38 protein-coding genes, 1 tRNA gene and 1 other RNA gene (1 of these 40 cut by a window edge) are annotated in these 42,367 nt (G+C 75.5%); 20 read left to right on the top strand and 20 right to left on the bottom strand.

The window, feature by feature from the left end; all coding sequences use genetic code 11:
• Positions 1-10: 10 nt before the first annotated feature.
• Positions 11-84 (bottom strand) — tRNA-Met (locus AB0K43_RS17445).
• A 186-nt stretch (positions 85-270) separates the two neighbouring features.
• On the opposite strand from AB0K43_RS17445, the gene AB0K43_RS17440 reads away from it, so the two are divergent.
• The 3 genes from AB0K43_RS17440 to AB0K43_RS17430 all read left to right on the top strand — a co-directional run bounded on the left by AB0K43_RS17440 (position 271) and on the right by AB0K43_RS17430 (position 3,448).
• Positions 271-1,884, top strand: a complete 1,614-nt coding sequence (locus tag AB0K43_RS17440; protein ID WP_363640537.1) for a phospholipid carrier-dependent glycosyltransferase — start codon at positions 271-273, stop codon at positions 1,882-1,884.
• A gap of 3 nt (positions 1,885-1,887) precedes the next feature.
• On the top strand, positions 1,888-2,655 hold the full coding sequence (locus AB0K43_RS17435) for an ABC transporter permease (protein ID WP_363640535.1): 768 nt from the start codon (positions 1,888-1,890) through the stop codon (positions 2,653-2,655).
• A 208-nt stretch (positions 2,656-2,863) separates the two neighbouring features.
• Positions 2,864-3,448 (top strand): TMEM165/GDT1 family protein, encoded by a 585-nt coding sequence (locus tag AB0K43_RS17430; RefSeq protein ID WP_363640533.1) that lies wholly within the window; start codon positions 2,864-2,866, stop codon positions 3,446-3,448.
• A gap of 34 nt (positions 3,449-3,482) precedes the next feature.
• Here the strand turns inward: AB0K43_RS17430 and AB0K43_RS17425 are convergent, their stop codons facing one another.
• Together AB0K43_RS17425 and AB0K43_RS17420 are read right to left on the bottom strand one after the other, a co-directional pair.
• Entirely contained in the window at positions 3,483-4,457 is a 975-nt protein-coding gene (locus AB0K43_RS17425) for a peptidoglycan-binding domain-containing protein (RefSeq protein WP_363640531.1), read from the bottom strand.
• 231 nt (positions 4,458-4,688) lie between these two features.
• Positions 4,689-5,618 (bottom strand): AraC family transcriptional regulator, encoded by a 930-nt coding sequence (locus tag AB0K43_RS17420; RefSeq protein WP_363640529.1) that lies wholly within the window; start codon positions 5,616-5,618, stop codon positions 4,689-4,691.
• A gap of 95 nt (positions 5,619-5,713) precedes the next feature.
• On the opposite strand from AB0K43_RS17420, the gene AB0K43_RS17415 reads away from it, so the two are divergent.
• The gene (locus tag AB0K43_RS17415) at positions 5,714-6,217 is read left to right on the top strand and encodes an anthrone oxygenase family protein (RefSeq protein ID WP_363640527.1); all 504 of its coding nucleotides are present in this window, start codon (positions 5,714-5,716) and stop codon (positions 6,215-6,217) included.
• Positions 6,218-6,221: 4 nt separating this feature from the next.
• Here the strand turns inward: AB0K43_RS17415 and AB0K43_RS17410 are convergent, their stop codons facing one another.
• Entirely contained in the window at positions 6,222-6,503 is a 282-nt protein-coding gene (locus AB0K43_RS17410; RefSeq protein ID WP_363640525.1) for a DUF2087 domain-containing protein, read from the bottom strand.
• A gap of 128 nt (positions 6,504-6,631) precedes the next feature.
• On the opposite strand from AB0K43_RS17410, the gene AB0K43_RS17405 reads away from it, so the two are divergent.
• A complete protein-coding gene (locus tag AB0K43_RS17405) occupies positions 6,632-6,964 on the top strand; it encodes an antibiotic biosynthesis monooxygenase (RefSeq protein WP_363640523.1) in 333 nt (110 codons plus the stop codon).
• A 32-nt stretch (positions 6,965-6,996) separates the two neighbouring features.
• On the opposite strand, the gene AB0K43_RS17400 is transcribed toward AB0K43_RS17405, so the two are convergent.
• The 6 genes from AB0K43_RS17400 to AB0K43_RS17375 all read right to left on the bottom strand — a co-directional run bounded on the left by AB0K43_RS17400 (position 6,997) and on the right by AB0K43_RS17375 (position 13,837).
• Positions 6,997-7,836 carry an ECF transporter S component gene (locus tag AB0K43_RS17400; protein ID WP_363640521.1) on the bottom strand — a complete coding sequence of 280 codons (840 nt, stop codon included), beginning with the start codon at positions 7,834-7,836 and terminating at the stop codon, positions 6,997-6,999.
• A complete protein-coding gene (locus tag AB0K43_RS17395; protein WP_363640519.1) occupies positions 7,833-9,443 on the bottom strand; it encodes an ATP-binding cassette domain-containing protein in 1,611 nt (536 codons plus the stop codon). The genes AB0K43_RS17400 and AB0K43_RS17395 overlap by 4 nt, the downstream gene beginning before the upstream one ends.
• On the bottom strand, positions 9,440-10,549 hold the full coding sequence (locus tag AB0K43_RS17390; protein ID WP_363640517.1) for an energy-coupling factor transporter transmembrane component T: 1,110 nt from the start codon (positions 10,547-10,549) through the stop codon (positions 9,440-9,442). Before AB0K43_RS17390 ends, AB0K43_RS17395 begins: the two co-directional genes overlap by 4 nt.
• A 21-nt stretch (positions 10,550-10,570) precedes the next feature.
• Positions 10,571-11,200, bottom strand: coding sequence for an SCO2322 family protein (locus AB0K43_RS17385; protein WP_363640515.1), 630 nt, complete (start codon positions 11,198-11,200; stop codon positions 10,571-10,573).
• A 47-nt stretch (positions 11,201-11,247) separates the two neighbouring features.
• Complete coding sequence (locus AB0K43_RS17380; protein WP_363640513.1) at positions 11,248-12,780, bottom strand: prenyltransferase/squalene oxidase repeat-containing protein; 1,533 nt, start codon at positions 12,778-12,780, stop codon at positions 11,248-11,250.
• A gap of 457 nt (positions 12,781-13,237) precedes the next feature.
• The gene (locus AB0K43_RS17375) at positions 13,238-13,837 is read right to left on the bottom strand and encodes a TetR family transcriptional regulator (RefSeq protein ID WP_363640511.1); all 600 of its coding nucleotides are present in this window, start codon (positions 13,835-13,837) and stop codon (positions 13,238-13,240) included.
• 202 nt (positions 13,838-14,039) lie between these two features.
• Here AB0K43_RS17375 and AB0K43_RS17370 point away from each other — a divergent pair, with 202 nt between their 5' ends.
• Genes AB0K43_RS17370 through AB0K43_RS17360 form a run of 3 tightly spaced genes read left to right on the top strand, consistent with a single transcriptional unit; the run spans position 14,040 to position 17,200 of the window.
• On the top strand, positions 14,040-15,353 hold the full coding sequence (locus tag AB0K43_RS17370) for a glycosyltransferase family 4 protein (protein WP_363640509.1): 1,314 nt from the start codon (positions 14,040-14,042) through the stop codon (positions 15,351-15,353).
• 57 nt (positions 15,354-15,410) lie between these two features.
• Positions 15,411-16,145 carry a class I SAM-dependent methyltransferase gene (locus tag AB0K43_RS17365; protein ID WP_363640507.1) on the top strand — a complete coding sequence of 245 codons (735 nt, stop codon included), beginning with the start codon at positions 15,411-15,413 and terminating at the stop codon, positions 16,143-16,145.
• Positions 16,142-17,200 (top strand): prenyltransferase, encoded by a 1,059-nt coding sequence (locus AB0K43_RS17360; RefSeq protein WP_363640505.1) that lies wholly within the window; start codon positions 16,142-16,144, stop codon positions 17,198-17,200. Before AB0K43_RS17365 ends, AB0K43_RS17360 begins: the two co-directional genes overlap by 4 nt.
• 75 nt (positions 17,201-17,275) lie before the next feature.
• Here AB0K43_RS17360 and AB0K43_RS17355 read toward each other — a convergent pair whose 3' ends face one another.
• The 5 genes from AB0K43_RS17355 to AB0K43_RS17335 form a co-directional block, all read right to left on the bottom strand.
• Positions 17,276-18,271, bottom strand: coding sequence for a hypothetical protein (locus tag AB0K43_RS17355; RefSeq protein ID WP_363640503.1), 996 nt, complete (start codon positions 18,269-18,271; stop codon positions 17,276-17,278).
• A 156-nt stretch (positions 18,272-18,427) separates the two neighbouring features.
• Positions 18,428-19,441, bottom strand: a complete 1,014-nt coding sequence (locus AB0K43_RS17350; protein WP_363640501.1) for an N-acetylmuramoyl-L-alanine amidase — start codon at positions 19,439-19,441, stop codon at positions 18,428-18,430.
• Between the two features lie 7 nt (positions 19,442-19,448).
• Positions 19,449-20,564: a hypothetical protein gene (locus AB0K43_RS17345; RefSeq protein WP_363640499.1), complete on the bottom strand. Its 1,116-nt coding sequence runs from the start codon at positions 20,562-20,564 to the stop codon at positions 19,449-19,451.
• A gap of 222 nt (positions 20,565-20,786) precedes the next feature.
• The gene (locus AB0K43_RS17340) at positions 20,787-21,425 is read right to left on the bottom strand and encodes a class I SAM-dependent methyltransferase (protein WP_363640497.1); all 639 of its coding nucleotides are present in this window, start codon (positions 21,423-21,425) and stop codon (positions 20,787-20,789) included.
• A gap of 49 nt (positions 21,426-21,474) precedes the next feature.
• Positions 21,475-22,761: an MFS transporter gene (locus tag AB0K43_RS17335; RefSeq protein ID WP_363640495.1), complete on the bottom strand. Its 1,287-nt coding sequence runs from the start codon at positions 22,759-22,761 to the stop codon at positions 21,475-21,477.
• Positions 22,762-22,879: 118 nt separating this feature from the next.
• On the opposite strand from AB0K43_RS17335, the gene AB0K43_RS17330 reads away from it, so the two are divergent.
• Both AB0K43_RS17330 and AB0K43_RS17325 read left to right on the top strand, forming a co-directional pair.
• Positions 22,880-23,263 carry a MerR family transcriptional regulator gene (locus tag AB0K43_RS17330; RefSeq protein ID WP_363640493.1) on the top strand — a complete coding sequence of 128 codons (384 nt, stop codon included), beginning with the start codon at positions 22,880-22,882 and terminating at the stop codon, positions 23,261-23,263.
• 95 nt (positions 23,264-23,358) lie between these two features.
• Positions 23,359-24,435 (top strand): alcohol dehydrogenase catalytic domain-containing protein, encoded by a 1,077-nt coding sequence (locus AB0K43_RS17325; protein WP_363640491.1) that lies wholly within the window; start codon positions 23,359-23,361, stop codon positions 24,433-24,435.
• A gap of 66 nt (positions 24,436-24,501) precedes the next feature.
• Here the strand turns inward: AB0K43_RS17325 and AB0K43_RS17320 are convergent, their stop codons facing one another.
• The 3 genes from AB0K43_RS17320 to lanL all read right to left on the bottom strand — a co-directional run bounded on the left by AB0K43_RS17320 (position 24,502) and on the right by lanL (position 29,876).
• Entirely contained in the window at positions 24,502-24,663 is a 162-nt protein-coding gene (locus AB0K43_RS17320; RefSeq protein WP_363640489.1) for a hypothetical protein, read from the bottom strand.
• A gap of 429 nt (positions 24,664-25,092) precedes the next feature.
• A complete protein-coding gene (locus tag AB0K43_RS17315) occupies positions 25,093-27,096 on the bottom strand; it encodes an alpha/beta fold hydrolase (protein WP_363640487.1) in 2,004 nt (667 codons plus the stop codon).
• Positions 27,097-27,179: 83 nt separating this feature from the next.
• A complete protein-coding gene (gene lanL / locus AB0K43_RS17310) occupies positions 27,180-29,876 on the bottom strand; it encodes a class IV lanthionine synthetase LanL (RefSeq protein ID WP_363640485.1) in 2,697 nt (898 codons plus the stop codon).
• A 541-nt stretch (positions 29,877-30,417) separates the two neighbouring features.
• Between lanL and AB0K43_RS17305 the strand changes: the two genes are divergently transcribed.
• The 3 genes from AB0K43_RS17305 to AB0K43_RS17295 all read left to right on the top strand — a co-directional run bounded on the left by AB0K43_RS17305 (position 30,418) and on the right by AB0K43_RS17295 (position 33,225).
• Positions 30,418-31,254: a Nif3-like dinuclear metal center hexameric protein gene (locus tag AB0K43_RS17305; RefSeq protein ID WP_363640483.1), complete on the top strand. Its 837-nt coding sequence runs from the start codon at positions 30,418-30,420 to the stop codon at positions 31,252-31,254.
• A gap of 77 nt (positions 31,255-31,331) precedes the next feature.
• Complete coding sequence (locus AB0K43_RS17300; protein ID WP_363640482.1) at positions 31,332-32,075, top strand: C4-type zinc ribbon domain-containing protein; 744 nt, start codon at positions 31,332-31,334, stop codon at positions 32,073-32,075.
• A gap of 4 nt (positions 32,076-32,079) precedes the next feature.
• Positions 32,080-33,225, top strand: coding sequence for a bifunctional RNase H/acid phosphatase (locus AB0K43_RS17295; RefSeq protein WP_363640480.1), 1,146 nt, complete (start codon positions 32,080-32,082; stop codon positions 33,223-33,225).
• 52 nt (positions 33,226-33,277) lie between these two features.
• Here AB0K43_RS17295 and yaaA read toward each other — a convergent pair whose 3' ends face one another.
• Together yaaA and AB0K43_RS17285 are read right to left on the bottom strand one after the other, a co-directional pair.
• On the bottom strand, positions 33,278-34,075 hold the full coding sequence (gene yaaA / locus AB0K43_RS17290; RefSeq protein WP_363640478.1) for a peroxide stress protein YaaA: 798 nt from the start codon (positions 34,073-34,075) through the stop codon (positions 33,278-33,280).
• Between the two features lie 42 nt (positions 34,076-34,117).
• Positions 34,118-34,561, bottom strand: coding sequence for a DUF3995 domain-containing protein (locus AB0K43_RS17285; RefSeq protein WP_363640476.1), 444 nt, complete (start codon positions 34,559-34,561; stop codon positions 34,118-34,120).
• 142 nt (positions 34,562-34,703) lie between these two features.
• On the opposite strand from AB0K43_RS17285, the gene AB0K43_RS17280 reads away from it, so the two are divergent.
• The 7 genes from AB0K43_RS17280 to AB0K43_RS17250 all read left to right on the top strand — a co-directional run.
• Positions 34,704-36,155: an RNB domain-containing ribonuclease gene (locus AB0K43_RS17280; RefSeq protein WP_363640474.1), complete on the top strand. Its 1,452-nt coding sequence runs from the start codon at positions 34,704-34,706 to the stop codon at positions 36,153-36,155.
• A 112-nt stretch (positions 36,156-36,267) separates the two neighbouring features.
• Positions 36,268-37,716: an MFS transporter gene (locus AB0K43_RS17275; RefSeq protein WP_363640545.1), complete on the top strand. Its 1,449-nt coding sequence runs from the start codon at positions 36,268-36,270 to the stop codon at positions 37,714-37,716.
• A gap of 13 nt (positions 37,717-37,729) precedes the next feature.
• Positions 37,730-38,131, top strand: an RNA gene (gene rnpB, locus AB0K43_RS17270) — RNase P RNA component class A.
• Between the two features lie 555 nt (positions 38,132-38,686).
• Positions 38,687-39,346, top strand: a complete 660-nt coding sequence (locus AB0K43_RS17265) for a sporulation delaying protein family toxin (protein WP_363640472.1) — start codon at positions 38,687-38,689, stop codon at positions 39,344-39,346.
• A 153-nt stretch (positions 39,347-39,499) separates the two neighbouring features.
• A complete protein-coding gene (locus AB0K43_RS17260) occupies positions 39,500-40,096 on the top strand; it encodes an SdpA family antimicrobial peptide system protein (protein ID WP_363640470.1) in 597 nt (198 codons plus the stop codon).
• Positions 40,096-41,079 carry a sporulation-delaying protein SdpB family protein gene (locus AB0K43_RS17255; protein ID WP_363640468.1) on the top strand — a complete coding sequence of 328 codons (984 nt, stop codon included), beginning with the start codon at positions 40,096-40,098 and terminating at the stop codon, positions 41,077-41,079. The genes AB0K43_RS17260 and AB0K43_RS17255 overlap by 1 nt, the downstream gene beginning before the upstream one ends.
• Before the next feature lie 87 nt (positions 41,080-41,166).
• On the top strand, positions 41,167-42,367 hold the 5' portion of the coding sequence (locus AB0K43_RS17250; protein ID WP_363640466.1) for an NAD(P)/FAD-dependent oxidoreductase. 263 nt of this gene lie beyond the right edge of the window; only the first 1,201 of its 1,464 coding nucleotides appear in the window; it begins with the start codon at positions 41,167-41,169; its stop codon lies off the right edge, out of view.

The following is a 42,367-nucleotide window of genomic DNA, read 5'->3' as shown; positions in this document are numbered from 1 at the left end:
TGCTACTGAGTAGCGGGGACAGGATTTGAACCTGCGACCTCTGGGTTATGAGCCCAGCGAGCTACCGAGCTGCTCCACCCCGCGTCGGTGAACCCGACCTTACGGCACCCGGCCGCCAATGCGAAATCGATTCTCCCCCGGGCCGCCGTGCGGGAGTCGGATCACCGGGCCCCCGGCGGCCGGCGGGCTAGGATTCCGGGAAAGCGCGACACAGTGTCAGGTCCGGCCGGCTGCCCGTCGGCGGGATCCACCGATCGAACCGGCGAGGTCATGGCGTACGCGGCAGTCACCGAGACCCCGGCCCCGGCCGACACCCCCGCCCCCGCCCCGCGCGGGCTGCCCCGGTGGGTGCGGGAGCACTCCGGCTGGCTCGGCCCGATCGCGGTGGCGCTCTTCGCCGGGCTGCTCAGATTCTGGCGCCTGGGCTACCCCAACGCCTTCGTCTTCGACGAGACGTACTACCCCAAGGACGCCTGGTCGCTGCTCCGGCAGGGGTACGAGGGCACCTGGCCCAAGGAGGCCAACGACCAGATCCTCGGCGTGCCGCAGCACATCCCGCTCGCCGCGGACCCGGAGTTCGTGGCGCACCCGCCGCTGGGCAAGTGGGTGATCTCGCTCGGTGAGTGGGTCTTCGGCCTGCACCCCTTCGGCTGGCGGGTGATGGTCGCGCTGCTCGGCACGCTCACCGTGCTGATGCTGGCCCGGATCGGGCGCCGGCTGTTCCGATCCACCCTGCTCGGCTGCACCGCCGCGCTGCTGATGTCGGTGGACGGCCTGCAGTTCGTGATGAGCCGGGTCGGGCTGCTCGACGGTGTGCAGATGTTCTTCGTGCTCGGCGCCTTCGGCTGCCTGCTGGTGGACCGCGACCGGACCAGGGACCTGCTGCGCGCGGCCCGCGCCGAGGGCGGCCTGGCCGGCGACCGGGTCCGGCTCGGCGCGCGCCCCTGGCGGCTGGCCACCGGCGTGCTGCTCGGCTGCACCTGCGCGGTCAAGTGGAACGGGATCTACCTGGTGGCCGTGTTCACCGTCCTCGTCCTGCTCTGGGACCAGGCCGGCCGGCGCGGCGCCGGTGCGCGCCGCCCCTGGCGCTCGATGCTGCGCCGGGACGCGCTGCCCGGTGTGCTGTCCACGGTCGGCGCCGCGCTGGTGGTGTACCTGGCCAGCTGGTCCGGCTGGCTCGCCACCGGCGGCGGCTTCGACCGGCACTGGGCCGACGGCCGGGCCGGCCTGTCGATGCCCCGCACCCCGGTGGTCGACATCCCGCTGCCGCAGGTCCCGATGGGCTGGGTGCCCGCGCCGCTGCGCAGCCTGTGGCACTACCACGCGCAGATGTACGACTTCAACACCGGCCTGTCCGACCCGCACAGCTACCAGTCCAACCCGTGGAGCTGGCTGGTCCAGGGCCGTCCGGTCTCGATGTACTGGCAGCAGCCCGCGCAGGGCCAGGGCGGCTGCACCGCCCCCGAGGGCTGCGCCAGCCAGATCCTCGGCATCGGCACCCCGGTGCTGTGGTGGACGGCCTGCTTCGCGCTGGCCTACGCGCTGTGGCGCTGGTTCTTCCGCCGGGACTGGCGCTCCGGCGCCGTGCTGGCCGCGGTCGCCGCGATCTACCTGCCCTGGTTCCAGTACCAGCAGCGCACCACGTTCTCGTTCTACATGGTGCTGCTGGTGCCGTTCCTGTGCCTGGCCGTCGCGCAGATGCTCGGGGCGCTGCTCGGCCCGGCCGGCTGCTCGCCCGCCCGGCGCCGCTGGGGCGCCGCCGGGGCCGGGGCGATCGTGCTGGCGGTCATGATCTGCTTCGCCTACTTCTACCCGCTGTACACCGCGGAGCTGATCCCGATGAACGACTGGCGGGACCGCATGTGGTTCACCAGCTGGATCTGACCGGTGGCCGCCCCGACCCAGCTCCTGCCGGTCACCCCGCTGCTCGGGGTGGTCTGCGCGCTGCTGCTGGCCGGGGCGGTGGCGGTGGCCGGCTGGGGACGCCTCGGCCACGGCCGGGCGGTGCTGCGGGCCGGCCTGCGCGCGGCGCTCCAGCTCGCCGCCGTGGCCCTGGTGATCGCCTGGGTGGTGGGCTCGCTGTGGACCTCGGCCGCCTTCGTGCTGCTGATGCTCGCGGTCGCGGTGCGCACCGCGGGGCGGCGGATCACCGCCGGCCCGGACTGGCCCTGGGCCGCCGTGCCGATCTGCGCCGGGGTGCTGCCGGTGCTCGCGCTGCTGCTGGGCACCGGGCTGCTGCCCCGGCAGGGCCTCTCGCTGATCCCGGTGGCCGGCATCCTGATCGGCGGCGCGCTGAGTGCCACCTCGCTGGCCGGCCGGCGGGCGCTGGACGAGCTGCGCACCCGGCACGGCGAGGTGGAGGCCGCGCTGGCGCTCGGTTTCGAGGACCGCGACGCCCGGCTGGAGATCTGCCGGACCGCCGCCGCGACCTCGCTGGTGCCGGCCCTCGACCAGACCAGGACGGTGGGCCTGGTCACCCTGCCCGGAGCCTTCGTCGGGATGCTGCTGGGTGGGGCGACGCCGGTGCAGGCCGGTGCGGTGCAGCTGTTCGTGCTGGTGGCGCTGCTGCTGGTGGAGGCCGTCGCGGTGGTGGCCGTGCTGGAGCTGGTCGGCCGGGGGCTGGTGGCCCCGGGCCCGGCCGGCGGCGTGGGGTAGGGTTGTCGCTTGTTGAAGGGGAGTAGCCCTCCACCGGAACGTCGACATACTGGCCCGCTCGCGGGCCCGGCGCCCGGGACACCCGCTTCTCGGGGTGTTGGCGAGACCTTCGGCCGCAGTGCTGTGATCATTCCAGTGCTGTCGGGCCGAAGCGTCCCTCGCGGAGCTCCCGGCCGGGCAGCCCGACCGAGAGACGACCGACACTCCGATGAGCCTGACCATCGCCGCCCTGACCTTCGGCATCATCTTCCTCGCCGAACTCCCCGACAAGACCGCGCTGGCGAGCCTGGTGCTGGGCACCAAGTACCGCGCGAGCTACGTCTTCGCCGGCATCGCCGCCGCTTTCGCCCTCCAGGTCGGGCTCGCCCTCGCGGCGGGCAGCCTGCTGGCGCTGCTCCCGCAGCGCTGGGTGGAGGGCGTCACCGGACTGCTCTTCCTGGCCGGGGCGGCGATGCTGCTGTGGCACAAGGAGGAGGAGGACGACGGCAAGGCGGCCAAGGAGCCGTCCTCCGGCAGCTTCTGGAAGGTGGCCGGCGCCAGCTTCGTGGTGGTCGCGGTCGCCGAGTTCGGTGACCTGACCCAGATCATGACCGCCAACCTGGCCGCCAAGTACGCCGATCCCCTCTCGGTGGGCCTCGGTGCCTGGCTGGCGCTCTGCGCCGTCAGCGGGGTGGCGATCCTCGGTGGGCAGAAGCTGCTCAAGCACGTGCCGATGCGGGTGATCATCCGGGTGGCGGCGTCCGTGATGCTGCTGATGGGCGCCGTCAGCCTGGTCCGGGCAGTGATCGGCTGACCGTCGGGCGGTGGTGGGCCGACCGGCGGGCCGGTCAGCCCATCGCCTCCAACTGGCTGCGGGTGACCGGGCCGTACTTGCCCCGCTCGTTGGACGGGATGCTCTGGCCGTAGACGTTCTGGAAGTAGTTGACCGCCTGCTTGGTGCGGCTGTCGAAGGTGCCGGTGACCAGCGAGTCGTCGTAGGCCCAGTACAGGACGTCGGCCAGCCGCTGCTGCATGGCGCTGACGTCCGCGCCCTTGTCGCCCTGCTGCAGCGTGGCGCGGGGGGCGGACTGGCTCGGGCTGGGCGCGGCACTGGAGGCAGGGGCCGAGCTGGCGGCCGACGGGCTCGGGCTGGGGCTCGGCGCGGCGCTGGAGGCCGGGGCCGAGCTCGCGGCCTTGCTGGCGCTCCTGGACGCGCTGGGCGAGGGGGAGGGCTTGGTGCTGGGCGATGCGCTCGGCGAGGCACTCGGGCCGGGGTCGGGGGAGGCCTGGTCGGGGGCGGCGGAGGTCGGCACCGGCAGCGCCTGGTCCGGTGCCTTCGCCTTGTCGGACGGGGCGAGGGCGAGGGCCAGCCCGGCGCCCAGGGCCACGATGCCGAGCCCCGCGCCGACCACGGCGGCCCGGCGGCGGGCGGCGGCGGACCGGCGCTGCTCCGGCAGGGGCGCGGAGGCGACGTGCTCGCGGACGCTGAACGAACCGAGGTCGGGCTGGTGGTAGGGCTGCTGGTCGGGCTGGTGGTAGGGCTGTTCCTGCGTCGGCTGCGTCGGGGACTGTGGCGGGTACTGCGGCCGGGACGGTGGCCGGGGCGCGGCCGGGGCCTGCGGCATCAGCGCGGTGGCGAACGGGTCCGGCGTGGCCGACGGCTCGTAGCCGACCGCGGCCGGCACGTACGGCCGGACCAGCGGCGGGCCTTCGACGTGGGGCATCACCACGGTCTCGTCGAAGGACGAGGGTATGGAGGACTGGCACGCACAACCGCCCGCGGTCCGGGGCGCGCCGCACAGCGGGCAGTGCTCAGCCGGCATGGGCCGGTCCTCCTCGGGTCTGGAATCGAACGGCCCTGATTATGCAGGAGGTTGCTGGGCGAGGACAGGGAGGTGCGCCCGCTCCGCAGGGCATTGTCCTGTTTGATGGCGATACGAACGTTGTGAACGATCGGTGCTGATCGGGTGTCCGTTCGCGGTCCGTCCGCTGGCCGGCCGTGGTGCGTCCGCTGTCCGATCGTGGCGCGCCGAACGGCGCCCGTCGGCTGGGCGTCAGGCCCCGCGGAACTGCTGCGGGCTGACGCCGTTGACCCGCTTGAAGGCCGCGCTCAGCGCGAACGCGCTGCCGTACCCGACCTGGCGGGCCACCGCGGCGAGGGTGGCGTCCGGCTCGCGCAGCAGGTCGGCGGCCAGCGCCAGGCGCAGCCCGGTCAGGTAGGCCATCGGTGGTTCGCCCACCGACTCGGTGAACCGGCGGGCCAGCGCGGCCCGGGACACCCCGGCGGCGCCGGCGAGCCGGGCGACCGTCCAGGGCGCGGCCGGGTCGGTGTGCAGCAGCTCCAGCGCCCGTCCCAGCACCGGGTCGCCCTGGGCCCGGTACCAGCCGGGGGCCCGCGCCTCGGGGCGGGCGAACCAGGCGCGCAGCGCGGAGCTGAGCAGCAGGTCGAGCAGCCGGTCGAGCACCACCTCCTGGCCCGGGCCCTGGCGGCCGATCTCCTCGTCGAGCAGCGGCACCAGCGGTGAGGTCCACTCCTCGCCGGGCAGCACCAGCAGCACCGGCAGGGCACGCAGCAGCCGCCCGCTCACCTCGCCGCGCAGCTGGTACGTCCCGCTCAGCAGCACGGTCGAGCCGCCGGGGCCGTCGCCCCAGGCGCGGACGCCGAGGTCCATCTCCGCGCACAGCTCGGCGCCCTCCGGGGTGGTCGAGCGCTGCCCGGGGTGGATCACCACCTGCGGCGGCCGGTCGGGCCGGTCGGCGACGGTGTACGGCTGCGGGCCGCGGGCGATGGCCAGGTCGCCGGGGCGCAGCACGGCGGCGGGGCCCTCGTCGGGCGTCACCCAGACCTCGCCGCGCACCGGCGCCAGCACGGTCAGCGGTGCCTCGTCCTGGATCCGGACCGACCACGGCGGGTCGAACACCGACCGGAGCAGGAAGGCACCCTGCGCCCGGGGGCCGGCCAGCAGCCCGGCGAGTGCGTCCATGCCGCCAGCCTAGTGCCGCGGCACTGGACGCCCGCGTATGCGGCCGAGCGGCTCGACCATGGCCGCCGCCCGGCGGCGGCGGTTGACTGGCGGGCATGACGGTATTTCGAACGGCGACGCTGGTCGCCGCCACGCTGGCGACCGGCCTGGGCGCCGGCCTCTTCTACGGGTACGCCTGCTCGGTGATGCCGGGCCTGGCCCGGTCCTCCGACCGGACCTTCGTCGAGGCGATGCAGCGGATCAACGTGGCGATCCTGAACGGCTGGTTCGCCCTCTCCTTCGGCGGCGCGATCCTGCTGATCGTGCTCGCCGCGGTGCTCCAGTACCGCTCGGGCGGTGGGGCGGCGCTGGGCTGGATCGTCGCGGCGGGCGCGCTCCAACTGGCGCTGCTGGTCGTCACGATGGCGGTCAACGTGCCGCTGAACAACCGGTTGGCGGCGGGCGGTGATGCGGCGGGGGCGGCCGATCTCGCCACGCTGCGGGCCGAGTTCGAGCAGGTCTGGGTCCGCTGGAACGTGCTCCGGGCGCTGGCCGGTGCCGCCGCGCTCGGCTGCCTGGCGTGGGCGCTTGTGCTGGTGGGGCGTACCGGCCGGGCCTGACCGCTCAGCCGACCTCGGCCGGCTCCGCCCGGCGGTAGCCGCTGCCGTCCCGCCGCCGGGTGAGCCGGCCGCCCTCGACCAGGTAGCGGCGCAGCGCCGAGCAGTCCTCGTGCACCGTCCGCAGCGCCTCGTTGACCTCGGCCTCGGTGTACTCCCGGCCGGCCACGAACAACGTCTCGGCGAGATGGCTGAGCAACTGCTCCCGGCGCGCCACCTTGCGCGGGATCGCGGTCAGCCGCCCGTGCGAGAACAGCGCGGCCACCTGATGGGTGCTCGGATCGGACATCGACTCTCTCCTACGGCTCCTCGATCGGGCGTACCCGGCGAGGCTGCCACGCCGAGCGGTCCGACGGCATCCGGTTTTGGCGGCGAGACTGCGCCCGGGGCGGTGGCGGGGTGCGGCAGGATGGGGGCATGAGCATCGTGAAGATCAATGTGCTGACGGTCCCGGCGGAGATGCGGGAGACGCTGGAGCAGCGGTTCGCCGCGCGGGCCGGGGCGGTGGAGAACTCGGACGGCTTCGAGTGGTTCGAGCTGCTGCGGCCGGTGGAGGGGACCGAGCAGTACCTGGTGTACACCCGGTGGGCCAGCGAGGAGCACTTCAAGGCGTGGATGGAGGGCCCGATGCAGGCCGCGCACCGGCAGGGTCCGCCGGCCGCCGAGGGTGAGGCGCCCAAGCGTCCGGCCGCCGCCGACTCGACGCTGTGGTCCTTCGAGGTGGTCCAGTCGGCCGGCCCCAAGGCCTGACGCTCCGGCGGCCGCGGTGCGCCCGCCGGCCGTCAGCCGTCCCGGAAGGTGGCCGGGGTGGCGAAGGCGGCGCGGCGGGTGGCCCGGCGCAGGGCCCGTAGCACCGGGCCGCCGACGGTGAGGCAGAGCACGGCGGTGAGCGCGGCGCGCGGCAGGTCCCAGCCGAGCGAGGTGGTCAGGCAGTACACCGCGAAGCGCACCAGGTTCTCGCCGACCGGGTCGCCGGGGACGAAGGAGATCGAACTGCCGAGGCCGGAGATGTAGGGCCAGCCCTGGAGGTTCATCACGGTGCCGTACGCGATCGCCGAGACGGCTCCGTAGCAGGCCAGCATGGTGAGTTCGGCGCGGCCGCGCAGGGTGGCGGCGCCGGGCAGCAGGCCCGCGCCGAGGCTGACCCAGCCCATCGCGAGCATCTGGAACGGCAGCCAGGGCCCAACCCCGCCGGTGAGCAGCGCGGAGGCGAACAGGGTGACGGCGCCGAGCACGAACCCGAAGCCCGGTCCGAGCGCCCGCCCGGCCAGCACCATCAGGAAGAACATCGGCTCCAGCCCGGCGGTGCCCGCACCGAGCGGCCGCAGCGCGGCCCCGGCGGCGGCGAGCACCCCGAGCAGGGCCACCGACTTGGCCTCCAGCCCGGGCCCGCCGCCGGCCTCCCGCCCTTCGGCGATCTGCGCCAGCACCACTCCGAGCAGCAGGGGCATCAGCAGCGCGAACAGCCAGGGCGCGTCGGTGGAGTGGCCGACCAGCGTGGAGTCGGTGGCGGCCAGCAGCGGCCAGCCGAAACCGGCCAGGCCGACCGCGGAGACCAGCCCCAGTACGGCGAGCGACCTGCGCCCGAGCGGGACGGGGCGGTTGAGCGAGCTGCCGGTCATGAGGTCTGCTCCAGCGCCCTGGTCACCTGATCGACCGTCAGCAGGCCCGGCAGATTGAGGATCTTGGCGACCTGCGGGGCGAAGGCCGGTGAGGAGAGCACCACGTCGGGGGTCGGCCCGTCCGCCACCACCTCGCCCTCGGCCAGCACCAACGTGCGGTGGGCCAGTTCGGCCGCCAGCTCGACGTCATGGGTGGCGAGCAGCACCGCGTGGCCCGCCGTGGCGAGTTCGCGCACCACCTCGACCAGTCGCCCCTTGGCGGCGTAGTCCAGGCCGCGGGTCGGTTCGTCCAGCAGGATCAGCGGCGGCCGTGCGGTGAGCACCACGGCCAGGGCGAGGGTGAGCCGCTGGCCCTCGGAGAGGTCGCGCGGGTGCAGGGTGTCGTCGATGCCCGGCAGCAGGCGCGCGACCAGGGCCCGGCAACTGCCCGGCTCGGCGCCGGCGTCCTGGTCGGCGGCGCCGCACTCGGTGTGCACGCTCTCGCCGAACAGCAGGTCGCGAGGGTCCTGCGGGACCAGGCCGACCCGCTGGATCAACTCCTTGGGCCTGCTGCGGTGCGGCTCCAGACCGCCGACCCGCACGGTGCCCGAGCTCGGCCGGTGCAGGCCGACCAGCGCGCCCAGCAGGGTGGACTTGCCGGCCCCGTTGCGCCCCATCAGGGCGGTGATCTCGCCGGGCCGCAGCACCAGGTCCACCCCGCGCAGCGCCGGCACCGGCCCGCGCCGGACGGCCAGCCGCCGTACCTCGGCCACCGGTGCGCCGCTCGCGGGCGGCCCGGCGGCGGGGGCGTGCCCCGCCAGCCGGGTGCGCAGCGGGCCGGCTTTGCGGCGGGCGTCGCGGACGGACAGCGGCAGCGGCGACCAGCCGGCTGCCCGGCCGAGCGCCACCACCGGCGGGTGGACGGGGGAGTGGGCCATCACCTCGGCCGGCTCGCCGAGCACCGGCGGCTCGCCCCGGCCGGGCAGCAGCAGCACCCGGTCGGCGTACTGGACCACCCGCTCCAGCCGGTGCTCGGCCAGCAGCACGGTGGTGCCGAGGTCGTGCACCAGCCGTTGCAGCACGGCCAGCACCTCCTCGGCCGCGCCGGGGTCGAGCGCGGAGGTCGGCTCGTCCAGCACCAGCACCTTGGGGTGGACGGTGAGCACCGAGCCGATCGCCACCCGCTGCTGCTGGCCGCCGGAGAGCGAGCGCAGGGCGCGTCCGCGCAGCTCGGCCAGGCCCAGCAGGTCCAGGGTCTCCTCGACCCGGCGTCGCATCACCTCCGGGGCCAGCCCCAACGACTCCATGCCGTAGGCGAGTTCGTCCTCGACCGTGTCGGTGACGAAGTGTGCGAGCGGGTCCTGCCCCACCGTGCCGACCAGGTCGGCGAGCTCGCGCGGCCGGTGGTCCCTGGTGTCCCGGCCGTCCACGGTGACCCGGCCGGTCAGCTCACCGCCGGTGAAGTGCGGGACGAGGCCGCTGACGGTGCCCAGCAGGGTGGACTTGCCGGAGCCGGACGGGCCGACCAGCAGGCACAGTTCGCCCTCGGGGATGGTCAGGTCGAGCCCGCGCAGGGTGGGTTCGGCGGCCTCGGCGTACTGGACGCGGACCTGGTCGAAGGTGATCACTGGGTGCTCCGGGGCGGTTCGGGGGCGACGACGGAGGGCAGCAGGCCGAGCAGGACGGCGGCGGCCGGCAGCAGCGGCAGGGTCGGGGCGGCCGGTGGCACCACGGACGGGGCGAAGGCCTCCGGGTAGCGTCCGGAGAACCAGATCGTCAGCCCGCCGACGGCCAGGCCCGAGCCGCTGACCAGCCACTCCGGCACCGCCCACGGGTCCGGGCGGTAGCGGGTGCGTACGGCCCGGCGGCTGCCGAGCGCCAGGCCCGCGCCGGTCACCGCGAGGCCGAGCAGCAGCACCGGGAACGCCCAGGGCGCGCCGCCGGGGGCGAGCAGCCCGTAGCAGGCGGAGCAGACCCCGAGCAGGCCGAGCAGGGTGAGCGCGGCGGTGGCCCGGGAGATCCGGCGGGTCACCGCGGCGGTCCGGCCGAAGCCGCGGGTGTCCATCGAGGCGGCCAGGCTGACGGAGCGTTCGAGCGCACCCTCCAGCACCGGCAGGCCGACGCTGAGCACCGCGACCACCCCCCGGTCGCTGCGCCCGCGCAGCCGGCGGGCGGAGCGCAGCCGCTGGACGTCGGCGACCAGGTTCGGGGCGAAGGTCATCGCGACCACCACGGCCACCCCGGCCTCGTACAGCGCGCCGGGCAGGCCGCGCAGCAGCCGGGAGGGGGAGGCCAGCGAGTTCGCGGCGCCGACGCAGATCAGCAGGGTGGCCAGCTTGAGGCCGTCGTAGAAGGCGAAGAGCAGGCCCTCCAGGGTCACCGCCCCGCCGATCCGCACGCCCCGGGCCCAGTCGGGCAGCGGCAGTTGGGGCAGGGTGAAGAGCACGTGGCTGCCGGGGACGGGCGAGCCGAGCAGCACCGCGAAGACCATCCGGACGGCGAGCACCAGCAGGCCGAGCTTGAGGAAGGCCCCGTACGAGCGGGACCAGGGCGCGTCGCTCCGCCGGGCGGCGACCACGTACCCCGCGACGCCGACGATCAGCAGGAGCAGCAGCGGGTTGGTGGTCCGGGAGGCCGCGGCGGCCAGGCCGAGCGCCCAGAGCCACCAGGCGCCGGGGTGCAGCTGGCGCGGCCCGAAGGTGGAACGGGTTCCAGATTTTGCGGTACGGGGCACGGAGGTGAGGTCCTGTGGGGGTCAGTGGCGCCGGCGGCGGGCCTGCCACACGGCGCCCGCGCCGAGCAGCAGCACCGCGGCCGCGCCGGCGATCAGGCCGACCGACGGGCCGCCGTCGTGCGCGGGCCGGGAACCGCCCGCGACCGGCTCGCCGCAGCCGGCCCGGGGGTAGCCCGCGATGGCGCAGAGCAGGCCGGCGGAGTCGTAGCGCAGCGGCGGGGCGACGGCGGCCACCACCTCGGCGGAGCTGGCGCCGGGCGGCACCGAGGCGCAGGCGGTACGGGGGGCGGGCGGCAGCTCGCCGGTGGCGAGCGCGCCGGGCGGGGCGTCGGCGGCGGTGCCGAAGTCCAGCACCACGCCGACCCGTTTGCGCCCGGCCGCGGCGGGGGTGCCCGCGCAGATCGTGGCGAAGTCGCCCGGGGCGCCGGGGCGGGCGGCCGCGCGGCCGCCGTCCGGGCTGTCGGCGAACCGCCAGCCGTCGACGCCGCCGTCCGGCGGGAGGTAGCCGACCGGGCCCTGCTGCTGGTAGGTCCAGGCATCGCCGGACCACTTCCAGAACGACCAGTACCGGTAGCCGGCCGCCTCGGCGGGGCCGGCGGCGGTGCCGATCAGGACGGCCGGCAACAGGGCCAGCAGCAGGGCCGGGAGCAAGGCCGGGAGGACGGCGCGCCGCGCCGCCCTCCCGCGCGGAGCCGGGGTCACTTGGGCTCGTCGCCCTTGCCCTCGCCCGGGCCCGCCGCGCTGTCCGTGCCGCCGTCCGCGTCGCCGCCCGCGTCGCCGCCCGGGCGGGTGTCCGCGTCGGAGGCCGCGGGCTTCGCGTCGGGGGTTGCCTCAGCCGCGGGCTTCGCCTCGGTCGCTGCCTCGGCCGCGGGCTTCGCCTCGGCCACAGCCGCAGGCCGGTGCGCTGCCGGGTGCTCCGCCGCCGGCTCCGGCTGCTCCGGAACGTGGTGCGGGCCCAGCCGGCGGGCGCCGCGCCGGCGGCTCAGGCTGAGCAGCAGGCCGCCGCCGATGCCGATCAGCAGGCCGACACCGATCAGCCAGCCGGTCGAGATGCCGGTGTCGGCGTCCGGGACGACGGTCGCGGGGGCCTTGGTGGCGGCCGGGACGGAGACCGGGGCCGGTCCAGCGTCGATCAGCAGCTGGACCAGGTTGTGCCCGGCGAAGTTGTACGGGTCGAGCGCGGCCGCGCGGGCCATCAGCAGCAGGGTCGCGGCGGCCGCGGCGTCCGTGCCGTCCTTGCCCTGGGCGGCCCAGGGGTAGCCGTTGTCGCGCAGCCACTGGGCCGCCGGGGCGGCCTGCTCCGGGTGGCCGGCGCGGACCAGGCCGAGCACCGCCCAGGAGGTGGCGGTGAAGTCGGGGCCGGGGGTGGCGCCGGGGGTGCTCTGCACCAGGTGCCCGCCACCGGCCGTCAGCTGCGCGGACAGGTAGGTCGAGACGGCCTCGGCCGCGTCCGCGTGCGGCACGGTGGCCGCGGTGGAGCCGGCCGGGCAGTCCAAAGGCTTGGGCGACGGGCCGGTGCCGCTGCCGGCGGCCACCGGCAGCCGGCCGCCCGCCGCCGCCAGCGCGGCCTGCGCGGAGGCCAGCGTGTTGGCGGCCAGCGCGCCGTCCGGGCCGGGCTGGTAGGCGAACGCGCCGCGCTGGTCGGCGGCCGCGGCGCAGCCCAGCTGGAAGGCGGCCAGGCCGTCGTAGGCGCTCTTGCCGGACTTCGCCACGCCCGCCGGGTCGGCGCCGGTGGCGACCAGCGCGTTGACGGCCAGCCCGGTCGAGTTGGCGTCACCCGGCGCACCGGGGTTGTACGCCCAGGAGCCGTCGGCGTTCTGATGGTCCTTCAGCCACTGCACGCCCTTGCCGGCGGCGTCCTGGTGCCCGCCCAGCTGCACCAGCGCCTGGACGGCGACGGCGGTGGCGTTGCTGTCCTCGGTCGCCGGGTCGCAGGGGGTCGCGGTGTCGGCCCGGAACGAGGGCCAGCCGCCGTCCGCGCACTGCTGGCCGGTCAGCCAGCCGACCGCGGACTCGGCCGGGACGACCTCCTCGGCGGCCAGCGCGAGCACGGCCAGCGACTGGCGCCAGACGCCGTCGTAGGTCGGGTCGCCCTTGCCGTACAGCCCGGTGGGCACGGCCACCGGGGCGGGCGAGGCGGGCGGGGTGTCGGCCAGGGCCGGCGTCGCACAGACGCCGGCCAGCAGCAGGCCGGCCACGGCGGCGGCGACCGGGCGGGCAGCGGTCAGCATGAGGGGTGGTGCCTTTCGATGAGCGGTGGCAGCGGCCCGCATCGGGCCGCCCGTAGACCTCGACGGGGCCGGACCGGAACCCGGGCGGGCCGCTCGCCTCGCCCCGGCGGTCCGACCTCCCGCCGCGGTGGCGGGACGCGGTTGCGGGTCGGTGCCGGAGCCTCGCCGGCCGCCCCGGACGGGGTGGCAGGTGAAGCTGTCGGCCCCTGACTCTAACCGCCTGGCCAGCCGCTTCCCCGCCCGGTGCGGCCGTGGCGCCCCGAAGGTGGGGCCGCTCTCACCCGCCGGCCGGACGGTGGATCAGCCGACGGTGCCTCAGCGGTACGGGCCGGGATCGGCCGGCCGGCCCGGGTCCTGCACCTCCACCGGACGGCCTAGCGCGCCCGGCCCCGGCGCCCGGCCCCGGCGCCCGGGCACCGCGCCCGGCCCCGGCGCCCGGTCACGGCCACCGTCGCCGTCAGCGGCTCTCCGCCGTCAGCAGCCGGGCCGCCGTGTGCAGGTCGGCCCGCACCTCGGCCAGCGAGGAGCGGCCGGACAGCCAGGCCAGCAGCGTGGCGTGCCAGGTGTGCCCGATCACCCGCAGCGCCGCCTGCTGGTCGGGCGTCGGCGGGCCCGGCAGCGCGGCCGCGGCCAGCACGATCGCCGCCGTCAGCCGGGACACCTCGTCCACCTCGTGGCTGACCGAGCGGTCGGCGAAGGACAGCGCCCGCACCATCGCCTCGGCCAGCCGCGGCTCGCGCTGCAACGCCTGGAAGGCCGTGGTGAGTGCCTCCGCCACCCGGGCGGCCGGGCCGTCGCCGGCCGGCGGGCGGCGGCGGACCTGCTCGTGCAGGCCACCCAGCTGCTCCTGCATCACCGCCACCAGCAGGTGGACCTTGGACGGGAAGTAGCGGTACAGCGTGCCCAGCGCCACCTGCGCGCTCTCGGCGACCTCCCGCATCTGCACCGCCTCGTAGCCGCCCCGGGCGGCCAGCGTGGTGGAGGCCCGCAGGATGCCGCGGCGCCGCTCGGCCTGGCGTGGGGAGAGCAGCCCGCCGGCCGCCGTGGTGGTGGTCATGGAAGCCCCCGGGCGACTGGTTCCGATGTCGGGTCTCAGCGTGGCGTGAATCACCTGCCCTGGCTCAGAACGGGAAGCTACGGGCCGGTATCTTCGAGGTCTCTCGTTGTTCACCCGCTCAACAGCGAGCTCCACACCACCATGAAACGTGATCTACTTTACCGGCCGTGCCCACCGCGGTGAGTAGGGATAAGGGGCCAGGATGACCGCGCTGCCGCGACCGCTGCGGATCGCCCTGCTGTCCTATCGCGGTGACCCGTTCTGCGGGGGCCAGGGCGTCTACGTCCGGCACCTGTCCCGCGAGCTCGCCCGCCTCGGCCACCACGTGGACGTGATCGGTGCCCAGCCCTACCCGGTGCTGGACGAGGTCGAGGGCCCCGGCACGGTCCGGCTGGTGGAGCTGCCCAGCCTCGACCTCTACCGCTCCGACGACCCCTTCCGCACCCCCGCGCTCGCCGAGTACCGCGGCGCGATCGACGTGCTGGAGGTGGCCGGGATGCGCACCGGCGGCTTCCCCGAGCCGCTCACCTTCTCGCTGCGGGCCCGGCAGTACCTGGCCCGGCACAAGGGCCGCTACGACGTGGTGCACGACAACCAGACCCTCGGCTACGGCCTGCTCGGCCTGGCCCGGCACGGCTTCCCGCTGGTCACCACCGTGCACCACCCGGTCACCGTGGACCGGCAGTTGGAGCTGGACGCCGCCACCACCCGGCTGCGCCGGCTCTCGCTGCGCCGCTGGTACTCCTTCACCCGGATGCAGCGCCGGGTGGCCGCGCGGCTGGACCACATCATCACCGTCTCCGCCAGCTCCAAGGCCGAGATCGCCGAGCACCTGGGAGCCGCGCCCGGCGCGATCTCGGTGGTGCCGATCGGCGCCGACACCCGGCTCTGGTCGCCGTCCGACACCGTCGAGGTGGTCCCCGGACGGATCGTCACCACCTCCAGCGCCGACGTCCCGCTCAAGGGCCTGGTCTACCTGGTCGAGGCGCTGGCCAAGCTCCGCACCGAGCGCGACGCCCACCTGGTGGTGGTCGGCAAGCGGCGCACCGAGGACGGCCCGGTGGCCGAGGCGGTCCGGCGGTTCGGCCTGGAGCCGCACATCGAGTTCCGCACCGGCCTGACCGACCAGGAGCTGGTCGACCTGTACCGCTCCGCCGAGGTGGCCTGCGTGCCTTCCCTGTACGAGGGCTTCTCGCTGCCCGCCGCCGAGGCGATGGCCACCGCGACGCCGCTGGTCGCGACCACCGGCGGGGCCATCCCCGAGGTGGCCGGCCCGGACGGCGAGACCTGCCTGGCCGTGCCGCCCGGCGACGCCGGCGCGCTCGCCGAGGCGCTCGGCCGGCTGCTGGACGACCCCGCGCTGCGCACCGCGCTCGGCGCGGCCGGCCGGGCCCGGGTGCTGGCGGGCTTCAGCTGGGAGCGGGCCGCCGAGCTGACCGCCGAACGCTACCGGGCGGCCGTCGCCACCGGGGCCGGCCGCCGGGCCCGCGCCGGGGCCGGCTGGCGCTACGTCTGACCCCGCCGTCCACGTCTGTTCCTTTGCGGTACCGCAGCAACGAATGGGAGCCCCGCAGTGCTGACCGTCGATTTCTCCCGCTTTCCGCTCGCCCCGGGCGACCGGGTGCTCGATCTGGGGTGCGGCGGCGGCCGGCACGCGTTCGAGGCCTACCGGCGCGGCGCCGACGTGGTCGCGCTGGATCAGAACAGCGAGGAGATCGCCGAGGTCCGCAAGTGGTTCACCGCCATGGAGCTGGCGGGCGAGGCTCCGGCCGGAGCCTGTGCCGTGGCGATGGAGGGTGACGCGCTGGCGCTGCCGTTCGAGGACGACTCCTTCGACCGGGTGATCATCTCCGAGGTGATGGAGCACATCCCGGACGACAAGGGCGTGCTGGCCGAGATGGTCCGGGTGCTCAAGCCCGGTGGCCTGCTGGCCGTGACGGTGCCGCGCTGGCTGCCGGAGAAGATCTGCTGGGCGCTCTCCGACGAGTACCACGAGGTCGAGGGCGGCCACATCCGGATCTACAAGGGCGACGAGCTGGTGGAGAAGGTCCGCGAGGCCGGCCTCACCCCGTACGGCAGCCACCACGCGCACGCGCTGCACTCGCCGTACTGGTGGATCAAGTGCGCGGTCGGCGTCAACAACGACAAGGCGCTGCCGGTCAAGGCCTACCACCAGCTGCTGGTCTGGGACATCGTCGGCACCCCGGTGATCAGCACGCTCACCAAGGCCGCCGAGAAGGCGCTCAACCCGGTGATCGGCAAGAGCTTCGTGGTCTACGCCTCCAAGCCGCACCGGGCGGGCAAGTGACCGCCGCCGTCCCCGAGGTGCTGCTGCTGGACGGGGTGCTGGACGCCGCCGGCGCCGCCGCCACCGTCCGCTCCATCCTGGCCGACCAGCGGCCCGACGGCGCCATCCCGTGGTTCACCGGCGGCCACCTCGACCCTTGGGACCACACCGAGGCCGCGATGGCCCTCGACACGGCGGGCGAGCACGCCGCCGCCGAGGCCGCCTACCGCTGGCTCGCCGCGCGGCAGAACCCCGACGGCTCCTGGTACGCCGGCTACACCGACGGCGAGGTGACCAACGCGTCGAAGGAGACCAACTTCTGCGCGTACATAGCGGTCGGCGCCTGGCACCACCACCTGAGCACCGGCGACGACGCCTTCCTGGAGTGGCTGTGGCCGACCGTGCGCCGCGCCCTCGACTTCACCGTGGGCCTGCGGCTGCCGGGCGGCCCGATCGCCTGGCGGCTGGACGAGGACGGCGCCGCCGTCGAGGAGGCGCTGCTCACCGGCTCCTCCAGCATCCTGCACGCCCTGCGGTGCGGCCTGGCCGTCGCCGACTACCTCGAAGAGCCCCAGCCCGACTGGGAGTTGGCGGCCGGGCGGCTGCGGCACGCGATCGCCCACCACCCGGAGCGGTTCCTCGACAAGGACCGCTACTCGATGGACTGGTACTACCCGGTGCTCGGCACCGCGCTGCGCGGCGCCGCCGCCACCGAGCGGATCGACCGGGACTGGGACCGGTTCGTCGTCCCGGGGCTGGGCGTGCGCTGCGTCAGCGACCGCCCCTGGGTCACCGGTGGCGAGAGCGCCGAGCTCGCGCTCGCGCTGTGGGCCTGCGGCCAGTCCGACCGGGCGGTGGAGATCCTGCGCTGGATCCAGCACCTGCGCCACACCGACGGCTCCTACTGGACCGGCTACGTCTTCGAGGACGACGCCCTGTGGCCCGAGGAGCGCACCACCTGGACCGCCGGCGCCCTGCTGCTGGCCGTCGCCGCGCTCGGCGGCGACCACGCCACGGTGGCGGTCTTCGGCGGCGAGCAGCTGCCGAGCGGTCTGGTGGTCAACGACTGCTGCTGAACGACGGCGCGACGCCGAAGGGGCGGTACCCGGTTCGACCGGGTACCGCCCCTTCGGCGTCGGCGCGCGCGGGGGTCAGCCGCGCTGGATGCCGGTGGTGTCGGAGAGCAGGCCGTGGGTGCCGTCCTGGAGCTGGGCGACCAGGGCGCTGCCGCGCTGCTCGACGGCCAGGTACCAGGTGCCCGGGACCAGCTCGCCGACCGACGGGCCGGCCGGGTTGTCCCGCGGGGCCAGCGGGCGGACCGCCGGGACGGCGAACCAGAACGGGGTGAACGACGCCGCGGCGGCCTCCGGGGCCGGCACCTGCGCCGGCACCTGGTCCTGCGGCTGGGTGGCGGCCGGGTAGCCGTAGCTGCCGGCCGGCGGGGCGGCCGCGTAGCCGGCGGCCTGGGCCGCCACCGGGTCGCCCTGGCCGACCGGGGTGCCCGGGTAGCCGTACTGGCCGGCCTGACCGGGCTGGCCGACCTGACCGGGCTGGGGGGCGTACTGGCCGCCCTGACCGCCCTGGACGGGCTGCCCCGGGGCGTACGGCGCGTAGCCCTGCTGCTGCGGCGGGGCGGCCGGCTTGTCGGTCAGCAGCGGCGCCTGCAGGGCCGGCACCAGCGGGGTGGCGACGGCGGCGCCGGCCAGCACGAGCACGGCGAGCACGGACAGCCAGGCGCCGAAGGAGTGGTCGACCAGGTCGGCCGGGTCCAGGCCCCGGGTCTTGTCGGCGGCCGCGAGGTACCCGCCGCCGTTGGTGAACAGGGCCCACAGCCCGCCCCAGGCGGCGAAGACCGAGAGCGCGAGGCCCCACTGGCGGAGCTTCAGCCCGGCGACCAGCCGGGTCTCCGCGGCCTCGCCCTGGAAGCGGGCCAGCAGGATCAGGGCGGCAGCGGCCAGGCCGGTCAGGAAGACCGTCGCCAGGATGGACAGGAAGCCGCTGTGCCAGACGTTGTACGAGCAACTCGACTCGCACGGTCCGCCCACGGAGGTGTTGGCCTCGTAGAAGGGGAGGAAGGAGAAGACGAAGAGCAGGACGGCCGCACCTGCGACGGCGGCGTCTCCCCTGGTGAGAGCGCGCAGATTCACTAACGTTCCCCTCGTTGGTGTGTCGTGGACGGCGGGTGGAGCTGGGCCGACCGGACGGGCCGGACTACCCGATCGGGGTAAAAGCCTAGGGCCAAGCCTCCGCGACGCGCACAGCACCCTCCGGAATACGGTGCAGTCGTGGCAAAACGGGCCGCGTCAGGAGGTGGTCAGGTACCCCGTCAGGGCGTCCGCGATGCCCTGGGCGGCCTGCTGGCGCCACTGCGGGTCGGTCATCCGTCCGGCGTCGCCCGAGTTTCGCATGTTGCCGCACTCGATGAACACCTTCGGGACCTTGGAGAGGTTGAGTCCGCCCAGGTCGGTGCGGGTGTCCAGGCCCTGCTTGCCGATGTAGTCGGCGTACGGCTCGCCGGTCGCCGCCTTGAAGGCGTCCCGCAGCAGCAGACCGAGCCGGTGCGAGGGGTCGACGATCGCCGAGGTGTCGGCCTTCCCGGCGGTGACCCGGCCGGGCATGATCACGTGGAAGCCACTGGCGCCGGCGGGCGCGCCGTCGCCGTGCACCGAGAGGGCGACATCGGCCTTCGCGTCGTTGCCGATGCCGGCGCGCTCGTCGATGCAGGGCCCCCAGGCACGGTCGCCGTCCTGGGTGAGCACCACCCGGGCGCCGCGGTCCTGCAGGATCTGCCGGGCCCGGTGGACCACGTCCAGGGTGTACTCGGCCTCGCTGTAGCCCTTGTTGGTCGAGGTGCCGGTGGTGTCGCACTCCTTGTGCGCGTTGCCGATGTCCACCTGGCGGTTGATCTCGGTGGTGTGCGCGCCGTTCCCGCTGTTGTGGCCCGGGTCGAGCAGGACCGTCCGGCCGGCCAGCGGAGCCGCACCCGGCACCGAAGCGGCGCTCGGCGGGCCACCCGGAGATCCGGCCGGCGAGGCGGGGGCCGAGGCCGTGGTCGAGGAGGCGGCGGGCGTCGAGGCCGAGCCGGATCCCTCACCCGGCTCCGCCGGGAGGCCGGTCGCACCCGCGAGATGGCCCTCGCCGGCCCCGGCCGAGGAGCTCGACGGGCTGTCCGCGAGGGCCTGCCAGCCCAGCCAGCCGCCCAGGCAGACCGACAGCGCCGCGCAGCAGAGCAGGATCGTACGGCCGCGGCGCGGGCGGTGGGCGGGGGGCTCGGAGGCGGGCTCCGGGGGCTGGGGTGAGCTGGTGGGGCGGGTCACGGGTGGTTCAGATCCTGTCCGCGGTGCGAGGGGTCAGGCCGTAGGCCTCGGCGATCGGCTTCCACTTTCCGGCGAATTCGTTCTTCGACTGGGTGGCCTGCGGATTGAGGTCGCCGGCCCGCTTGTAGTCTGCCGTGCCCGGCGCGGTGCCGTTCACGCACCCCTGGCTGCTCACCGTCCGGCCCCAGGCCGCGTACGCCCGGTCGATGTCCCCGGACTGCTGCCAGGCGGTGTTCAGCGTCTTCGCCAGGTCGGCGCCACCGGGCAGGTCGCCGAGGTCCAGCCGGGCCAGGGCGGCGATCAGCTGGTCGCGCTGCTTGGCCCCGCTGTCGAAGACCGCGACCGCGCTGTCGATGTCCGGCGTGGCGGGGCAACTGCGCACCTTGGCCACCGAGCTGCCGATCCCCGCGCGGGCGGTCTCGGCCTGGCCCAGCAGCGCGTCCAGTGCCTTGGCCTGGGCCGCCGCGTTCGGCCCGGCGCCGCCCGCGCCGGGCGAGGCCGACGGCGAGGCCGCGGCCGGGGCGGAGCCCGCCGGGGCGGCTGTGCCGGTGCCGGCCGCCGGCGGGGGCTGCTGGGTGGCACCGGGCGGCGAGCCGGCCGCGTCCGAGCCGGTGCCGCTGTTGCGGACCGCCCAGGTCACCCCGACGCCGATCACCACCAGAAGCACCCCGCCGAGGGCGATGAACATCGGGGTACGGCCGCGGCGCGGCGCCGCCTCCTCGGGCTCCGGGTAGTCGCCCACGGACGGGTACGACGGGTGCTGGGGCTGGTCGAAGGCCGGGAACGGCGGCTGTCCGGGGCCGGCGCCGGGGAAGGCGGCGGGCTGCGGCGGGAAGGGCTGAGGGGTGAACGGCTGCGGCGGCCCCGGCGGGAAGCCGGGCGGTGCGGGGGAGCGGAACGGTGACCCGTCCGGCGGGCCACCCGGCACCGGCGGCAGCATCGTGGTCGGCTGGTTGTCGTCGAAGCCCTGGGCACCGGTGGCGAAGCCCTGAGCGCCGGGGAAGCCGGCCGGCCCGCCGGCCGCGGGCGCGCCGGGCTCCGCCTTGCGGCGCACCCAGCCGCCCGCGCCGCCGCGCGCGGTCGGATCCCAGACCGCCGGCGGAGTGTTCTCCTGATCCGTCATGACCCTGCCCTCGCCCCCGCCGACCTGTCTCACCCTGTCAGTCGGACCCGGCGCACCCGGCGGGTCCCGGCTCGTACGGCCCCCCGGCCGCCGGCCGCGGCCGTCACGCTACCGGCCGACGTTCTGCCGAGCCACGGCGGCACCCCCGGCGGGGGCGGCCGTTCGGGACGACGTTAGAGCATCACTGATCGTCGGCGCAGGAACCCGGGGCAGTCCGCCGCCTCAGGCCCCGGTTCGGCGCAGCACCCGCAGCGAGCCGGTCACCGCGACCTCCTCGAAGCCGTCGGCGAGGGCCCGCAGGTAGACGCGGTACGGCGCCTGGCCGCCGTCGGCCGGGTCGGGGAAGACGTCATGGATGACCAGCAGGCCCTCGGGGGCCAGGTGCGGCGCCCAGCCCAGGTAGTCGCCGCTCGCGTGCTCGTCGGTGTGGCCGCCGTCGATGAAGACCAGCGCGAGCGGGCCGCGCCAGACCGCGGCGAGCTGCGGGGAGCGGCCGACCAGGGCGATCACGTGCTCCTCGAGACCGGCCCGGTGCAGGGTCCGGCGGAACACCGGAAGGGTGTCCATCAGCCCGACCTCGGGGTCGACCAGGGTCGGGTCGTGGTACTCCCAGCCCGGCTGCTGCTCCTCCGAGCCCCGGTGGTGGTCCACCGTCAGGGCCACCGTGCCGGTCCGCCGGGCGGCGTCCGCCAGCAGGATCGCCGAGCGGCCGCAGTAGGTGCCGATCTCCAGCAGCGGCAGGCCGGTGCGCCCGGCGGCGTCGACCGCGGCGGCGTACAGCGCGAGCCCCTCGTCGACCGGCATGAACCCGGTGGCCGACTCGAAGGCCGCCAGCACCTCGGGTGCCAGGAGGTCGGTCATGGTGGTGCTCCCTGTTCGCGCTGCCGGTCGGGGGTCGGTGGCCTGGACCCTACTCGATGGTAGGCAGCGGCTCGCGGGCCGGGGCGGGGGCGGGCCGCCCGGTGCTGCCGGGCCGCCGCAGGGCGCGGACCAGGGCGGCGGCCGCCGCCACCGCGGCCATCGCTAGCCCGGCGGCGACCAGGATCCGGCGCGGCCCGAGCGGGCCGGCCAGCACCCCGCCGAGGGCCGAGCCGGCCGGCGCGGCGGTCAGCAGCACCGCCCCGCGCAGCGCCAGGACGGTGGTCAGCCAGGCGGCCGGGGTGCGCTCCTGGAACAGGTGCGAGGTCAGCGCGCTGTACGGGCCGTACGCCAGGCCGGCCGCCGCGAAGCCGGCCAGCGACACGGCGGTGGGCGTGGCGGCGAAGGAGAGCAGGGCCAGCCCGTGGGCGGCGACGATCCCCAGCACCACCGGCCACCACGGCAGCCGCCGCAGCACCCCGACCGCCACCGAGCCGGCCACCGCGCCGAGGCCGAACACCGCCCAGTACCCGCCGAGCAGACCGGCCCCGGAGCGGGAGTGCTGGGCGACGAACAGCGGGAGGGCGACCTCCACCGGCCCCCAGCAGAGGTTGAACAGCCAGGTCAACGCCGTCAGCGCGAGCAGCTCGGGGCGGGACCGCAGCACCCGCAGCCCGTCCCGCGGCCCGCCGCCCCGGCCGCCTGCCGGGGCCGGTGCCGGGGTCGGCGGGGTCGGCGATCCGGGACGCCCGGTCGCGAGGGTGAGCGCCAGGAAGGTCACGGCGTCCAGCCCGATGATCCCGGCGGGCCCGAGCGGCCCGGCCAGCAGCCCGGCGAGGGCCGGCCCGAGGATCGTGGACACCCAGGCGCTGGTGCTCAGCAGCGCGTTGCCGGCCAGCCGGTGACGGCTCGGCAGCAGCCCGGCCACCAAGGCGTACCGCGCGCCGCCGCCCCAGGCGTGCAGCAGCGAGGACCCGGCCAGCAGCGCGACGAGCAGCGGCGGCCGCAGCAGCCCCAGCACCTGGGCGAGCGGGACGCACCCCAGCAGCACCGCGCGCAGCAGCGCGTCCGCCCGGATCAGCCGCTGCGGGGCCAGCGGCCGCAGCAGACGGCCCAGCAGCAGGCCGCCGAGCGCCCCCGGCAGCACATGGGCGACCAGAGCGGCCGCGACCAGCGGGCCGCCGCCCCCGGGCGGGGCCAGCGCGACGGCCAGCCAGGCCACCGCCACCACGCTCATCCCGTCGCCGAGGTCGCAGAGTGCGAGCGCGGGCAGCAGGCGCCGGAAGCGGCGGTCGGCGAGGGCGGAGCGGTACCCGGCGGGCAGCAGGCTTGAGATCATGGGGCCAGGCAAGCGGTTCAAGCGTGCGTGAAGTCAACCTGCCGTGAAGTCAACCTGCGGTGAAGCCGAGTTGCCGTGAAGTCGAGTTGTCGAGCTGTCGGGACGAGCGAGGAGTGCCGTGCGGTACCTGGCGATCGGAGAGCTGGCGCGGCGGGCCGGCCTGCGCCCCTCGGCCCTGCGGTACTACGAGGGCCTCGGCCTGCTGCCCGAGGCCCGCAGGGAGGGCGGCCGCCGGGTCTGGCCGGCCGCGGTCCTGCGCCGGGTGGCGCTGATCAGGATGGCGCAGCGGGCCGGGTTCACCCTGGCGGAGATCCGCGGGCTGCTGGCGGGTGACCCCGGCGGCGCGGCCACCCGCCAGTGGCGGGAGCTGGCCGAACGCAAGCTGCCGGAGCTGGACCTGTTCATCCGCCAGACCCAGCAGCTGCGCGATGCGGTCGCCTCCTGCCTGGCCTGCGGGTGCATGAACTTCGAGGACTGCGGACTGCTCGCCGCGGACGCCTGAACCCGCCGCGGGGCACGCCCTGTTCTGCAACGTGTTCCAGAACGTACCCTCGTACCGCCAGAGACCCGCCCGTAGGCGAACCCCGGGGAGCATCCATGCGCGCAGCGATCCTGCACGAGATCGGCCAGGACAAGCTGGAGGTCCGTGCGGACGTCGAGACGGTCGGCTTCGGCCCGGGCAAGGTGCGGGTCCGGCTGCGGGCGACCAGCCTGTGCCACTCGGACCTGTCGGCGATGGCCGGGATCCTGCCGCAGCCGGCGCCGTTCGTCCCCGGGCACGAGGGTGCCGGCGAGGTGGTCGAGGTCGGCGAGGGGGTCGGTGCCCTCGCCCCCGGTGACCGGGTGGTGCTGTGCTGGATGCCGCCGTGCGGCGACTGCCCGCAGTGCCGGCGCGGCCAGGGCCACCTGTGCGTGGCGAGCCTGCGGCGGCTGTCCACCCCGACCTTCCGCTTCGGCGACACCGACGCCTTCGGCTTCTACAGCACCGGCACCTTCGCCGAGGAGGTGGTGGTCGCCGCCGACAGCGTGCTGAAGGTGCCCGCCGACCTGCCGTACGAGCTGGCCGCGCTGATCGGCTGCGGGGTGACCACCGGGCTGGGGGCCGCCGTGAACACCGCCGCCGTCGAGCCGGGCTCCTCGGTGGCGGTGATCGGCGCCGGCGGGGTCGGCATCGCGGCCGTCCAGGGCGCCCGGGTGTGCGGGGCGGCCCGGATCACCGTGGTCGACCCGGTCGGGTCACGGCGCGAGCGGGCCCTCGCCTTCGGCGCGACCGACGCCATCGCCCCCGAGGAGCTGAAGGCGGCCGCGAAGGGGCAGGAGGGCGGCGGGTACGACTACGTCTTCGAGGCGGTCGGCCGCTCGGCCACCGTCCGGGCCGCCTACGACGCGACCCGCCGCGGCGGCGCGGTGGTGGTGATCGGTGCCGGCGCCAAGGCGGACCAGGTGTCCTTCAGCATGGCCGAACTGTTCTTCAACGAGAAGCGGATCCTGCCGTCGATGTACGGCGGCGGCGAGGTGCGCCGGACCATGGCCCGCGCCGTCGACCTCTGGCGCGCCGGGCGGCTGGACCTGGCCGGCATGATCACGCACCGGCTCCCGCTGGAGGCCGTGAACGAGGCGATCGCCCAGATGCGCAGCGGAGAGGCGCTGCGCACGGTGCTGACCCTGGACTGACGGCAGGGCCCGTCCGGGCCGGGGGTCGGTGGGGCGGGCGGTGCCCACCCCACCGGATGAACCGTTTCAGCGGCGGTGACGCCCGTGCGGGTCGCTCCCCGGGCTGTCGTCGGGCGCGGTCGACCCGCGGTGCCGGCCGTGTGCGCTGCCCTCGGCAGCCTCCTCGGCGCCGATGGTGCCGATGGCGCCGCGGTCGTGCTCGGTGATGTCGTTGAGGGTGTCGGACATGAACCTGTCTTCTCCGTGCGGGATCTGCGGGTGCTGCTGGCGCAGCGTCGGATGGGGCGGTGGTGGCACGCCCCGAACCGGATCACCATAACGGACCGTGCCCGGGTGTCCCCGGCGTAAGGCCTTCTTCGGCGCCGCTGCCGCTGCCGATGCCGATGCCGATGCCGCCGCCCCGCAGCGGCCCCGCGGCCGGCCGGCAAGCGGCCCGGCCGGCCGGCAAGCGGCCCGGCCGGCTGCGTGCGCGCACCGCGGGCCGCGGGCCGCGGGCCCGGATCCTGTCGCCCGGTGCCGCCGGTCCGGGACGTTCTGGCGCGGGGCGTCTCAAGGGGAACTCGCGGGAAGCCGGTTCACGTGCGGAGAGCGCAACCGCTCGCCACAGCAGCGCAGTTCACGTGTCGGCGACTCAGTGATCTTTCGCCGGCGGGTGGTTCAGCCCGGCCGTCCGGTGCGCAGGAAGCCGGCCAGCAGCTCGTGCAGCACGGCCGCGCCCTCCTCGACCAGCAGCTCGTGGCCGGCCCCGGCCGCCTCGACGTACCGGAAGTCGGCGCCCTCGGCCCGCCCGAGCCGGAGCAGCTCGTGGCGCAGCGTGCGGGACTGGCCCACCGGCACCACCTCGTCCCGGTCGCCGTGCAGGATCAGCAGTGGCGTGGTCAGCCGGTGGGCCAGTTGCAGGACGTCCCGGGGGCCGCGGGCGTCGTCCAGTGGCTGATCGCCGCCGAGTCTGGTGGTCAGCGCCCGGACCGGGGCGGCGCCTTCGGCGAGCAGCCGGGCACCGGACAGGAACGGGGCGACCACCGCACAGCGGGCCACCTGCCCTGGCGGGCAGTGCGCCGCGGCCAGCAGGGCGAGGAACGCGCCGTAGCTGACGCCGAACAGGGACGGGGGTTCCAGCCCGAGTGCCGAGCGCTGACCCGCCACCCCGTCGATCAGGTGCAGGACGTCGTCCAGGTCCGGGCCGCCCCAGGCGCCGCGGATGGCCATCGCGTGCTCGGTGCCGTAGCCGGTCGAGCCGCGCTGGTTGGGCGCCAGCACCGCCAGGCCGTCGGCCGCCATCCGCTGCAGCGCCGGGTCGAACTCCAGCCGCCAGGCGTCGGCCGGGCCGCCGTGCAGCGCGATCACCAGCTGTGGGGTGCTCAGCCAGGCGTCGCCCCCGTAGACCACGGCTTCGAGCGGGCCGGTCGGGCCGGCCAGCTCCAGGCTCTGCGCCCGGTGCCAGGGCCCGCCGTCACCCGGAGCGGTGCTCGCGTCCAGCCGCCAGCCGGCCGGTTCCCCCCGGCTGTGGCGGACCGGACCGCTCCAGGGCTGCCCGGCCGGCTGGCCCGGGTTGGTACCCGCCAGCGGGGCCAGCTGGAGTGGCAGCGGCACGGTGCTCGGCAGGCTGCCGGGGCCCTGGCCGAGCAGGGTGTCCACCTCCAGGGTGGCCAGCGCGGCCGGGTGGTCGGGCGCCGAGTACGGCATCCGCAGGCCGGCCGTCGACCAGTCGCCGACCGCGCCCAGCCGGCCGGACGGGACCGGGACCGGGTCCAGCCGGCCGCCGCCGGGCTGCCAGAGCGCCAGCGCGGAGCCGGCGCCGCGGTCGATCTGCAGCGCCACCCGCAGGCCGTCCGGCTCCCCGGGGCCGCGGGGAGCGAGGGCGATCGGGCGCAGGAACATCCCGGGGACGTGCAGGCAGTCCGGGAAGCGCACCGGTTCGGTGCCCCCGATCACGCCCCAGCCGAGCCGGTCGGCGCCCGGCGCGTCGCTGCGCACCATGCCGAAGCGGGTGTCCGGGTCGAACAGCACCAGCCGGTCGTTGCTGCCTTCGCTTATCTCCAGCAGCGGTGTGGTGCAGCCGAGTTCGAGGTCGAGCACGACGGACTTGACGGTGCCGCCGGCGACCCGGTCCAGGGCCAGCAACCGACCGGCCCGGTCCAGCCAGACCCCGCCGCCGTGCAGGCCGGGCAGCTCGGCGATCTGGGCGGGCGCCGAGCCGTCGGCCCCGATCAGCCAGACCGTGGTGACCGGCCGGGTGTCGCTGCCCAGGGCGACCGCGACCGGGAGTTCGGGCCGGGCCCCGGCCCGCACCCCGGGCAGCGGCAGCAGTCGCAGGCCGGGCAGCCGCAGTGCGGCGAGCTCCCGCTCCTCGGCCCCCGCGCCGCCGGCCGCGGCCGACAGCAGCACCAGGGCGTGCCGGTCACCGTCGTGCCGGCAGGCCAGCACCCGGCCGTCCGGCAGCGAGACCAGCTGCGAGCGCAAACTCTCCGAGCGGTTGCCGGGCAGCGCCAGCGCGGTCGGCTCGGCGGGGCCGTGGTCCGGCAGCCGCCAGCTCTCCGGGTACCAGCCGCCGTCGGCGCCGGACGCCAGACAGGCGGCGTGCGAGCCGTCGGCCGCGAAGGTGAAGCTGGCGCGGCGCAGGGCCTGCTGGGCACCGGTACGGATGGTGCTGCCGCTCATCGGTGGTTCACCTCCTGCTCGTGGTCCTGCTCGTGGTCCCGGGTCGGGTTGCTGCGGTGGCCGGTGCCAGGTCCGGTCGGTGCTCAGGGTCGGGCTGTGTGTTCAGGGCCGATCGGTGTCCACGGCAGCGGGTCGACCCAGCTGCGCGGGCCGCCGTGCCGAAGCCGCAGCAGGAAGGCCAGCGCCCCCGCGGTGCCGGAGCCGTACCCGGCGGCGCAGCCCGTACCGGTCTCGTCCGGCAGCACCAGCAGGCCCTCGACCAGCGCCGACCGGGCGGCGATCAGCCCGGCCAGCTGGTCGGCGCCGACCCGGAAGCGGTCGTCCCCGGTGGCCTCGGCGAGGTCGAGCAGGTACTCGCCGTTCCCGGCCAGGCCGTGGCACGCGCAGACGCCGCTGTGCCGGCGGTCGGCCAGCACCGCCTCCCCGGCGGCGAGCGCCAGCCGGTGCGCGGCCGGGTCGCCGGTCGCCCGCCAGTAGCGGAGCAGGAAGCTGCCGACGCCCGAGGAGCCGCTGCACCGGTGCGCCGGCGGGAGCTGGTCGGGGTCGCCGGCGCACCGCGGCCACCGGACGCCCCCGCCCTCGGGCCTGGCCGTCGCGCCGAGCGTCGCCGCGGCCTGCCGGGCGCCGTCGAGCAGCGTGCCGTCCCCGGTGGCGCCGGCGGCGGCGAGCAGGAAGGCCCCGACCCCGGCCACGCCGTGGGCGTAGCCGAGGTGCACGGATCCGGCGAGCGCGGGGTCGAAGTCCGCGGGCACCGGCCAGACCGTGCCGTACGGCTCCGGCCGGGCCGCAGCCAGCAGGGCCCGGGCGCAGCGCCCGGCGCGCTCCAGGAAGTCCGGCGCGCCGGTGGAGCGGTGCATCCGCAGCTGGAGGAAGCCGGCGCCGGCCGCGCCGTGGCAGATGCCGGGGTTGGGCCACTCGACCGGCACCCGGCGGGCCAGCTCGGCGGCCCGGCCGGCGAGCGCCTGGTCGTTCAGCGCCTCGGCGGCGTCCAGCAGGGCCCAGGCCGCGCCGGAGCGGCCGAAGTGCAGTCCGGGCTGGACCACCGGCTCGGCGGCGCAGCGCCGCTCGATCCAGCCGGCGGCCGTCCGGGCGCTGTCGAGGGCCGCCGTCCGGGCGCTCCCGGACAGCGGGGCGAGGGCGGCGCGGGCCAGCAACGCGAGCGCCCCGGCGGCGCCGTGCCGGACGTTGCACGGGTCGGTCGGCTGTCCGGCGGGGACGGCGGGCCAGAGCCGGTCCCGCCGCTGCGGGGTGGCGGTCCTGGCCAGGTGGTGCAGGCCGTCCTCCAGCACCCGGCTCAGGTCGAGGCCGATCGGCCCGGCCGCGGGTCCGGCCGCAGGTCCGGCCGCGGGCACGGGCCGGACGCCGAGGGCTGCCCGGACCTCGGCGAGCGGCAGCCGGTCCGCCGGCCGTTCCGCGCGCAGCCCCAGCACCACGGGGGCCAGCCGGCGGGCGGTCGGGCCCTCGTGGCCGGCCAGGGCCAGCCAGCGGCCCAGCCGCTCCCGCACCGGGCGGGCCCGCGGCAGGTCCTCCGGCAGCAGCGGGTCGTGGCCGGTGGCGAGCAGGAAGAAGAGGCCGCCGAGTGCGTACAGGTCAGCGCTGGTCTCGGTGCGGACGATCCGCCGCAGGTGGTGGTGCTCGGGGGCGCGGTAGCCGGGGGTGCCGGCCGAACCGGCCACGGTGCCGGCCTCGGTGGCCAGCTCCAGGTCGACCAGCCGCAGCTCGCCGTCCGGTCGGACCATCACATTGCCGGGGGAGAGGTCGCGCAACACCAGCCGCTGCTCGTGCACCCGCTCCAGCAGGTCGGTCAGGGCCAGCGCCATCGGTCCGGCCTCGGCCCAGGGCACGTCGGGGGTGCCGTCGCGGCGCAGCCGGGCGGCCACCCAGCTGCCGAGCGGCTGGCCGGGGATGCGCTCCCGCACCAGGTAGAGGGAGTCGTCCTGCTCGATCAGCTCCACCGGGTGGGGGGTGAGCCGCTGCCCGTCGAGCCGCTCCAGCAACCGGGCCTCGTGCCGCAGCGCCGCCCTGGCGTCGGTGCCCGAGCGGTCGACCTCGATGTGCCCGCGGGCCTGCTTGACCACCACCTCGGTCTCGGTGACGGTGTCCCGCCCGAGGAACACGCCGCCCGCGGCGCCGTGCCGGAAGGCGGCGGTCAGCGCGTACCGGCCGCCCAGCAGCACACCGCCCGGCCGGCGACCGGCGGGTCTGGCCGACCCCCTCCCCTCGACGGGGTCGACCGCCCACGGGGGAGAGCGGAAGCTCGCGGTGCGCACGTCCTCGGTGCCGGCCCCGCCGGGGCCGCGCAGCATCGAGGGGCAGGCGCCGTCGTTCCCCGGCTCGGCGCGGGCGGCGAAGGCGCCGTACCGGTGGTGCACCAGGCTGCCGGGTGCGTACGGCCGGTCGGAGAGCACCACCGGGCCGGGCAGGCCGCGGGTGGCGGTGTGGAGTTCCCCGGCCAGCCGGCGGAATTGCTCGTCGTCCCGCGGATGGACCGTGATGAATTTTCCGGACGAGCCGCGTTCGCCGTTCCGGGAATTGACCTGGTGGAGCTTTTCCAGATCGGCCGCGAATGTGAAGGCGCACGGGTCTGCGGCAATGGCGGCCGCGACCGCGGCGAGCACGTCCGCGGCCACCTCGGTGGCCGCACCGACGTGCAGCTTCCAGCCCCGGTCCGGTATCTCCAGGCCGGGCGGCCGGACCGTGCACCAGAGACCGTCGACGGCGGTCAGCCAGTCGCCGTCGCCTCCCCGGCCCCCGGTGCCGGCCACGGCCGCCCGAGCCACCTCCACCAACGTGCCGTCCGGCCCGTCGTCGACCGACCCCGGCCCCCCGGCCGTACGCAACGGTGTGCCCGCCCCCATCTGCATCACACCCCTTCGTCGTCGCCGGTCCGGCCCCGCGCCCGGCGGGCCGGACCGGCCGGCTCGCGCCGATCGGTCCTGTGGAGGACGGGAGCCGCCCCGGTGCTCCGCCGGCCCGCACCGTATTCACCGGCGCCGTTTCCGGCGGCCGGCGAAGGATTCGGGCCATTCGGCGGGGCGTCCCCTTTTCCCGGCCCCCCGGGTCGGGACAACTCCCGTTCGCATCACTGAAGTTACTTTCGGAAACACCGGTGACTCAACGTCGATCGAGTCACTTCACTCGTAAGGGTGATCTCGATTCGTTTTCGAATACGTGCGACCCCTGCTCTGTGGACCGCAGCCGCTGGTCGGCCCGGGTCCGGACGGTGGTGCGGGGCCGCGGTGCGCCCCCACGCGCTGGTTGACGAGCAGCTGTACGGGTTGCCGGGCCTGGCCCGCCCGCGCTACGCGGTAGTCTCGACAGGTGCCGAAACTGTCCGACGTCATCACCGTGCTCGAAGAGGTCTACCCGCCGCAGTGGGCGGAGTCCTGGGACGCCGTCGGGCTGGTCTGCGGCGACCCCGACGCCGGGGTCGAGCGCGTGCTGTTCGCCGTCGACCCGGTGCAGGCCGTGCTCGACGAGGCGATCGAGTGGGGCGCCGACCTGGTCGTCACCCACCACCCCCTCTACCTGCGCGGCACCACCAGCGTCGCCGCGACCGGCTTCAAGGGCCGGGTGGTGCACGGTCTGATCCGGGCCGGGATCGCGCTGCACGTCGCGCACACCAACGCCGACCACGCCGACCCCGGTGTCTCCGACGCGCTCGCCGACGCCGTCGGCCTGCGGGTCACCGGCCCGCTGGTCCCCGACCCGAGCGACCCCAAGGGCCGCCGCGGCAGCGGCCGGATCGGCCTGCTGGAGCCCCCGCTGCCGCTGTCCGCCTTCGCGGCCCAGGTCGCCGCCGGGCTGCCGGCCACCGCCGCCGGCGTCCGGGTGGCGGGCGACCCGGACCGGCTGATCGGCCGGGTCGCGGTCTGCGGCGGCTCCGGGGACAGCTTCCTGGCCGAGGCCCGCGCTGCCGGGGTGGACGCCTACCTCACCGCCGACCTGCGCCACCACCCCGCCTCGGAGGCCACCGAGGCCGCTGCGGTCGCCCTGCTCGACGCGGCGCACTGGGCCACCGAGTGGCCCTGGCTCAACCTGGCCGCCGGCGAGCTGCTCAGCGCGGCCAACCGGCACGGCTGGGCCCTGGAGGCCAGGGTCTCGGCCCTGGTCACCGACCCGTGGACGGCGCACGCGCCGATGCCGTTCACCCCCTGACACCCCATGACGCGGCCCGGCCGCCGTCACCACCCGACCGCGTCACCAGCTGACCGAACGACACAGGAGTCACCCGCTTGAACGCCGCGCCCGCCGACCAGATCCGCCTGCTCGACCTGCAGGCCATCGACTCCCGCCTGGACCAGCTGGCCCACCGGCGCCGCACCCTGCCCGAGCACGCCGAGATCGACAAGGCCGGGGCCGACCACACCGCGCTCAAGGACCTGGTGGTCGCCGCCCAGGCCCAGCTCGGCGACACCACCCGCGAGCAGGTGAAGGCCGAGCAGGATGTCGAGCAGGTCCGCGCCCGCGCCGCCCGCAACCAGCAGCGGATGGACTCCGGCGCCGTCGGTTCGCCCCGCGACCTGGAGAACCTCCAGCACGAGACCACCTCGCTGGCCAAGCGCCAGGGCGACCTGGAGGACGTGGTCCTGGAGGTCATGGAGCGGATGGAGTCCGCCGAGACCCGGGTGACCGAGCTGACCGCCCGTCTGGAGCACGCCGCCGTCGTCCTCAAGGAGGCGGAGGCCCGCCGGGACGCCGCGTTCGCCGAGATCGACGCCGATGTGGCCAAGGTGCAGCGCGACCGCGAGGTGGTCGCCGCCGCGCTCCCCGCCGACCTGCTGAAGCTGTACACCCGGCTGCGCGAGCAGCAGGGCGGCGTCGGCGCGGCGCGGCTCTACCAGCGCCGCTGCGAGGGCTGCCGGGTCGAGTTCGCGGTCTCCGACCTGAACGCGATCAAGGCCGAGCCGGCCGACGCCGTGATCCGCTGCGACAACTGCGGCCGGATCCTGGTCCGTACCTCCGAGTCGGGCGCCTGACCAGGTGGCCCCCCGCAAGCTCATCGTGGAGGCGGACGGCGGCTCCCGGGGCAACCCGGGCCCGGCCGGGTACGGCGCGGTGGTCCGCGACGGCGACACCGGCCTGATCATCGCCGAGGCCGCCGAGTTCATCGGGCGGGCCACCAACAACGTCGCCGAGTACCGGGGCCTGATCGCCGGCCTGCGGGCGGCGCGCGAGCTGGACCCGCAGGCCGAGGTCGACGTCCGGATGGACTCCAAGCTGGTGGTCGAGCAGATGTCCGGCCGCTGGAAGATCAAGCACCCGGACATGCAGCCGCTGGCCGCCGAGGCCCGCACCGTCCTGCCGCGCTCCCAGGTGACGTACCGCTGGATCCCGCGCGAGCAGAACAAGGACGCGGACCGGCTGGCCAACGAGGCGATGGACGCGGGCCAGGCCGGCCGGCCGTGGGAGCCCAAGGCCCGCCCGGCCGGGCCGCAGGCCGCGGCGGAGCCGCTCGCCGAGCCCGCCGCACCCAAGGCCGGCTGGGCCGCGCCCGCCGACCTCGGCACGCCGACCACCTTCGTCCTGCTCCGGCACGGCGAGACCCCGCTCACACCGGAGAAGCGGTTCTCCGGCAGCGGCGGCAGCGATCCGGCGCTCTCCGAGAAGGGCCGCTGGCAGGCCGAGCGGGCCGCCGAGGCGCTCGCCGGGCGCGGCACCGTGCAGGCCGTGGTCAGCTCCCCGATGCGGCGCACCCGGCAGACCGCCGAGGCCGTCGCGGCCCGGCTCGGCCTGGAGGTCCGGATCGAGGAGGGCCTGCGCGAGCTCGACTTCGGCGCCTGGGAGGGGCTGAGCTTCGCCGAGGTGCAGCAGAAGTACCCGCAGGACCTGGACGCCTGGCTCGGCTCGGCGAAGGCCAGGCCCACCGGCGGCAGCGAGAGCTTCACCAACCTGACCCACCGGGTCGGGGTGGCCCGCGACAAGATCCTCGCCCGCCACCCGGGCCGGACGGTGCTGGTGGTCTCGCACGTCAGCCCGATCAAGACCCTGGTCCGGCTGGCGCTCGGCGCCCCGCCCGACTCGGTCTACCGGATGGAGCTGTCGGCCGCCTCGTTCTGCGCCGTCCAGTACTACACCGACGGCAACGCCTCGGTGCGGCTGCTCAACGACACCGCCCACCTGCGCTGACGGCCCGCTCGCGGCCGCGCGTGGTCAGCCTGGACCTCGGCGCGTCCCGCGGTCAGTGGATCTCGGTGACCACCACGTCGAGCTGCCACGGCTTGCGCGCGGTGCCCCGGGCGGACACCTCCACCCGGTAGCCGAGCCCGGTCAGCGCCTCCACCAGCTCGCCGGGTGAGCCGGGCTCCAGGCCCGCCGCGAGCAGGTCGCGCACCAGCCGGCCCTTGGTCGCCTTGTTGAAGTGGCTCACCACCGAGCGCTTCAACTCCCCGGCCACCTCGCGCTCCTGCAGCACCCGCACGGTCGCGGTCCGGGCCGCCACCTCGCCGGCCGGCTTCCACGCCGCCGCGTACGCCGAGCTGCGCAGGTCCAGCACCAGCCCGTCGGCGACCTCGGGGAGCACCTCGGCCGTCGCACTCCGCCAGTACGCCCCGAGCGCCCCCAGCGGCGGCAGCTTCACACCCATCGAGCACCGGTACGGCGGGATCCGGTCGCCGATCCGCACCGCGCCCCAGAGCCCCGAGAACACCAGCAGCGAGCGCTCGGCCAGCGCGTACGCCGCCTCGTCCAGCTTGGCCAGCCCCAGGTTGTCGAACAGCACCCCGGTGTAGACCTCGCCGGCCGGCAGCGCCCCGGCGGTGCGCAACCCGGCGTCGCGCTCCACCTCGCCCCGCAGCCCCTGGCTCAGCCCGAGCACCTCGCGGGCCCGCTCCCGGTCGCCGGAGCACAGCTCGACCAGCGCGTCCAGCACGGCCGCGCGCGCGGTGGTCAGGCCCGGCAGCGAGAGCGACCCCAGCTCGACCGGCGTCCCGGCCACGGAAGCGGCCTTCCCCTCCGACGGCGGCAGCAGGACCAGCACGGTGACACCCCTCAACAGTTTGTGGCAGGCAACCCCGCCACTCTACGCGGCCCCGCCCCGCCCCCGGACGGCCACCAGCGCCGCCCCGGCGCCGAGCAGCACGCACAGCGGCGCGTAGCAGCGCCGGTCCAGCCGGACGAACCGCTCGGCGCGGGGGATCCGCCCGCTGCCGAACAGCACCGGCCCGCCGATCCCGCGCGCCAGCAGCACCCCGGCGACCGTCCCGCTGCCCACGGCGGCCAGCCGGCGCGGCCCGGCCGACGGCAGCGCCCCGGCCCGCGCCCCCACCAGGTACCCGGCCGCGCCCAGCGCTCCCGCGACCCCCGCGCACATCGCCGGCGTGGGGGCCCGCTCCTCGGCCACCCCGACCACCAGCTCCGCGAATTGCTCCCGCGAGCCGAGCGGCCACGGCGAGCGCATCCACACCGCGTGCAGCACGCCGATCCCGCCCAGCGCCGCGGCCACCGCCGCACCGACCGACCGCACCGGGCCCACCGCGGCTGCCGTGCCTTCGGCAACTGCCGCGCCTGTCGCACCTGTCGACCGCATGGTCAATCCCCCTTCGCCACAACCACCTTACGGGCCGGTCCAGCGCGCCGAGCGGCCGCCGCGGCCGTACGCTGCGACCATGCCGCGTCGACACCTGAGGGTCCGGGCCGCAGAGACCGCCCGGATCAACACCGAGCTGGCCGAGCTGCGCAGCCGGCTGGAGATCCGCACCGAGTGGCCCGCCGACGTGCTGGCCGAGGCCGAGCGGACGGCCTCGCTGCCCCGGCTGCCCGAGCTGGACGCCACCGACCTGGAGCTGTTCACCCTCGACCCGCCCGGCTCGCTCGACCTCGACCAGGCCATGCACCTGGCCCGGCGCGGCAGCGGCTACCGCGTCCACTACGCCATCGCCGACGTGGCCGCCTTCGTCACCCCCGGCGGCGCCCTCGACACCGAGGCGCACCGCCGGATCCAGACCCTGTACTTCCCCGACCGGAACGTCCCGCTGCATCCCGCGCGGCTCTCCGAGGGCGCGGCCAGCCTGCTCCCGGGCGAGCGCCGCCCCGCGCTGCTCTGGCAGCTCGACCTGGACGCCGACGGCGCGGTGCTGCTCGCCGACGTCCGGCGCGCCCAGGTCCGCTCGCACCGCCGGCTGGACTACGCCGGGGTCCAGCGGGCCGTCGACTCCGGCGCCGCCGACCGGCAGCTCGGCCTGCTCGCCGAGATCGGCAAGCTGCGCGAGGCCCAGGAGCAGGCCAGGGGCGGGGTCAGCCTGCCGCTGCCCGAGCAGGAGGTGGCGACCGAGGACGGCGGCTACCGGCTCGCCTACCGCGCCCCGCTGCCCGCCGACGGTTGGAACGCCCAGATCTCCCTGCTCACCGGCATGGCCGCGGCCGAACTCATGCTGGACGCCGGGGTCGGCCTGCTGCGCACCCTGCCCGCCGCCCCCGAGTCCGCGTACGCCCGGCTGCGCCGGGTGGCCCGGGCCCTGCACGTCGACTGGCCGGACCGGATGCCCTACCCCGAGCTGATCCGCTCGCTCGACCCGGGCAGGACCGCCGACGCCGCCTTCCTCAACGAGTGCACCGGCCTGCTGCGCGGCGCCGGCTACCAGGCGTTCGACGCCGCCCGGGGCATCCGGCCGCCCGCCGACCCGGGCCATGCCGCGCTCGCCGCCCCGTACGCGCACTGCACCGCTCCGCTGCGGCGGCTGGGCGACCGCTACGCGCAGGAGATCTGCGCGGCCGTCGCGGGCGGCGCGGACGTTCCGGGCTGGGCGCAGGAGGCGCTGGCCGAGATGCCCGGGCTGATGGGGAGCGGCGACCGGCGGGCGCACGAGGTGGAGCGGGCCTGCGTCGACATGGTCGAGGCGGAGCTGCTGCGCGGGCGGGTGGGGGAGGACTTCGAGGCCGTGGTGATCGACGTGGACGAGCGCCGGCCGCACCTGGGCACCGTGCAGTTGCGCGAGCCGGCCGTGGTGGCCAAGTGCGACGGTGACGGTGGGGGGTCGCTGCCGCTCGGCGAACGGATCAGGGTCCGGCTGACCACGGCCGACCCGGCCACCCGGACGGTGCGGTTCGCGCCGGTCTGACCCCCGGGCCGGCCGTCCGGCGCCCGAGCCGGCCGTCCGGCGCCCGGATCGGCCGTCCTGGCCGGTGGCTCGCCGCCGGTGCGATGATCGTCTCGTGAGTGCACAGACCCTCGTGCCGGACCGGCGGCGCCGCATCCTGGTCCTGGCGATCTGCTGCCTGAGCCTGTTCATCGTCGGCCTGGACAACACCGTGGTGAACATCGCGCTGCCGTCCATCCAGCAGGATCTGGACGCCCCGACCTCCGGGCTGCAGTGGATCATCGACGCCTACACCCTGGTGCTCGCCTCGCTGCTGATGCTCTCCGGCTCGGTCGCCGACCGGGTCGGCCGGCGCCGGATCTTCCTGACCGGGCTGGCGGTCTTCGCGCTCGGCTCGCTGCTGTGCAGCCTGGCGCCCGGCCTGGGCTGGCTGATCGCCTTCCGGGCGGTGCAGGCCGTCGGCGGCTCGATGCTCAACCCGGTCGCCATGAGCATCATCACCAACACCTTCACCGACCGGCGCGAGCGGGCCCAGGCGATCGGGATCTGGGGCGGGGTGGTCGGCATCAGCATGGCGCTCGGGCCGCTGATCGGCGGCGCCCTGGTGCAGAGCGCCGGCTGGCAGTCGATCTTCCTGATCAACATCCCGGTCGGGCTCGCCGCCGCCGCGCTGACCTGGCGCTACGTCCCCGAGTCGCGGGCCCCGAAGCCGCGCCGGCCGGACCCGGTCGGCCAGTTGCTGATGCTGGTGCTGCTCGGCGCCGGCACCGCCACGATCATCGAGGGCCCGGGGCACGGCTGGACCTCGCCCGGCATCCTGCTGCTGGGCTCCCTCGCGCTGGCCGCGCTGGTGCTCTTCCCGCTCTGGGAACGCCGGGTGGCCGAGCCGCTGATCGACCCGCGGTTCTTCGGCAGCATCCCCTTCACCGGTGCCACCGTCACCGCGGTCTGCGCCTTCGCCTCGCTCGGTGGCTTCCTCTTCCTCAACACCCTCTACCTCCAGGAGGTACGGGGCTACTCCCCGGTCCAGGCCGGGCTGTGGACGCTGCCGATGGCGGGCCTCACCCTGGTCGCCGCCCCCGTCTCGGGGCGGATCGTCGGGCGGCGCGGGCCCCGGCTGCCGCTGCTCGTCGCGGGGCTGGCGATGGCCGCCAGCGGGGTCCTGCTCACCGGGCTCGCGGCCGACTCCCCGGGGAGCCTGCTGATCACCGCGTACGCGCTGTTCGGGCTGGGCTTCGGCCTGGTCAACGCGCCCATCACCAACGCGGCGGTGTCCGGCATGCCGCTGGCCCAGGCCGGGGTGGCGGCCGCCGTCGCCTCCACCAGCCGCCAGATCGGGCAGTCGCTCGGCGTCGCGGTGATCGGCACCGTGGTCACCTCCGTGGCGGCGGCCGGCAGCGTGGGGTACACCGAGGCCACCCACCGGGGTTGGTGGATCATCGCCGCGCTGGGGCTGGTGGTCGCGCTGCTCGGCCTGCTGACCAGCACCGCCCGGGCGGCCGCCAGCGCGGCCCGGGTCGCCGCCCGCCTCGACCCGCCCCGGGTGCCCGTCCAGGGCAGCCGCAGCGAACCGCTACGATGACCAGTACGGCGGACGAGCCGGCCGGGCGGCCGCGTCGGGCACCTTAGGGGGCCCGCCGAGGAACGTCCGGGCTCCACAGAGCAGGGTGGTGGGTAACGCCCACCCGGGGTGACCCGCGGGACAGTGCCACAGAAAACAGACCGCCTGCGGCCTCGGCCGCAGGTAAGGGTGAAACGGTGGTGTAAGAGACCACCAGCGACCGAGGTGACTCGGCCGGCTAGGTAAACCCCACCCGGAGCAAGGTCAGGATCGGTGCCCTCGGGTGCCGTGCGCGGATGATCGAGGGCTGCTCGCCCGAGTCCGCGGGTAGACCGCACGAGGCTGTCGGCAACGGCAGCCCTAGATGGATGGCCGCCTCCCCGGGCCGCGCAAGCAGCCAGGGAGACAGAACCCGGCGTACAGGCCGCCTCGTCCGCCCCCCAACCGGGGCTCTGCCCAGGAAAGGGCCTCCGACTCACGTCGGAGGCCCTTTTCGCATGGGCCCGCATACGGGCCGGCAACCGCCGATCCGGAGTGATCCCATCCGCCTGCGATGGCTGTTGACCATCGATCAAAAACCCTCTTAGTATGGGCACGTCCTTGCAGGGGAGCGAGGACACACGGGGAAGGTTCAAGGTTTGGCAAAGTTTTGGGGCCACTGCCCCCATGTCCACTTCTGGGCGTGAGGAACTGCCGACCGGGAACGGTTCACCGGAATCCCTCTGTGGATTTCGGACATCAATCGGGGGATACATGTTGCTTCGGAGATTCCTCCTGGCGTTTTTCAGTCTTCTTTGATTCAACTCCGCAGAGATAGCGCTGTCTCTCCCATTACGGGGCTCCCCACTCTGCGCGGGCGCACATGTCATCACCTCCCGGGAACGGCCTGAGTGCCGTGCCCGTGGATCGGCGTGCCGCCCGCCGGTGTCCACCGCTCTTCGGACGGGTTTCCGAAGAGCACTAACGCACTGGAACAGTGAGGGTTTTTCGCATGCGTATCAAGACTTACTCGGTCGCCGGTGCGACGCTGGTCGCCGCCCTGGTGGCCGGCGTCGCGGGGCCGGCCTCGGCCGCCGACGCGGGCGCCGCTCCGGTCGCTCCCGCCCACAGCGCCGCCGCGGCGTCGTACTCGGACCGCGACGTCGTCGACTTCCTGGTCTTCGGCAAGGGCGAGGCCGCGACGGCCCACCCGGCGCTGGCCCAGCAGATCCGTGACCGCCGCGGCGACACGTCGGTCACCGACGAGCAGCTGACGGCGCTGGTCCAGGGCATGCAGCAGGCCGACCCGGCGTACCACGCGCGGGTCACCGAGGCCGTGCAGTCGAAGGACCCGTTCGCCGTCCAGCAGGGCATGGTGTCGCTCAACGAGGACCTCAAGGGCTACATCGCCACCAACAGCGGCGCCAACACCCTGGACAGCGCCTCGATCGCCCGCCCGAACGGCTGGGTGTGGACCAAGTCCAACATCGTCACCGTCGCCAACGTCGCGGCCGCGATCAATGTCGCCGGCGCCACCAACGTGGCCGGGTTCGCCGAGGTCGCGGTCGTCGTCGTGATCGTCCCGGCCGCCGCCAGCTACGGCTTCGACCTGCAGCAGCCGGACCAGCTGGACGAGAACAACCTGGTGGCAGCGGTCGCCTCGGCGCTGTGACCGGGAGCCGGCCCTCACGCCGGCACTGAACCACTCCGCCGGCTGAGCGCCGGCTGACGGGCCGTCCCGCCGCGTCCGCGGCACGGCGGGGCGGCCCGTCCCTGCGCCCACGACCGTCGGCTCCACCGCCCTCAGGGGATGAGGACCCTTTACATGTCGATCGATTCCACCCCCGGCCGCTCCGCAGCGAGCGGGTCGAAGCAGGCCGCCCGACGGCAGCTCTACATATTCTCCGCCGCCTGCGCGGTGCTGTTCGGATATCTCCTGGTCGCGCTCTTCTACACCTTGCCGAGCAATGCCCTCAGCAGTCGTCACTCCAAGGGGCCCCGGCAGTACTTCAATACCGTGACCCCGCAGGTGTGGGCCTTCTTCACCAAGAATCCGGAAGAGGTCCAGCTCGGCGTCTACGCCTCCCGCGACGGGTCCGTGGTGGATCTCCTGCGTACCCCGCAGGGCAATCCGTCCAATGTCTTCGGCCTCTCCCGGAGCCAGCGGGCGCAGGGGCCGGAAATGGCCTATCTGAACGTCTCGGTACCGGGTTGGCAGGACTGCGCCGGCCAGCTCGCCCCGTGCCTGGAGCGGTCCGCCGCCACGCCTGCGGTCAAGGTGGAGAACCGGAGCCCGGTGCGGACGGTGTGCGGGGATTCGTTCATCACGCAGGAATTCACCGTGCCGTGGTCCTATCGGAATATCGTGCCCTATTCGCACCGGGTCACGAAAATCGCTCACCTGGATGTCGCATGCCCCTGATGTCTCCGACCGCCCTCCTCGACGAGCAGGCCGAAGTCCTGCAGCGCCACCTCCGCCGGTTCGACGTTCGGTCCCGGTGGTTCGGCCTGGGGCGTTCGCTGATCTGCTTCGCGGAGCTGACGGTGGTTCTGCTGACGCCCGCGAAGGCCCTGCTGATCCCCGTGTTGACGATCACGGACGGTGCGCGCTGCGACGGCGTCCGGGCCGGCTCCGCGTTCTGCCTGGTGGGCGAGGACCACGGCGAGTGGGCCCGGTGGCTGCTGGTGGCGGTGCTGCTGGTGGCCGCCAGCGGGTACCGGCCCCGGTGGACCGCGATCCCCCAGCTGTGGGCGGTGTACTCGATCGCGGTGAGCATCTCGGTGCCGGACGGCGGGGAGTCCGTCAGCCTGATCATGTCGATGCTGATGGTCCCGATCTCGCTGGCCGACGGCCGGACCTGGCACTGGTCCCGCGCCGACGGCGCCGAGCCCACCGCGCGCCCGGTCCGGCCCGCCGCCCAGGCGATCGCCTTCGCCGCGTTCTGCGCCATCCGGATCCAGCTCGCGTACATCTACCTGGACACCGCGATCAGCAAGTTCGGCGTCTCCGACTGGGCCAACGGCACCGCGGAGTACTACTTCCTGCGGGACAAGATGTTCGGCGTCGGCACCCCGTGGGACGGCCTGCTGCTGGCGGTCTCCAAGAACTCGCTCACCGTGGTCGCCATGACCTGGGGCGCGCTGATCGTCGAGCTGGTGATCGCCGGATGCATCCTGGGCTCGCACCGCTGGCGCAAGGTCGGCCTGGTGCTCGACGTGCTCCTGCACGGGATGATCATCCTGACCATGGGGCTGTGGAGCTTCGGTCTGGTGATGATCGGCTGCGCGGTGCTGATCTCCATGCCGCCGCTGACCGCGCCGGCCGAGGCGGCCCCGGCGGCAGCGCCGCGTCCGGACGTCCCCGTCGCCGAGGCCCGGCGCCCGGCCGGCGTGGGCACGGCCTGAATGCCCGAGCCACAGGACGGCGCCCGAGCGGTGCGCGCCCGAGCGGTGCGAAGCGCGTGGCCCGCGGGGCGGGGCCCCGAGGTGGCCGTGGTCGGGTCCGGGCCGAACGGGCTGGCGGCCGCGGTCACCATGGCCCGCGCGGGCCTGCGGGTCGACCTGTACGAGGCGGCGCCCAAGGTGGGGGGCGGCCTGCGGTCCGAGCCGATCTTCCGCGACGACATCCTGCACGACGTCTGCGCGAGCGTGCACCCGATGGCCCTGGCCTCACCGTTCCTGCGGCAGTTCGACCTGCCCGCGCGCGGTGTCGAGCTCCTGGTCCCGGAGCTCAGCTACGCCCACCCGCTGGACGGCGGAAGGGCGGCGCTCGCCCACCGGAGCCTGGCCCGGACCAGCGCCGGGCTCGGTGCCGACGGCCCCCGGTGGCGCGCCCTGATGGAGCCACTGGTGCAGCACAGCGGCGCCGTGGTGGACCTGGTGCTCTTCGGCCGGGGCCGCCTCCCGGCCGGCCCGGCGGCCCCCGTGCTGCTGGGCCGGCGGATCCTCGCGCACGGTACGCGGGGGGCCGGGCGCCGGTTCATGGAGCCCGAGGCCGCCGCCCTGCTCGCCGGGGTGGCCGCCCATGTGGTCGGCCGGCTGCCCTCGCTCACCGGTGCGGCCGTCGCGATGCTGCTGGGCCACCTGGCGCACACCGACGGCGGCTGGCCGCTGGTCCGCGGCGGCAGCTCCCGCCTCGCCGACGCCCTGGCCGCCGAGCTGGTCCGGCTCGGCGGCCGGATCGTCACGGGCCACCGGATCGACGACCTGCGGGAGGTGCGGGACGCCCGGGTGGTCATGCTCGACCTGGCCCCCAAGGAGTTCCTGCGCCTGGCCGGCCCGGCGCTGCCCGCCGGCTACCGCCGGAGCCTGCGGTCCTTCCGCTACGGTCCGGGCGCGGCCAAGGTGGACTTCCTGGTCTCGGAGCCGGTGCCCTGGGCCAATCCGGAGGTCGGCCGGGCCGGCACGGTCCACCTCGGCGGCCTCCAGCAGGAGATCTTCCATGCGGAGAGCCTGCTGGCGCGCGGCGTCCGCCCGCCGGACCCGTTCGTCCTGGTGGTGGACCCCGCGGTCACCGACCCCGGACGGGCCGTCGGTCGCCTCCGGCCGCTGTGGGCCTACGCCCACGTGCCGCACGGCGACACCACGGACCCGGTGGAGCTGGTCACCCGCCGGATCGAGCGGTACGCACCCGGCTTCCGCGACACCGTGGTGGCCGGCCGCGGCCGGAGCGCGGCGCAGCTGGAGCACTACA

The sequence above is a fragment of the Kitasatospora sp. NPDC049258 genome (assembly GCF_040678895.1).
In the GTDB taxonomy this organism is placed as follows: Bacteria; Actinomycetota; Actinomycetes; order Streptomycetales; family Streptomycetaceae; genus Kitasatospora.
Note: the sequence above shows the minus strand (reverse complement) of the source record. Positions and strands in the feature narration are given on the sequence as shown.

What these genes read in the sequence shown, in the direction of transcription:
- AB0K43_RS17430 (WP_363640533.1), top strand. Translation starts at nt 2,864, where the DNA reads ATGAGCCTGACCATCGCCGCCCTGACCTTCGGCATCATCTTCCTCGCC.
- AB0K43_RS17410 (WP_363640525.1), bottom strand. Translation starts at nt 6,503, where the DNA reads ATGTCCGATCCGAGCACCCATCAGGTGGCCGCGCTGTTCTCGCACGGG.
- AB0K43_RS17325 (WP_363640491.1), top strand. Translation starts at nt 23,359, where the DNA reads ATGCGCGCAGCGATCCTGCACGAGATCGGCCAGGACAAGCTGGAGGTC.
- AB0K43_RS17440 (WP_363640537.1), top strand. Translation starts at nt 271, where the DNA reads ATGGCGTACGCGGCAGTCACCGAGACCCCGGCCCCGGCCGACACCCCC.
- AB0K43_RS17315 (WP_363640487.1), bottom strand. Translation starts at nt 27,096, where the DNA reads ATGAGCGGCAGCACCATCCGTACCGGTGCCCAGCAGGCCCTGCGCCGC.
- AB0K43_RS17340 (WP_363640497.1), bottom strand. Translation starts at nt 21,425, where the DNA reads ATGACCGACCTCCTGGCACCCGAGGTGCTGGCGGCCTTCGAGTCGGCC.
- AB0K43_RS17265 (WP_363640472.1), top strand. Translation starts at nt 38,687, where the DNA reads ATGCGTATCAAGACTTACTCGGTCGCCGGTGCGACGCTGGTCGCCGCC.
- AB0K43_RS17255 (WP_363640468.1), top strand. Translation starts at nt 40,096, where the DNA reads ATGTCTCCGACCGCCCTCCTCGACGAGCAGGCCGAAGTCCTGCAGCGC.
- AB0K43_RS17400 (WP_363640521.1), bottom strand. Translation starts at nt 7,836, where the DNA reads ATGACCGGCAGCTCGCTCAACCGCCCCGTCCCGCTCGGGCGCAGGTCG.
- AB0K43_RS17370 (WP_363640509.1), top strand. Translation starts at nt 14,040, where the DNA reads ATGACCGCGCTGCCGCGACCGCTGCGGATCGCCCTGCTGTCCTATCGC.
- AB0K43_RS17420 (WP_363640529.1), bottom strand. Translation starts at nt 5,618, where the DNA reads ATGGACGCACTCGCCGGGCTGCTGGCCGGCCCCCGGGCGCAGGGTGCC.
- AB0K43_RS17260 (WP_363640470.1), top strand. Translation starts at nt 39,500, where the DNA reads ATGTCGATCGATTCCACCCCCGGCCGCTCCGCAGCGAGCGGGTCGAAG.
- AB0K43_RS17415 (WP_363640527.1), top strand. Translation starts at nt 5,714, where the DNA reads ATGACGGTATTTCGAACGGCGACGCTGGTCGCCGCCACGCTGGCGACC.
- AB0K43_RS17280 (WP_363640474.1), top strand. Translation starts at nt 34,704, where the DNA reads ATGCCGCGTCGACACCTGAGGGTCCGGGCCGCAGAGACCGCCCGGATC.
- AB0K43_RS17375 (WP_363640511.1), bottom strand. Translation starts at nt 13,837, where the DNA reads ATGACCACCACCACGGCGGCCGGCGGGCTGCTCTCCCCACGCCAGGCC.
- AB0K43_RS17380 (WP_363640513.1), bottom strand. Translation starts at nt 12,780, where the DNA reads ATGCTGACCGCTGCCCGCCCGGTCGCCGCCGCCGTGGCCGGCCTGCTG.
- AB0K43_RS17320 (WP_363640489.1), bottom strand. Translation starts at nt 24,663, where the DNA reads ATGTCCGACACCCTCAACGACATCACCGAGCACGACCGCGGCGCCATC.
- AB0K43_RS17345 (WP_363640499.1), bottom strand. Translation starts at nt 20,564, where the DNA reads ATGACGGATCAGGAGAACACTCCGCCGGCGGTCTGGGATCCGACCGCG.
- AB0K43_RS17425 (WP_363640531.1), bottom strand. Translation starts at nt 4,457, where the DNA reads ATGCCGGCTGAGCACTGCCCGCTGTGCGGCGCGCCCCGGACCGCGGGC.
- AB0K43_RS17335 (WP_363640495.1), bottom strand. Translation starts at nt 22,761, where the DNA reads ATGATCTCAAGCCTGCTGCCCGCCGGGTACCGCTCCGCCCTCGCCGAC.
- AB0K43_RS17405 (WP_363640523.1), top strand. Translation starts at nt 6,632, where the DNA reads ATGAGCATCGTGAAGATCAATGTGCTGACGGTCCCGGCGGAGATGCGG.